The sequence below is a fragment of the Methylobacterium sp. 37f genome, from assembly GCF_023093475.1.
Taxonomy (GTDB): Bacteria; Pseudomonadota; Alphaproteobacteria; order Rhizobiales; family Beijerinckiaceae; genus Methylobacterium.
Genome location: NZ_JAGHKN010000020.1, coordinates 1 through 54752, shown reverse-complemented (window position 1 = coordinate 54752; position 54752 = coordinate 1). Strand labels below are relative to the sequence as shown.

Genomic DNA, 54752 nt, shown 5'->3' with positions numbered 1-54752 from the left:
ATCGGTGGCCTGCAACGCCCTTCACCCGATCGAGGCGCGCTGCCTGCGCTGGCTCCTGACCCTGCAGGACCGCATCGGCACCAACGTCCTGCCGGTCACGCACGAACTCCTCGCCACCATGCTGGGCGTGCAGCGAACCTATCTCACCCGCATCCTGCACGCGCTGCAGCGTCAGGGTCTGATCGAGGTCGGCCGCGGCCGCATCACGGTGCAGAGCCGGGTGCTCGCGGAGAGCGCCGCCTGCGAATGCCACGGCGTCGTCCGTCGCCACTACGAGACCGTGCTGGGCGCGGTCTACGACCCCGGGGGGATTCTGGTCGCGGTGGAACCGCCGCCCGGCCAGCGCGAAACCGATCCGCACCGGGAATTCGCGACCCCGGAACCGGCCTGACCCCTCCCCGCCTCGAGATCCCGAATCCCCACCCCTTTCCCGATGAAGAAGCGCGCTGTTCCCACGCTGCCCGGCCAGCCCCCGGAGGGGCCGTCCCCGACCAACTGGGGCGGTCTCCTGCCCGGCGCACTCGACCGCGCCGACGAGACGCTGTGTCTCAGACTGGCGGTCGAGTCGGCCGGCATCGGCATCTTCGATCACGACCTAGCCACGCAGAGCCTCCACTGGGACGCCGGGATCCGGGACCTGTTCGGCTTGGGAGCGGAGGACCCCGTCACCTATCGGGAGACCTTCCTGAACGCGCTGGCCCCCGAGGATCGTGCGGCCGTGGAGTCGGCGATGCGGGGTGCCCTCGACCCGGACGGTGCCGGGACGTTCGACTGCGAGTTCCGTGTCGCGACCTCGACGCGACCGCTTTGGATATCGGCGCGCGGCCGACGCGTCCCGGGGGCCGACCGATCGGTCCGTCTCGTCGGCACGATGCGCGACATCACCGATGCCAAACGCGCCGAAATCGCGCTGCGCACCACCGAGGAGCGCTACCGTCTCGCCGCCCGCGCCACCAACGACGCGATCTGGGACTGGGATCTCGCCACCGACACCGTCCAGTGGAACGAGGCGCTGACCACCGCCTACGGCTGGGCGCCGGATCAGATCGAGCCCACCGGCGCCTGGTGGCTCGGCCGCCTTCATCCCGACGACCGCGCCGCTGTCGAAGCCGACATCCGGGCCGCCATCGCGGGCGGCGCCGAGGCCTGGAACCACGATTACCGCTTCTTGCGCGCCGACGGCACCTACGCCGACGTGCTCGACCGCGGCTACGTCGTCCGCGACGCGGCCGGCCAGCCGATCCGGATGATCGGAGCGATGCTCGACCTGACCGCGCGCAACCGCGCCGCCGCCCAGTTCCGGGCTGTGTTCCAGGGCGCCAATATCGGAATCGTCCAGTTCGATCCCCGCACCGTCCGCGCCTTCGCGGTCAATGCCAAGCTCTGCGAGATCTGGGGCGCGCCGGAATCCGAGATCCTCGGGCAGTCCCTCGCGCGCTGGACGCCACCGGAGGACGACGACGCCCGGGTCGCCCTGCACGAGCGCCTCTCCACCGGTCAGACCCTGCAACTCCGCCTGGAGAAGCGCTACCGTCGCATGGACGGAACCATCATCTGGGCACGGGTCAACCTCGTGTCCCAGCGCCTCGGCGACGATGTCCACGCCACCGCGATGATCGAGGACATCACCGAGGAGAAGCGGGCCGATGCCCGCCGCGAGGCCCTGATCGCGCTCAGCGACCGCCTGCGTGAGATGCAGACCCACGCCGACGTGGTGACGACCACGGCCGAGAGCCTGGGCCGCACGCTCGGCGTCACCCGCGCCGGTTACGCCCAGGTCGATCCCGGCGGTCAGATCGCCGCGTTCAATCCCGACTGGACCGCCGAGGCGCAGGACGATCCGACCCGTGCCCTTGGCCTGCCGACGCCGTCCCGGTCGACCCTGGCCGCGAGCATCGAGCGTCTGGCGCGGGGCGACGTCATCAGTGTCGGCGACATCGTGGCGACGCCGGATCGCGTCGACGATCCAGAGGGCTATGCCCGGCTCGGCATGCGTGCCGTGATCAAGGTGCCGGTTCTCCGGCGCGGCCGTCTGGTGGGTATCCTCTACGTCCTCGACCGGCAGGTCCGCGACTGGAGTGCGGGAGAGATCACTTTCGCGCGCGAGGTGGCCGAGCGCGCCTGGGGCGGCCTGACCCGGATCGAGGCCGACGAGCAGCAGCGCACCCTCAACCGGGAACTCAGCCATCGTCTCAAGAACACTCTGGCCATGGTCCAGGCGATCGCCTCGCAGACCCTGCGCAACGTCACCGACATGGATGCGGCCAAGGAGGCGCTGGCCGCCCGCCTCATCGCCCTGGGCAAGGCGCACGACATCCTGCTCGCCGGGGTACATGAGAGCGCCGACATGGAGGCGGTGATGCGCGGTGCGCTCGCGATCCACGATGACCGTCAGCCCGGGCGTTTCGACTTTGTGGGCCCTTCGATTCTGCTCGGATCGAAGGCAGCCCTGTCGCTGGCGCTGATGCTGCACGAACTGGCCACCAACGCAGCCAAGTACGGTGCTCTTTCGCTCCCCGACGGTCGAGTCAGCCTCGCCTGGACGATCGAGGAGGCGGATGGTGGCCCAACCGTTCGATTGGCCTGGTCGGAAGTGAACGGGCCACGGGTGACGCCACCCCTGCAGAAGGGTTTCGGCTCGCGCCTGATCGAGCGCGGCCTCGTCGGTGCCGTCGGCGGCACCATCAGCCTCGACTATGCGCCTGCGGGCTTGATCTGCTGCGTGGTGGCACCGCTGGCTGGCTTCCAGGCGAATGGGTAAGCACGCGGACAGACCGAGGCGGGACGGGCCGCCTGCGCGTAACCCCCACATTGCCGCCGCACCGCACCCTGGGGTAGAGGGCGCAACCATGTGGAATCGCCTCGCTCATCCCGGTCACTTCCTGCGCTGGACGCAACCCGTGATGCCCTGGCTCGCCGGGGTCTCAGGATTGCTCCTGATCGTCGGTCTGTCGCTCACGTGGTTCGTCGTCCCGCCCGATTATCAGCAGGGCGAGACCGTGCGGATCATGTACATCCACGTGCCGGCAGCCTGGCTCGGCGTCTTCTTCTACGGCGCGATGGCAGTGTCCGCGATTGGAACCCTGGTCTGGCGCCACCCTCTGGCGGATGTGGCCCAGCGCGCTGCGGCGCCGATCGGGGCGGCGTTCACCCTCATCTGTCTCGTGACGGGGTCTCTCTGGGGCAAGCCCATGTGGGGCACCTATTGGGTCTGGGATGCGCGTCTGACCTCGATGCTCGTGCTGTTCCTGATCTATTGCGGGATCATTGCGCTTTGGCGGACGATCGAGGATCCGAACCGGGCTGCACGCGCGATCGCCATTCTCACCCTGGTCGGTGCTGTGAATCTGCCGATCATCAAATTCTCGGTGAATTGGTGGTCGACGCTTCACCAGCCCGCATCGATCATGCGCATGGGTGGCTCATCGATCGATCCGAGCATGCTCTATCCCCTGCTCGAAATGATTTTGGCCTTCACGGTGCTCGGGGTGACCCTGCACCTCTCTGCCATGCGCACCGAGATCCTGCGCCGCCGGGTTCGTGCCCTGACCCTGCGCGAGGCGGAGCAGCTTGATGCGGGGATGTCCACCGGAACCGCCGCCTCGGTCGCGCCTGGACGCAGCATTCCCCTGAGTCAGGCGCCAGTCGGGCGCGTGGCGCAAGGCCTGTGAGGACGGCGCAGGTCCTCACGAACAGGTCGGATTTCCTGCAACGCTGATGGTGAAGTTTCGATCATGAACGTTGGACCGCATGCCGGTTACATTTTCGCCGCCTATGCCTTCACGGCTCTGGTGATCGGCACCTTGATTTCGCGCGCTCGACGGGATCACACTGCCCAGAAGCGGGCCCTTGCGCGTTTTCAGGATGGGTCGCAGGGGGGATCGCAGGACGGGGCGGGAGTGCGCCCATGAGCCCGATCGACCCTGCCACGCATCGGGCGGAGCCCGCGCGCCGCTCGCTTTTGGTGATCCTGCCCCTCGTCACCTTCGCGGTCCTGGCCGCGATCTTTTTCCTGCGTCTGCGCTCGGGCGCGGACCCCGCAGCGATTCCGTCCGCGTTGATCGGTAAGCCGGCCCCGGAATTCGTTCTTCCCGGTCTGCCGGGTCTGGCCACCAACGGAGCTTCAATCCCCGGCGTGTCTCGCGCCGACCTTCTGGGCAACGTTACCGTCGTCAATTTCTGGGCATCCTGGTGCGCCCCCTGTCAGGTCGAGCACCCGCAACTGATGCGGCTCGCACGCGAGCCGGGCGTGCGCCTGGTGGGCATCGCCTACAAGGATACGCCCGAGAACGGCCGCCGCTTCCTGACCCGGAATGGCATACCGTTCCAGGCCGTGGGGTTGGATACGGAAGGGCGCACTGGGATCGATTTCGGCGTCTATGGCGTGCCCGAGACGTTCATCATCGGGCCTGACGGCACGATCCGTGACAAACTCGTGGGCATCCTCACACCGGAGAGTTATGCCGGCGTGCTCGACAAGATCCGGGCCGCCGGAACTGCGCCGGCGCCGTCTCGCTGACCCGATAGAGCCGCGGACGAATCGGGCACCGGAACGCTCAGCGTCCAGTGCGGATCAGGCGCCCATATTCGATCTCCGGCACGCCGTAGCTGTCTCCCGCCGCGGTCTTCAGCTTCTCCCGATCCAAGACCTGGATGTGCGAGCGCCGGGCCTTGATCATGCCGCCCCCCTCGAGGCTGTGGATCGCCGTCGTGACGCCTGGCCGCCGCACGCCGAGCATCGTCGAGAGGAATTCATGGGTAACGGGAAACTCGTCCCCATCGACCCGATCGTGGCACATCAGCAGCCAGCGCGCGAGGCGCTCCTCCAGGGTATGGCTGCCGTTGGAGAGCGCCGTGCCGGCGGTCTGCATATGGGCCACGTAGGCGTAGTTCGCGAAGGTGCGTCGCAGGTTCGGCCGTTCCTCGATCAGGGTCCGGAAGCTTGTGGCATCGATCCGCAAGGCCTCGCCCTCGATCTGCACGAAGGTCTCATGCGGTGTTCGGTCGACATCGAGCAGTAACGGGACCCCGACCATACCCTCGCGTCCGGTGATGCATACCTCGATCCGGCGCCCTTCCGGAGTGGCGGCAATCTCCGAGGCGATCCCGGCTTCCAGGAAATACACGTGGGTGATCGTCTTGTTGCCGGCGATCAGGATATCCCGCCGGCCGAGCATCACGCTCTCGGCGACAGCCTGAACGGCCCCATAATCATCACCACCCAGGATGCTGAGGAGCTGGTTTCGGACATATCGCTGAGACGGCACCGGCATGAAACGTAGCGGCTCGATAGAGCAGCCATCGAACGTTTTGCTGCTCGGGAGGAGGGATGGATGTCCCTCATAGCTGGATCGGGGTGTGAAGGAACCGCACAGTCCGGGGTCTGTACTATGTCGTACAATCTCTGGCTCTGGACCTTGTCTGCGCTGGGGCCACACAGTCCGCTATCGTACGTGAAAACAGAGACATCCGTGTCGGATCTCACCTGCTCTTTCAGCGAGCGCGAAGGAGTCGTCCTCTCCTGAAGCGCGGCGCTTCAGGTCGTGCGCCTCCCCGATGTCGGCGTCGCGTTTCGCGATCTGGTTCCGCTCATGGTCCGAGCCCACAAGCCCCTTGTCCGTCGCTTTATAAGCCCGGGTCACGTCTACTGCTGAAGGCCATCACCGTTGTGGCCGTGACTACCAAGTCTCACCGAAAGCCGGCACACAATCCCCGCGAGTGAACTTGCGGAGAAGCTGTGGCCGGCGATCGCGGCGAAAAATCGATAAAAATCGATAATACTTAGGCTATTTCGATCTTACGGTTGTAACTAATCTTGTAATATCGAGGTTTTTCTGAAATCGGACAAAAATATAAGTCCACGTTCTCTTCCCTGTGTTAAATCCGTGTGCCATGTCCACTGCGTTGCCTGAAATGAATTCAGGTTGCGGGTGACCTTGCGTTTGCACTCCCGCCTATTGAGTGCCGGAGTTGTGACGTCCTTCATCGTTCAATCTGAGGTCCGTAATCGCCTCCTTCGCGCATTGCCGCCGCTTGAGTTCGAGCGTCTTCGATCGCATTTCGTCCGGTGCTCGCTCGATCAAGGTGCCGTCCTTGAGGCACCTGGTGTCACGATCCGCGCTGCGCATTTCCCAGAACCGGGAATGATCTCCGTCGTCGCGCACGGCGCGGATGGAACACAGGCGGAGGCTGGCATCGTCGGGCCGGAGGGCATGACTGGCATCACCCTGCTGAACGGCGTCGATGCCTCGCCCCATACGGCCCTGGTTCAGGTGCCGTGCCGAGCCCTGCGGATCGAAGCGGATGTCCTCCGGGGCGTGCTGGCTGAGAGCCGGCCCCTGCATGATTACCTGTTGCGGTATGCCCAGGCCTTCGCGGTGCAGCTGGCTCAGGCCGGTCTCTGCAATGCCCATTTCACTATCGAGCAACGCCTCGCGCGCTGGCTTCTGATGTGCCACGACCGTGCCGATCGTGAAGATCTGCCGCTGACCCACGAGATGCTCTCGCTGATGCTCGGCGTGCGACGGGCGGGGGTGACCACCGGTCTGCGCGTGCTCGAACTCACCGGGGCCCTGAAGACACGGCGCGGCGGCGTCGACATCAGGGATCGCACCGCGCTGCTGGAGATTGCCGGGGCCTCCTATGGGGTTCCCGAGCTCGAATATACCCGAATCCTGGGAATCCCCTGACGGGTCCGGTCAGATCGGGTCTGCGCCGGGCTCCTTGCGCTCGTAGCGCATCAAGAGGGGCGTCTGGGCCAATGCGAAGACAATGGTCAGCGGCATGATGCCGAACACCTTGAAGCTCACCCAGAAATCCTCCGTCTGGGTTCGCCACACTACCTCGTTCAGGACCGCCAGTACCAGGAAGAATACGCCCCATCGGAAGGTGAGCTTGCGCCAACCGTCCTCGGTCAGGGTGAACATCGAATCGAGCACGACCGACAGCAGGGATTTTCCGAACGCGAGACCGCCGAGCAGCACGAGACCGAACAGCGTGTTCACGATGGTGGGCTTCATCATAATGAAGGTCTTGTCCTGCAGCGCCAGAGTCAGGCCGCCGAACACCACCACCACGACGCCCGAGACGAGCGGCATGATGGGAAGCCTCCGCATCAACGCGTAGTGGATTGCCAGCGCCACCACGGTCGCGGCGATGAAGACCCCGGTGGCCACGAACAGCTTCTGGTCGGGGTGAACGCCGAGGCGCTCGGCATAGGCATTGCCGAAGAAGAAGATCATCAGCGGCCCAAGCTCGAGCGCGAGCTTGAGCAGGGGCGGAAGGTGGCGGCGCGGGGGAATGGCTTCGATCTGCATGGTGTCCATATCTATAGCAGTCCCGGCCGTTGCGGGCTGTGACGTGGCGCTCGGTCGCCTAAATGGCGTCGAGCCCGGCAATGGCGCGGGCGAAATCCCGGGCTTCGAAGGGCTCGAGGTCCTCAACGCCCTCGCCGACCCCGATGAAGTGGACGGGAAGGCCGAACTTGGCCGCGAGCGCGACCAGGATGCCGCCGCGCGCGGTGCCGTCGAGCTTCGTCATGACGAGGCCTGTGACGTTGGCGGCCTTCGAGAACAGCTCGACCTGGCTTAGCGCGTTCTGACCCACGGTGGCGTCGAGGACGAGGAGGACGGCGTGGGGGGCCTCCGGGTCGATCTTGCGGATCACCCGCAGGATTTTCTCCAGTTCCGCCATCAGGCCGGCCTTGTTCTGGAGCCGTCCGGCGGTGTCGATCAGCAGTACGTCGGTGCCCTGTGCCCTGGCAGCCTCATAGGCATCGAAGGCGAGACCTGCCGCGTCCGCGCCCTGGGCCCTGGCGATCACGGGGGTCTGCGTGCGCTGCCCCCAGACCTTGAGCTGCTCGATCGCCGCGGCCCGGAACGTGTCGCCCGCGGCCAACATGAGGGAATGACCTTCCGCCTTCAGCTTCATCGCGAGCTTGCCGATGGTGGTGGTCTTGCCGGCTCCATTGACCCCGATCATCAGGATCACGAAGGGCTTCTTCGTGGTGTCGATGCTGAACGGGATGGCCACGGGGGTGAGCGCCCGCTCGACTTCGGTCGCGAGGATCTCGCGCACCGCATCCGGTGAGATGCCCTTCTCGTAACGGCCCTTGCCCACGGCCTCGGAGATCCGCATGGCGGTCTCGATACCGAAATCAGCCTGGATCAGGGCGTCTTCCAGTTCTTCCAGCGTATCGGCATCGAGCTTGCGCTTGGTGAACAGGCCGGTCACGCGCTCGGTCAGCGCGGAGGACGTGCGCTTCATGCCTCCGGTCAAGCGGCTCCACCACCCGCGCTTGGGCTCCTCCGCAGCCGCGTCCGGCTCGGGCATGAAGATCTGGGCCGCGACTTCCGGCTCAAGCTTCAGATCCGGTACCTGCACTGGCTCGGACGGAAGGTCCGGTGCCTGCGCGGGCTCGGGTGCAAACGCCTGGGTCGTCGTATCGGCGGCCTCGGCACCCCGGTTCGGGTCGTCACCGGCCGTACCGGCGGGGGGACGCTCCTCGGCACCCTCCACCGGCTGCAGATCGGCTCCTTCGAGTTCGTCAGGCACCGCGTTCTTGTCCGGCGTCCCTGTGCCGGGCTCGCCCGGCGGCGGTGGCACGTGGGACACATCCGTCGCGGCGGTGGCGAAGTCCGGCTGTCCTTCGGAGAACGAGGCTGGGGATTCGGGTGGGGGGGCTACGGGTGCGACGACAGGCTCAGGCACCGGTTGTGGAGCGGGCGCCAGAGTCCCTGCCGAAGGCGGCTTCGGGTCCGGCGGCTGAACTGGTACCGGTGCCGGACGCGGCTCCTCCTTGGTGCCGAACATCTTGCGCAGCAGCCAGCCCGGCCTCTTGTCTTCGCTCATTCCCGCTTGCTCCCCGGACCCGGCATGGTTAGCGCAGGGCCATGTCCCCAGCCGATGCCCTCGTAACAGACATAGGCGCGCGCCTCCTCTACCGCGATGCCCTGGTGCTCGTCATCGACAAGCCGGCGGGTTTGCCCGTTCATCCCGGGCCGAAGGGGGGCGAAACCCTCACCGACCATCTCGATGCCCTGCGCTTCGGCCTGCCCCGACGGCCTGAGGCCGCGCATCGGCTCGACCGAGACACCTCCGGCTGCCTCGCGCTCGGACGCCACGCCAAGGCGCTGGCGCGCCTGAACAAGCTGTTCGCCGCGAGCGGCACCGTCGAGAAGACCTACTGGGCCCTCGTGGAGGGAGGGCCATCCGACCAGTCGGGTACGATTGATCTGCCACTTGCACGCCGCTCCGACGATCCGCGCTCCTGGTGGATGAAAGCCGATCCGGCGGGCGATCCTTCCCTGACGCGCTACACCGTTCTGGGGCGCGGCGATGGCCTGACCTGGCTCGCCCTCTCGCCGGTCACCGGCCGGACGCATCAGCTTCGCGTCCATTGCGCGGCGATGGGCTATCCGATCCTCGGTGACCCGATCTATGGCGCCGGCCCCCGCAGCGGCGGTCCCGGGCTGCAGCTGCATGCCCGGGCCCTGCGCCTTCCGCTATACCCGAAGAAGCCGCCGATCACGGTGGAAGCGCCGGTGCCCGGGCCTATGCGCTCGAGGCTGGAGACGTGCGGCTACGCGCAGTGAGCGGCGGCGCCTGACTGGGGCATCGACGCTCAGCCTTCAGGACGCGATGAGCACCCGTCCGTCGTGCCCCGTGATCGTCACATCGAGAAACCGGCCCGCCGGTGTGTCGGACGACAGGCGGACGGGGGTAAACCCCTCGGTCCGCGCGATCCCACCGCGCTCGGTGAGCACCCGGTGGGTGCGCCCGACCTCGCTGGCGAGATGGACCGCCAGGGCGGCTGCGCCTGCCTCTCGCAGGCGGGCCGCGCGCTCCCGGACGATGTCATCCGGCACCGGCGGCATTCGGGCCGCCGGTGTCCCGGGGCGGGCCGAGTACGGAAAGACGTGCAGATGGGTCAGCCCGCACGCGTCCACGAGGTCGAGGGAGCGGGCGAACTGTGCTTCGGTTTCGGTCGGAAAGCCCGCGATCAGGTCAGCGCCGAACACCGCTCCCGGCCGTAATCGCCGCACGGCGTCGCAGAACCGGATAGCGTCGGCACGGGCGTGGCGACGCTTCATCCGCTTCAGGATGAGGTCGTCGCCGGCCTGAAGGGAGAGGTGGAAATGCGGCATCAGCCGCGCTTCGCCCGCAATCGCCTCCATCAGCGCATCATCGACCTCGATGGAATCGATGGAGGAGAGACGGAGCCGGCCGAGATCCGGGACCTGTGCGAGGATAGCCTGAACCAGTCGGCCCAGGCTTGGGGGTGCGTCGAGGTCTCGGCCATAGGCCGTGAGATCAACGCCGGTGAGCACCACTTCGCGGCCGCCGGCCGCGACGATGCGGACGACTTGGTCGATGACGTCGGAGATCGGGACGGAGCGCGAGTTTCCGCGCCCGAAAGGAATGATGCAGAAGGTGCAGCGATGGTCGCAGCCGTTCTGGACGGGCACGAAGGCGCGGGTCTGCCCGGCAATGCCGGCGATCCGGGTGGAGTTCGCCCGGCGCACCGACATGATGTCGTCGACCTCGATCCGTTCCGTCGAAGTCCGTTCCGCCGGCCACGCAAGTAAGCCCCAGGTCTCGGCGCGACTCTTCGCATCGTTGCCGACGAGACGTGCGACCTCGGGCATCGCCGCGTAGGCGGCGGTCTCGACTTGCGCGCCGCAGCCGGTGACAATGATCTCCGCGCCGGGACGCTCGCGGGCGAGGCGGCGAATGGCCTTTCGCGATTGGCGCCCGGCTTCGGCCGTCACCGCGCAGGTGTTGACGATGACGAGGTCGCGGTGCATCGCAGCCGCCTCCGCATGCTCGCGCATCACCTGCGATTCGACGGTGTTGAGGCGGCATCCGAAGGTCAGGGTTTCCACCGCCATGTCAGGCGGCGTCCACGTGCGAAAACAGCTCGGGCGGGAAGGTGCCGTCCCATTCGAGAGCCACGGGTCCGGTCATCAGGACGTGATCATCGGCGCGCCACTCGATGACTAGGTCGCCGCCCGGCAGGCTTACTGTGGCGCCGCGGCCGATCATGCGCAGGCGTGAAGCCGCCACCACGGTGGCGCAGGCGGCCGTGCCGCAGGCGAGCGTCAACCCGGCCCCGCGCTCCCAGACCCGCAGCTTGATCCGGTCCGACCCGCGGACCTGCGCCACCGAGATGTTGGCCCGCTCCGGGAAGATGGGGTGGTTCTCCAGCATCGGGCCGATGCGGGCGAGATCGTAGCTGTCGGGGTCGTGCTCCACGAAGAAGATCGCGTGCGGGTTGCCCATGTTGACGACGCTCGGCGAGTGTAGGACCGGATCGTCGATCGGCCCGATCTGCAGCTCGATCCGCCGCGTATCCTGGAACGGTTCGGCGAGCGGGATCTCGTTCCAGGCCAGTTTCGGCCGACCCATGTCGACGGTAAAGGAGCGCTCGGCAACGCGCTTGACGCCCACCAACCCGCCCTGCGTCTCCAGGAGCAGCCGACCGCTCTCCGCCGGGCGCGCCATGGCCGGATCATCGAACATGGCGTAGGCGACGCAGCGGGTGCCATTGCCGCAGGCACCGGATTCCGATCCGTCCGTGTTGTAGATGCGCAGGGACGCGTCTGTGCCGGGGGTGCGGGCATCATGGATGACCATGAGCTGATCGAAGGCCGATCGTGGATGCTCCGCGATCGCGCGCGCCTCCCCGGGAGCGACCTGCGTGGAGGCTCCGCGCAGATCCAGCACCACGATCCGGTTGCCGGCTCCGTGCATCTTCAGGAACCGTCGATGGGCGAGCTCGCTCATGCCGCCTAGTCTCTTTCGTCTGTCTTCCGGTGTGTTCAACGCCCCAGGGCTATAGGGCAAAGCGCGCCCGCACGCACGGGGGCCGGCGCCAGAGCTGCGTTGCAGAAGCGCCGCGCCCTGCAGGCTTCGTGCGTCGCGACACCGATGATCCCTCGCCGATCGCTCCTGCCGCCACTAGATTCCTGACCTCGGAGTCGCGTCGCCGATCCGACGTCATCCGCGCCCCAGCGACGTTCCGGAGCCCTCGCCTTGACCCGCACACGTTCCAAGTCGCGTTCGACGCTGCTGGCCCGCACGCTCGCCGGGTGCCTCGCGCTCTCGATCGCTGATGCTGCCGCACCTGCTCTTGCTCAGTCACCGCCGCCGGCCGCAACGAACCCGCTGCCGACGACCACCAATCCCGATCCGAAGACGCCGGGAACGGCCGATATCCCGGTCCCCGCCCAGGCGGGTGCTGCTCCCTCCGCCACGCCGCCGGCTGCGGGACGCGATACACTGGTTGCGACGCCCGGCGACGCCAACGACGTCGACGAGGTCTCACTGCCGGCCAAGCCGGCCGCCATCCTGGCGGGCCGGGCCAAGTGGGAGGAGGCGGTGCCGAGCCTGAAGGCCGCTTTCCAGCGGATCGAAGCCGATCTGGCCAAGGCCGGCATTCGGCCGGTGGGCCGGCCGATCGCCGTCTTCGCCAAGACCGATGATGACGGTTTCCAGTACGACGCGATGATCCCGATCGCCGCAATGCCGGACCCGAAGCCGGCCGAAACCGACGGCCTGCGCTTCGGCACCACGCCGAGCGGCAAGGCCCTGCGCTTCCCGCACAAGGGTTCCTACGACGAGATCGACGGCACCTACGAGACTCTGACGGCCTATCTCGATGCCAAGGACGTGGTGGTGCAGGACCGGTTCATCGAGGAATACGTCACCGATCTCAACGACAAGGCGGACGAGAAGCTGGACGTGAACATCTACGCCCTGCCGAAATAGGCGGGTATCAAGGTCGAAATATCTGCTCCAGCTGCGTGCGACCGTGGCCGCGTTCGAGTGCCAGCAGGAATCGCTTGGTATCGAGGCCGCCGGCAAAGCCAGTGAGGGCGCCGCCTGCGCCGATGACCCGATGGCAGGGCACCACGATGGGCAAGGGATTGGCGCCGTTGGCCGCGCCGACGGCCCGGCTGGCACGCGGCCGGCCGATCCGTCGGGCGAGTTCGCCGTAGGAGATCGTCTCGCCCGGCGGAATTTCGGTGAGGGCCCGCCAGACCTCGAGCTGAAACGGCGTACCGCGCGGAGCGAGTTCGACATCGAACCGAGTGAGGCGCCCGCCGAAATAGGCACCCAGCTGGGCGCGCACGTCCGGGAAGGCTGCATCGTCCCGTTGCCAGTCGGAACCCACTGTCACAGTGCCTTTGCCGGCGGGGAAACCGATGCAGGCGAGGCGTCCGTCCGCACCCACGAGGACGAGGGTGCCGATGGGGCTGGGCAGGGTTGTGTAGCGCATTCCGGACATGGCCCCTCCTAGCACGGCGCTACGCGCTCGGAATGGAGCAGGTGGCGCCGGCATGCGCGCCCTACTCCGCTGCCTCGCTGTAGGAATCCATCGGCGGGCAGGAGCAGACGAGATTGCGGTCGCCATAGGCGTTGTCGACGCGGTTGATCGGCGGCCAGTATTTGTCCATCCCGAGGCTGCCAGATGGGAAGCACGCGGCCTCGCGGGAATAGGGGCGCTCCCAGGTCCCGACGAGGTCCCGCACCGTGTGAGGCGCGTGCTTCAGCGGGTTGTTCGCCTTGTCCATCCGCCCCTCCTCGATGGCGCGGATCTCCTCGCGGATCGCCAGCATGGCATCGCAGAAGCGATCGATTTCGCCCTTGGTCTCGGATTCGGTGGGCTCGATCATCAGGGTACCGGCCACCGGCCAGGACATGGTCGGCGGGTGGAAGCCGCAATCGATCAGGCGCTTGGCGATGTCATCGACGCTGACACCCGCGCTTTTCTGGAACGCGCGCACGTCGATGATGCATTCGTGCGCCACGCGGCCTCCTGCGCCGGAATACAGCACCGGGTAGGCGCCCGCGAGGCGGGCCGCGATGTAGTTGGCGTTGAGGATGGCGATGCGGGTCGCCTGGGTCAGGCCGCGCCCGCCCATGAGCAGGCAGTAGCTCCAGGAGATCGGCAGGATCGAGGCCGAGCCGTAGGGAGCGGCCGAGACCGCGCCCTCTTCACCCGTTTGCGGGTCGGAGGGCAGGAACGGGATCAGGTGCGCCTTGACGCCGATCGGACCCATGCCGGGGCCTCCGCCGCCGTGGGGAATGCAGAAGGTCTTGTGCAGGTTGAGGTGGCTGACATCGGCGCCGATGTCACCGGGCCGGGCAAGGCCCACCAGCGCATTGAGGTTGGCTCCGTCGAGGTAGACCTGCCCGCCATGGCCGTGGACGATGTCGCAGATCTCGCGGACCTGCACCTCGAACACTCCATGCGTCGACGGATAGGTGATCATGCAGGCAGCGAGCTTGTCCGCGTGCTGCTCGGCCTTCCGGCGGAAGTCCGCGAGGTCGACGTTACCCTGGGCGTCGGCGCCCACCACCACCACGCTCATGCCGCACATCTGGGCCGAGGCCGGATTGGTGCCGTGGGCCGAGGATGGGATCAGGCAGACCGTACGGTGCGCTTCGTTCCGCGACAGGTGGTACGCCCGGATGGCGAGAAGCCCGGCATACTCCCCCTGCGCCCCCGAGTTCGGTTGCATCGAGATCGCGTCGTAGCCGGTGATGGCGCAGAGCTTTTCGGAGAGGTCGTCGATGAGCGCCCGATAACCCAGCGCCTGGTCTGCCGGGACGAAGGGGTGGATCTCAGAGAATTCCGGCCAGGAGATCGGCAGCATCTCGGCGGTGGCGTTCAGCTTCATCGTGCAGGAGCCGAGGGGGATCATCGCTCGATCCAGCGCCAGGTCACGATCCGCGAGGCGGCGCATGTAGCGCGTCATCTCGCTCTCGGCCCGGTTCATGTGGAAGATCGGGTGCGTCAGATACGGGGAGGTGCGCACCAGGCCTTCCGGCAGGCGCGCTTCGGGCCAGGTCTCGTCGTAGGCCAGGTCCTTGGCACCGAAGGCGCGCCACACGGCCTGGAGGATGTCGGGGCGGGTGCGCTCGTCCACCGTGATGCCGATGCGGTCGTCGCCGACCTTACGCAGGTTGACGCCGTTGGCCACCGCCTGTCCGAGGATCAGGCTCTGGAAGGCGCCGACCCGCACGGTGATCGTGTCGAAGAAATGCTCCGGTTCCACCGTGAAGCCGAGGGCTTCCAGCCCAGCGGCGAGGCGCACGGCGTCGCGGTGGACGCGGGCGGCGATGGCCTTGAGACCGCGCGGGCCGTGGAACACCGCGTACATGCCGGCGATGACCGCGAGCAGCACCTGCGCGGTGCAGATATTCGAGGTCGCCTTCTCGCGGCGGATATGCTGCTCGCGGGTCTGGAGCGCGAGACGGTAGGCCCGGTTGCCGCGGGCATCCACCGAAACACCGACCAAGCGCCCCGGCAGGGTCCGCTTGTGCGCGTCGCGGGTCGCCATGTAGGCGGCGTGCGGGCCGCCGTAGCCCATCGGCACGCCGTAGCGCTGCATCGAGCCGATTGCGATGTCGGCGCCCATTTCACCGGGGGAGGTCAGCAGCGTCAGCGCCAGAGGGTCGGCCGCCACGACGGCGACCGCGCCGGCCGCGTGCAGGTCGGCGATGGGCTGTGTCAGGTCACGGATGCCACCGCAGACGCCGGGATACTGGAAGATCGCGCCGAAGACCTGCCCCGGATCGAGATCGGTCGCGGGGTCGCCGACAATGATCGTCCAGCCCAGCGGCGCGGCGCGGGTGCGCAGCACTGCGATGGTCTGGGGCAGGCACTCGGCATCCACGAAGAAGGTTGTCTTCCCGTTGCCGGCGATGCGATGGGCCATGCCCATGGCTTCCGCCGCGGCGGTGGCCTCGTCCAGGAGCGATGCATTGGCGATATCGAGCCCGGTCAGGTCGCAGACCAGAGTCTGGAAGTTCAGCAACGCCTCGAGCCGACCCTGGCTGATCTCCGGCTGGTAGGGCGAGTAGGCGGTGTACCAGGCCGGGTTCTCGAAGATGTTGCGCTGGATCACGGGCGGCATCGTCGTCCCGTGATAGCCCTGTCCGATCAGCGAGACGAGGAGCCGGTTCTTGTCGGCGATGCCCCGCATGTGCTCGATGACCCGGCGCTCGGTCATGGCGATCCCGAAGTCCAGGCGCTCTTCCTGGCGAATGTCGGCTGGCAGGGTCTCGTCCATCAGAGCGTGCAGGCTGTCCGTGCCCACGACGCCGAGCATCGCGTCGATTTCCTGCGTCGTTGGACCGATGTGGCGGCGGTTGGCGAAATCGTAGGGGTCGTAGCGGTCGGTGGTCATGGGGGCCTCGAATGGCGAATTGTCGGGACTGCGCCGACGCTCTCACGGGTCTTTCCGAAAGGGAGCGGACGTCGCGAGTGGCGTGTCCGGTAATCGCCTGAGGCGCCGTGTTATCCTGGGTCCGCGCAGCGGAGCTCCGGATCCAGAACCGCATGGGGTGCGCGGTCCAGCGCCGTAGGCGGTTCGAGATTGCACGCCACTGGAGCGCCCCTTGGAGTCCGGGGTCGCCTGCGGCGACCTAAAAGGCGCGCGCGGGGAGACGGTCGTCGTCATGCGCCAGCGGGGCGCTACTTCGCGAAGTCCGCGTAGGCCGCCTCGTCCATCAGCTCGTCGAGGCTGGCGGGATCGTCGAGGCGGATGCGATAGAGCCAGCCGGCGCCCTGCGGATCGGCACCCACGCTGGACGGGTCGGCCACAGCTGCCTCGTTAACCTCCGTGACCTCGCCGGAGACGGGTGCGTAGACGTCCGAGGCGGCCTTCACCGACTCGACCACTGCTGCGGCTTCGCCCTTCGTCAGCCGGGCGCCGACCTTCGGCAGCTCGATGAAGACGAGGTCACCAAGCTGCTCGGCGGCATGGCTGGTGATGCCCACCGTGGCCACGTCGCCGGCGCAGTCCAGCCATTCGTGCTCGTCCGTGAACTTCCGCATCGCTCTCTCCTGATTGTTGACGTGCGTTGGGGGTCGACGTGAAAGGGGGGTCAGGCGCGCTTGAAGCCCGCCGGAACGAAGGGCAGTGCCGAGACCACGACGGCGAGGCGCTTGCCGCGCACCTCCGCGAAGATGCGGGTGCCGGGGGTGCTGAGCGCTGCCGGCAGGTAGCCCATGGCGATGGGCGCCTGCAGGCTCGGTCCGAATCCACCGGAGGTGACGTGGCCGATCGCCTCGCCAGTCTCGTCGCCGAAAAGCGGTGCGCCGGCCCGAACGGGCATCGGTCCCTCGGGGCGAAGGCCGACGCGCTTGCGGGGCGCCCCGTTCTCCAGAGCGTCGAGGATGCGCGCTGCGCCGGGGAAGCCGCCGCTCCGAGCGCCGCCACGCCGTCGCACGGCGGAAATCGCCCAAGACAGCCCGGCTTCTACGGGGTCGATTCCCGCGTCGATGTCGTTGCCGTGCAGGCACAAACCCGCCTCGAGGCGGAGCGAGTCGCGGGCCCCGAGCCCGATCGGCAGCACGGTCGGATCGGCCAGCAGTGCCTCGGCCAGGGCCTCGGCTCGGTCCTCCGGAACCGAGATCTCGAAGCCGTCCTCGCCGGTATAGCCGGAGCGGCTGACGATGGCGGACGTGCCGAGAAGGCCGAGCATCCGCACGTCCATGAAGCGCATCTCCGTCACCTCCGGCACGAGGCGGGACAGGGCCGCTTCGGCGCCTGGCCCCTGGAGGGCGACGAGGGCGCGGGCGAGGACCGTCACCTTGCAGGCATGGGACAGGTGGGCCCGCAGATACGCCTCGTCGGCAACCTTGTTGGCCGCATTCACCACGAGGAAGAGGCTGTCGCCGCAATGCGCGACCATGAGGTCGTCGCGAATGCCGCCGGATGCGTCGAGGAGGAGTCCGTAACGCTGGCGACCTGGCCTCAAGCCGAGCACGTCGATGGGCAGCAGAGTTTCCAATGCGCGCGCCGCGTCCTCGACGTCGCCGGAATGCGGCGTAAGTCGAATCTGACCCATATGCGACACGTCGAACAGGCCCGCATGAGACCGTGTGTGCAGGTGTTCCTTCATCAGGCCGGCCGGGTACTGCACCGGCATGGCATAACCCGCGAATGGCACCATCCGGCCGCCATGGCGCAAGTGCAGCCCGTGCAGAGGTGTGCAGGCAACATCAGGGGACATCGGATGACTCCACGACACAAAGCTTCCGGATGCTCGGTTGAGCGTTTCCGGCTGCCCCCATCTGTCGCGGTTACCTGAGAGTTTCTCCCGGGCTGCGAGTGCGGCCCAGGATTTCTCCTTCGGTGGACGCCGTCAGGCGCCTCTCTCCAGATTGTCCAACGATACGGTGATTGTGCCTGAGAGTTTCCGGGGGTGGTTGCTCCGTCGGCGCCATGGTCCGGACGATTCGCTCAGCGAAACTTGCGGCCTGGGCTCTCCCGTATCGTCATTGCTGACCCGGACAAGGTTCCACACCGCACCGCGTCAGGCAAGCCGCCCGACCCCGCAAGCGTGTGACGCTTGTGGTGATCCGTCATTCCGAATGGTCTGCCGGCAGCTGACGATCGCCTGGGAACCGCGAAGACTCGGCAGGGATTCCCTCCGCATGCCGACCCCATCCGGGCATGACCTCGCCGGCCCCCGCCCTCGCCGGACCCGTTCCTCGAAACCGCCCAAGACGGAGGTCGATCCGGCCCTGACCGACAAGGCCCTGGCGATCCATGCGCGCCTCTGTCCGGTCTATGGCTGTCCGATCCCGTACTTCCACGCGCTCGATCCCTTGAGCGAACTCGTCTCGTCGCTCCTCTCGCACCGGACGCGCAACGCGGATTCGGGACGTGCCTTCAAAGCCCTGCGATCCCGCTATCCCGATTGGGACATGATGCTGGCGGCTCCTGTCGCCGAAATCAAGGCGACGATCGCGGGTGTGACCTGGCCGGAACTGAAGGCGCCGCGGCTCCAGGCGATCCTGTCCGCCGTGAAGGCGCGCCACGGCCGTCTCAGCCTTGACTTCCTCAGGGATATGGCGGTGGACGAAGCCCGGGACTGGCTGGAGACGATTCCGGGTGTCGGGCCGAAGACCAGCGCGGCCGTGCTCTCCTTCAGCGTCCTGCGGATGCCGGCCCTGCCAGTGGATAGCCACCATCACCGGGTCGCGCAGCGCACCGGACTCATCGGTTCGCGCGTCGACGTCGGACCGTCGCATCCGATTCTGCGGGCGCAATTGCCCGCTGACTGGAGCGCGCAGGCCCTCTACGACAATCATGAAGTGCTGATGCTGCATGGCCAGCAGATCTGCCACCATCGCAATCCGGCCTGCGGGCGCTGCGTGCTCCTCGACCTCTGCCCCGAGGGGCAGGCCCGAATGGGTGCCGGAGGCGCTATCCGCGAGCCCTGAACGCGGGTGCCTTCGCGGGCCTGGAGCCTTGACCGGTCCCGGCGCGGCGTCCAGAAACCGGCGCTTGGCTGCGGGATTGTTCGCCGGCGGCTGCCTCACCCCTATCCCTACGAGGACCACGCCGCGATGAGCGCGTTCAAGGAACTGGTGTTCTCGGGCGTACAGCCGACCGGGAACCTGCATCTCGGTAACTATCTCGGCGCCATCAAGCGCTTCGTCGAGATGCAGGCGCGCGACGCGCAGTGCCTGTACTGCGTCGTCGACATGCACGCGATCACCCTGTGGCAGGACCCGGCCGCGCTCAAGGGGCAGATCCGCGAGGTCACCGCCGCTTTCCTCGCCGCGGGCATCGATCCGAAGCGCTCGATCGTCTTCAATCAGAGCCAAGTGCCCCAGCACGCCGAGCTCGCCTGGATCTTCAACTGCGTCGCGCGCCTGGGCTGGCTCAACCGCATGACCCAATTCAAGGACAAGGCCGGCAAGGACCGGGAGAACGCCTCGATCGGGCTCTACGCCTATCCCGTCCTGATGGCAGCCGACATCCTGGCCTATCGGGCGACCCACGTCCCAGTGGGCGAGGACCAGAAGCAGCACCTCGAATTGACGCGGGACATCGCGCAGAAGTTCAACAACGATTTTTCGGAATCGATCGCCGCGCATGGGCACGACGAGGGCGCTGGCTTCTTCCCCGTCACCGAACCGCTGATCGGTGGGCCGGCCGCCCGTGTCATGAGCTTGCGCGACGGCACCAAGAAGATGTCGAAGTCGGATGCCTCCGACAATTCGCGCCTTAATCTCACGGACGATGCGGACGCCATCGCGGCCAAGGTGCGCAAGGCCAAGACTGATCCGGATGCCCTCCCCTCCGAGGTTGAGGGCCTCAGCGGCCGGCCAGAGGCCGACAACCTGGTGGGCATTTTCGCCGCCCTGAAGGATATCTCGCGCGAGGACGTGCTGCGCGATTACGGCGGCGCGCAGTTTTCGGCCTTCAAGGGTGCGTTGGTCGAACTCGCCGTCGAAACTCTGGCGCCCCTGGGCGCCGAAATGAAGCGCCTGGTCTCAGATCCGGCCGAGATCGATGCCGTGCTGGCCGATGGCGCCGAACGCGCCGAGGCCATCGCGGCCCCAACCCTCGATGCGGTCAAGGACATCGTCGGGTTCGTCCGCCGGGGACCGCGCCTACGGATGGTGTGAGGCGTTCCGCCCTCTCCCATGCAGGGAGAGGGCGGGGCGTGATGTCAGCTCTCGCCGCGGGCGACCCGGGCCTCGTATTCCGGAAGTTCGAGACGTCCTTCCTTCTCGACACGGGCCTTGTCCGCTTCGGGAATGACGTCGGCAACCATGTCGAGCCGCTTCCACAGGGCGAGAGGCGTCTCCTTGTCCGGGGTCGGTACGTACTTGTTCTGCGCCACCTTCTGGTACTTGTGGATGTAGCGTGGGCAGTTGACCCAGGCCTTCGTGACCTCGACGCGGACGAGGTACTTGGCCTCGGTGTACTCGGCCATCAGAGGATCGTCGCGAAGCATCCGGGCATGGCCCTGGACGCGGACCCTGTGCGGGGTCTCGAAATCGATGAACAGCAGGCCGACCTTGGACTGCCCCTCGATGTTGCCCATCGAGTACCACATGCCGTTGCCGTCGAAGCCCGGGAAGACGAGGGTGTTGTCGTCGAGCACCTTCACGAAGCCGGGGCTGCCGCCCTTGTAGGAGACGGTGGGCATGCCGTCGGGATCGACGGTGGAGAGAAAGAACATGTCTCGGCTGCCGATGAAGGCGGCTTCATCCTTGCCGATCGCGTCATGCACCCAGCCGGTATCCAGGCGCTCGGCGAGCTTGAGGGTCTTGTACTCCTCCTGCAGCGCGCGATGCTCGTCGTAGTATAGCGATGCCATGGGTGTCCTCCGCGTTTCGGCTACTCTCAAGATGGGCGGCCGTTGCGGAGCATGATCGCGGGAAAGCTGTTTGAGCACAACAGGCGGGACGTCTTGATCACGTCTCAGTGACGGCTGCGTGTCCGATGATCGACGCATGAAAAAGCCGACGCCGCTTGCGCGACGCCGGCTTCATCCGCAACCGGAGGCCGAGCGAAGCCGGCCTCCCAATCCCGAATTAATTCTTGGCTTTGTCGACCAGGGCCTTCTCGGAGATCCACGGCATCATGCCGCGCAGCTTGGCGCCGACCTCCTCGATTGGGTGAGCGGCGAGCTTGGCGCGGGTGGCTTTGAACGAGGTCTGGCCAACCTTGTTCTCGAGCATCCAGTCACGGGTGAACTTACCCGACTGGATATCGTTGAGGACGCGCTTCATCTCGGCTTTGGTCTCCGGCGTCACGATGCGCGGGCCGGTGACGTACTCGCCGTACTCGGCGGTGTTCGAGATCGAGTAGTTCATGTTGGCGATGCCGCCCTCGTAGATGAGGTCGACGATGAGCTTCACCTCGTGCAGGCACTCGAAATAGGCCATCTCGGGGGCGTAGCCGCCCTCGACGAGGGTCTCGAAGCCGGCCTTGATCAACTCGACGAGGCCGCCGCACAGCACGGCCTGCTCGCCGAACAGATCGGTTTCGCACTCTTCCTTGAAGGTGGTCTCGATGATGCCGGCGCGGCCGCCGCCATTGGCCGAAGCGTAGGACAGGCCGAGATCGTGCGCGTTGCCGGAAGCGTCCTGCGCGATGGCGATCAGGGTCGGCACGCCGCCGCCCTTGAGGTACTCGCCGCGCACGGTGTGGCCGGGGCCCTTCGGCGCGACCATCAGCACGTCGAGGTCCTTGCGGGGCTCGATCAGGTTGAAGTGGACGTTGAGGCCGTGGGCGAACAGAAGGGCGGCGCCCTGCTTCATGTTCGGCTCGAGCGACTCCTTGTAGATGTCGCCCTGCAGCTCGTCCGGGGTCAGCATCATGACGACGTCGGCCTGCTTGGCGGCGTCGGCGACGTTCATCACCGTGAAGCCCTCATGCTCCGCCTTCTTGGCGGTGGCGGAGCCCTCGCGCAGGGCGATGACAATGCCCTTGACGCCCGAATCGCGCAGGTTGAGGGCGTGGGCATGGCCCTGGCTGCCGTAGCCGACGATGACGACCTTCTTGCCCTTGATCAGGTTCAGGTCGGCGTCACGATCGTAATAGACCCGCATGGCGGTACCTTCTCTTTTCTCTCGATTGAGCATGAGTGCGCTCCGGCGCCCTCATCTGAAACGACATCCGCGCGGCCGTGCGATCCGCGGAGCTTTTAGCGAGGCGATCCCCTTGACGGAAGGGGAATTGTCGCATGCCCCGCGCTTTGCTTCGCCTTCCGGTACTCAGGCCGGCAGTTTCAATCCCTCGCGGGCGAAGACCGCCTGCACGGCGGGACGCGCAGCCATGGCGCGGGCATGCGCCGTCCAGGCGGGGAAGCGCGCCGCCATGTCGAAGCCGAGGGCCGGGCCGCGGCCCCAGGTCCAGAACAGCAGGAGGTAGGGATCGGCGACACTGTAGGTCTCGCCGATGGCCCAGCCGCCGTTAGAGAGCTTGACCTCGGTCATCGTGAAGAGGTCGCCGCAGGTCTCCGCACCCTTGGCCTGGATGCCCGGATAGGCTGCCTCGTCTCCACTGTAGCGCTCCGCCCGGCGGATATGCGCGTAGGCGATGTGGTGGCCGGTGGAGAGCCAGCCGAGCCATTCGTCGACCCGGGCCTGGTCACGCGGCGTCTCGGGCCATAGGCCGGCCTGCGGGTGAAGGCGCGCGATGTGGCGAAGGATCGCGGTGTTCTCGGTGAGCACCCAGTCGGCCTCCACCAGCGCCGGCACGCGGCCGCGCTCGTTAACGGCGAGGTAGTGTGGGGCCCGCTGATCGCCCTTGGCGAGGTCGAGCCGCACGGTCTCGTAGGGCGCGCCGGTTTCTTCCAGCGCGATATGGGAGGCAAGCGAGCAGGCGCCGGGGGCGTAGTAGAGGGTGGTCATGTGGCTTCGTCTTCCTCCGCCAGGTCGATCACCGGTACGCCGATGAGGGTAGCCAGTTTCGATCAGGCTTCTGCAAGGATGTTTCCCGGAACTCTGCCGAGGCGTCGGTCTGTTCCGGTCCGGAGATCGATGAAGCGAACCTGATCAACCAGGATCGCTTCGGACGCCTTCCGCGCGTTCAGATCCAAGCTTTCAGATCTAAGGGTTCAGATTTAGGACCTGGATCGGAATGAACGCGCGTCCCATCGCTGGCGGTCCAGGAGACCAGTGGGGATCGTCGTCCTTGATGATGTCGGAACCGCCATCCGCCCTCTCTGTTTGCGAATTCCCGTCACATCGGCTCGGCGCCACGTCCCATTGCGGCGATCCCGGTGCGGGAGATCTCCACGAGGCCGATCACCGTCATCAGGCCGATGAAGCGATCGATCTCCTCGGTGGTACCGGTGACCTCGAACACGAAGGAGTTCAGGGTCGCGTCGAGGGTCTTGGCGCCGAAGGCGGCCGCGAGGGTCAGCGATTCGGTGCGGTGCTCGCCGGTGCCCGCGACCTTCACGAGGCACAGTTCGCGCTCGAGGGCCTTGCCCTGGAGGGTCAGGTCAACCACCCGGTGCACGGGAACGAGGCGGTCGAGCTGCGCCTTGATCTGCTGGATCACCGCGTCGGTTCCGGCGGTGACGATGGTGATGCGGGAGAGATGGCGCGCCACCTCGGTCTCCGACACCGTCAGGCTCTCGATGTTGTAGCCGCGTCCCGAGAACATACCCGAGATCCGGGCGAGCACGCCGGGCTCGTTGTCGACGATGACAGCCAGGGTGTGCCGGTTGATCGGCTCGACCCGGCCGGCATCGGGATAGTGCGTATTCATGGCGTTCATGGGCGTGCCCCGGATCTTCGTCTGCGATGGCGTGTCGTGGGTGGCCCGGCGGGGCCGATGGAGAATGAAGGGGTCGGCCGGGCGTGTCACCGCCCGGCCCGGCTGCGCCTGGAGGCTCAGACCAGCATCTTACCCTCTTCGGAGATGACGTCGCCGATCTCGACCCCAGTCTCGCCGAGGTAGTCGGACAGCAGCATCTCGTTGTGCGCCTTGCCCGACGGGATCATCGGGAAGCAGTTCTCCTTCTTGTCGACGATGCAGTCGAAGACGACCGGACCGTCATAGTCGAGCATCTCGGCGATCGCGGCGTCGAGATCGCCCGGCTTCTCGCAGCGGATGCCCTTGGCGCCGTAGGCCTCGGCCAGCTTGACGAAGTCGGGCAGGCTCTCGGAGTAGCTCTGCGAGTAGCGCGAGCCGTGCAGCAGCTCCTGCCACTGGCGCACCATACCCATGTACTCGTTGTTCAGGATGAAGATCTTGACCGGCAGGCGATACTGCACCGCCGTCGACAGTTCCTGCATGTTCATCAGGATCGAGGCTTCGCCGGCAATGTCGATGACGAGGCCGTTCGGGTGGGCGAGCTGCGTGCCGATGGCCGCTGGCAGGCCGTAACCCATGGTGCCGAGGCCGCCGGAGGTCATCCAGCGGTTCGGCTCGTCGAACTTGAAGTACTGCGCCGCCCACATCTGGTGCTGACCGACTTCGGTCGTGACGTAGGTCTCGCGATCCTTACAGGCCTCGTAGAGGCGCTGGACGGCGTATTGCGGCTTGATGATCGTGCCCGATGGCCAGTAGGCGAGGCAGTCGCGCGCCTTCCAGGTCCGGATCTTGGTCCACCAACCCTCAAGGCGAGCCTTGTCCGGCTGTCGGGGCAGCGCGGTCCAGGCGGCGAGCATGTCTTCCAGCACCGAGCCGCAATCGCCGACGATCCCGACATCGACCTTGACGACCTTGTTGATCGAGGAGGCATCGATATCGACGTGGATCTTCTTCGAGAACGGCGCGAAGGCATCGAGCCGGCCGGTGATCCGGTCGTCGAAGCGAGCGCCGATGCAGACCATGACGTCGCAATCATGCATCGCCAGGTTGGCCTCGTAGGTTCCGTGCATGCCGAGCATGCCCAGGAACTGGTCGTCCGAGGCCGGAAACGCGCCGAGACCCATCAGGGTCGAGGTAACGGGAAAACCAGTCTCGGCGGCGAGCTTGCGCAGCAGCGCCGAGGCGTGCGGCCCCGCATTGATGACACCGCCGCCCGTGTAGAGGATCGGCCGGCGTGCGGAAGCCATCAGTTCGACAGCCGCCTGGATCTGGGCCGCGTCGCCCTTGAAGGCCGGCTTGTAGGTCTTGTGGCCGTTCTGGGTCGGGCGCTCGTAGACGCCGGACGCGAACTGGATGTCCTTCGGCAGGTCGATGACGACCGGGCCGGGCCGCCCGTTGGCAGCGACGTAGAAGGCCTCGTGCAGGATGCGCGGCAGGTCGTCGATCGATTTGACCAGATAGTTGTGCTTCGTGCAGTGGCGCGTGATGCCGACCGTGTCGCACTCCTGAAAGGCGTCCGTTCCGATCAGGTGCGTCGGAACCTGACCGGTGATGCAGACGAGCGGGATCGAATCGAGCAGCGCGTCGGTCAGGCCCGTGATGATGTTGGTGGCGCCGGGTCCCGAGGTGACGAGGACGCAGCCGACCTTGCCGGAGGAGCGGGCATAGCCCTCCGCCGCATGGACGGCGCCCTGCTCGTGGCGCACGAGGATGTGCTTCAGGGTCTCCTGGTGGAACAGTGCATCGTAGATCGGCAGCACCGCGCCGCCGGGATACCCGAACAGCGTATCGACACCCTGATCCTGAAACGCCCGGATGACCATTTCGGCCCCGGTCATGACCTCGCCGCCCATCGTCCTGCTCCTTGAAACCTGTCTGTGCTGCTCGTGTCGTCCAGCGCGTCGCGGCAATAAAAAAGGGTCCCGAGGGACCCTGCATGCGCCACCATTCGGATCGCGGACCCTGCTGTCAGGTCCGCCCCGTCGGTGGCGCTTCCGTTACGATAAGGATGGCACGCATCGCGTTGTCGTCTGCCTTGTTCGTTCGCCAAGACGGCGAATCGAAAATCGTGTGGGGTGTCATACTGGAGGCGAGGTCCCCGGTCAACGCGCAGGGCGTACAATCGTGCAGGTTCAGACGTCGCGATGTGGGTATTGCGACGGTAAAACCGGCCACCCTATTCGACTGGAACCTCGCCGAGGATCGCACCGGTTCTCGGATCGGCATCGAAGGTCATCCGCCGCCCGTTCTTGATGCCCTCGCCGTCCCAGTGACCATCATCGGCTTCGAGCTTGGTGATCTCGCTGTAGCCCGCGCTTTTCAGAGCTTCCTTCGTCTGCGCCGGGGTCAGCCAGTCGGCACCCGGCATCTCGGCCGATGCCGGCAGAGGCGCGGCAAATGCGACGATCGCCAGGAAAGCGAGACCGTATCGGATTGGACGGGACATGCGGGCGATCCTTGCAGGATGAATCTGGCGGGGCGGGCCTGGCGAGACGGGTCTGGCAAGGCGAGTCTGGGTAGGGCGGTTCTTGCGAAACAGGCTTTGCGAACGGTGACGCCCGTGGATGGCGTGGTCTGACCGGGAATACCGGACATCGCAAGACGGCGGGCTCGGCCGGAGATTCAGATTTGCCCGGTCCCGTCTCCCCGTCCTATCAAGGCCGGAGGCTGCGAGAGGTTCGCTCCCGACCCCTGTCCTCTACCGAACAAGGAAATCCAATCCTGCCCGAGACCACCGCCTTTCTCCTCCTCGACGTGGCGGGTGTCGCCTGCGCTCTGGCGCGGACGTCGGTGAGCGAGGTCCTGCCGCTGCCAAATCTACATGCTCCGCCAGCCGGAGGCGGTCCCCTGGAGGGCTTCCTCAACCTCGGCGGCAATCCGATTCCAGTCGTCGACCTCGCCCGTCTTCTCGGCCTCCGCGCGGGCGGCACCGAGTCGGAGGCTACAAGTGCCTACCGGCATATCGTGCTCGATGCGCAGGGGAGCACCGGCTTCCTGGTCGACAGGGTCGAGGACCTCATCTCGATCGAGGCCTCCGCGATCCGGGCGGTCTCACCGGAGCGGACCCTCAACGGTTGCGTCATATCCGAGATCGCGCACGACGACGGCCTGATCCACGTGCTCGGCTTGTCCCATCTCTTCACGTCGGAGGAGCGCCTGCGCTTGGCGGCGCTGGCCGATGCGGCGGCCGAGCGCCTCGCCGCGTTGTCCGCAGCCTGAGCAAACAGCGACGCGAAATGCAGCGCCCATGACGCGTCCGCCGCGCTCCGGTCCGGAGGTCGATCCGGGCTTCCCGGCTCTCAAGGCCCGGATTATCGCCCGCACCGGCCACCATTATTACGCCGACAAGGACGATCTTCTCTTCGATCGCCTGCGCAAGCGTTTCCGGGTGCTCGGGCTCACCGATTCGACAGCTTACGCCGCATGGCTCGACGACCGGTTGGCGGGCGGCCCGGAATGGGCTGCGTTGGAGGCCGAGATCACCATCGGCGAAACGTTCTTCTTCCGCTACGCCGAGCAGTTCGCCGCCCTGCGCACCACGATCCTGCCCACCCTGATCGCCGCTCGTTCGACCGAACGCACCTTGCGAGTCTGGAGTGCCGGCTGCTCCACGGGGGCGGAGCCCTACTCCATCGCCATTCTGCTGCACGAGCTTCTCGGCCCCGCTCTCCCCGATTGGCGCCTCTCGATTCTCGGGACCGACATCAGCACGGCGGCCCTCGAGACCGCCCGGGCGGGGATCTATGGTCGCTGGGCCCTTCGGACCCTGCCCCCCGGGGAGCGCCTCCGCTATTTCGTCCCGGGGCCGCCCGTGGCGGGATCGGGCCGCGATGGCACCTATGCCCTGCGGCCGGAATTTCGCCGGATGGTGCGCTTCGAGCGGCGCAACCTCATGGACCTCATCGACGTCCGGGCGGTTCAGCCCCTGGCCGACTTCGACCTGATCCTCTGTCGCAACGTGCTGATCTATTTCGAGGCCGAGGTGGTCCTGGGGATCGTGCGCGGTCTCGGTCGGCGCCTGACCCCGGAGGGCTGGCTCCTCATCGGCCATGCCGAGCCGAATCCGGCCATCTCCGCCCTGCTCGAACCCGTCAACCTGCCCGGAACCGTGGCTTACCGTCCTTGGGGTGCACGGGCTCCGATCGCCCCTGCCCCGTCCTGGCGGCCGGAGCCGGTGGTTGCGGCGGCTGCAACGTTCCGGCCGGCAGACCCGCTTCCCCCCGCGATGGCCACCGGGGCGTCGTCCAGGTCCGAGGCCACGTCCTCTGATGCCCGGGAATCTCTGGCCGAATCTTCGTCCGATCCCTTGCCCGATCCACGGCCCGAGCCAGGATCTCATTCCAGCGAGCCGGCGGCTGTGCTTGCGCAGATCCGCGTGCTTGCGGATTCCGGAGACACGGCCGAGGCCTGGCGGGCTCTGCGGCGGGCAATTCCTGCTTCACCCGCCGATCCGGTGCTGCACTATTACGACGGCCTTCTCGCCCACAGCCTCGGACGCGAGGTGGAAGCCGAGCGCGCTTGGCGCGGCGCACTTTATCTCGACCGGGACTTCGTCATGGCCCACTACCAACTCGGCCTGCTGATGCTCGGCCTCGGTCGGTCCGCGGAAGCGGTCCGGGCCCTCGACAATGCCATCCGTCTGGCCCAAGCCCTGGCGCCCGATGCCAGGGTGGCAGAGGGCGACGGGATCGGTCCGTACGAGCTCGCGCGTAGCGCAGCCCTCGCCCGCGCTGCCGCGAAAGGAAAGGTGCCGTGACGGAGTTTGGTGGCGGCGAAACCGCCTCTCTGAACCTGCAGGTCTTGCGTGAGGAGCGCTCTCGCCTGCTCGCCCGTCGCGGGCACGCGAGGGCGGGGGCCGCGGGCGCGATGCGCGCCCTTCTCGTCTGCGCCTGCGGAGACGAACGCTTCGCCCTCCCCCTGACCCATGTCGCTCAGGTGCTGCCGGCCCGAACCGTGACGCCACTGCCGGACGCTCCGCCCGCGATCCTCGGGCTCATCGCGATCTCCGGCCGGGTCGTCAGTCTGATTGCCCTGGGGCGCGCGCTCGGGCGTGCTGCGAATGGAGGAAGTGAGGCCGGACACGTGGTCCTGATGCGCGGGTCCGGAAGCCCCGTCGCGCTGGCTGTCGATCGGGTGCTCGGCGTTGTGGAGGTGGCGGAGGATTCGACTGACCTGACCTTCTGCGAGGCGGGTTTGAGCATCGAGGCGGTTTCGGGCTATGCCGCCCCCGGCGCCGGACCTGACGCGACGTCCGGGTTCGTCGTCGTCGACCTGCCGCGCCTGCTGCGCCAATTCCTGCCGTGAATTCGTCCCGTTGCGTGTCTCGCTGAGGCGCCGCTTCGGCTGAGACCCTTGTGAGGCTGACCCGGGCGCCGCCAGCCGGGATGTCAGTCGATTTAGCGAAGCCTGGAGCCACCTGTGTCGATCTCGATCGGAAAACGCATTCTCCTCGGCTTCGTCGCCATCACGGTGGTGAGTATCGCGCTCGGCCTTTACGCCCTCGGCCAGATCGCCGTCGTGCGCGACACCACGGACGGCATCGTCACCCGCGATCTCACCGTGGCGCGTCAACTCGACGAACTCGCGAACAAGGCCCGTGACATGGGTCTTCAGCGGCGCAACGCGATCATCGCCCTGCTGATGCGCGCGCGTGGCGGACCGGAGCGAGAGGATGTCTCCGGGAGCTGGCGCCGGGCGGCGACGGAAGCCGATGCGATCCTTGCCGACCTGATCCGCGCGAGCGATGGATATCAGAGCCGCTCAGCATCCGAGGAGCGCAGCCGGGCCTGGCGCAAGGTGAACGGCATCGCGCTCGAGGCCGCGGCCGATCTACGCGAGCTGCGTTCCGCCAGCGAGGCGCAGCTCGCTGCCGTCGCCGCCAAGGATATCGACGGTGTCGAGTCCCGGAACGACGCGGTGAATCGCAGTCAGGACGTGTTCCTCGCCGATGTCGAGCGCACGCGCTCTGCCCTTGATGAGGGCATCACGGCGGGACAACACCGGGTCGCCGACGTGTACGATCACAGCCGCTTCCTGATTCTGGCGACCCTCGGCGCCTGCATTCTCCTCAGCGTCCTCATCACCATCCTCATAAGCCGGGCGGTCGTGCGACCCCTCGAGGAGGTGATGGCCTTTGCCGAGCGCGTCGGCGAGGGCGACCTGTCGGGCACCCTGGATGCGCGGGGCAAGGACGAGATCGGACGCCTCGGGCGAACTCTCAACCGCATGGTCTCGGGCCTTGCCGATCTGGCGCGGACCAACCGGGCCGCCACCTCCGACCTGAATGCGGCGGCCGCCGAGATCCGCGCTTCCGCCCAGGAACAGGCGGCCAGTGTCGAGGAGCAGTTCGCCGCCGTGCAGGAGACCGCCGCCACCGTCGACGAGATCACCCATTCGGGGGCTCAGATCGGCAAGCGTGCCGGCGAGGTCATCGCCACGGCGCAGTCGACGGCCCAGACATCCCGGGCCGGTCTGCGCGCTGTGGCCGACACCGCACGGGCGATGGACTCGATTCGCGAGCAGGCCGAGGCGGTCGCCGGCAACATCGTCGCCCTTTCGGAGAAGACGCAGGCGATCGGCGACATCATCACCACCGTCAACGACATCTCGGAGCGCACCCACCTCCTGGCGCTGAACGCCGCCATCGAAGCCGCGGCGGCCGGCGAGAGCGGACGCAGCTTCGCCGTCGTCGCGTCCGAGATGAAGCTCCTGGCCGATCAGGCCAAGGCGGCCACCGGACAGGTCCGCACCATCCTTGGCGAGATCCAGCGTGGCATCAATACCTCGGTGATGCTCACCGAGGAGGCGGTCAAGCGTGCCGCGACCGGTAAGGCCCGCTCCGACACGACGCAGCGAACCATCGAGGAGATCACCGCCCGGGTCGAGGAGAGCGTCCAGACCTTCCAGCAGATCGTCGCGTCGACGAACCAGCAGCAACTCGGCATCGAGCAGGTGATGGGCGCCCTGCAGAACATCCGTCAGGCGAGCCAGCAGACTGCGGCAGGCACCCGCGAGGTCGAGGCAGCCTCGGCCAACCTGACCGAACTCGCGCAAGCCCTGATGACGCTCGCCGAGCGCTACCGGCACTGATACGGCATCGGCACGAACCGAGCGGTTGTTGGGCAAGTCTCTATTGGGCAAGTCACTGTCGGGAAAGTCGCTGCCGGGTCACTCGACCCGGTGCGGTACTGGGGGCGGCTCGGATCACTCATTCGGATGGATCCGGGCGGATGGATCTGGGATGGGACGTTTTTCGCACTTCACCGGTCGTGAGAAGCCGGCGAAGCTCATCGCTCACGAATGGGTGGTCGGCTCTTCCGAAGTTTTGGGAGCCGCGCTGACCCCGAGGTGGCCCTAGGCGACGGATGGATATTCGCCAGCTTCTTCTTGCGGCATTCGAGGTCGAGCATCGCGAGCATGTCGATGCGATTCGCGCCGCCCTGGGTGGCGAGGCCAGCACGCACGCCCCCGATTGGAACGACATCTTCCGGCGGGCGCACAGCCTGAAGGGTGCGTCACGCGCCGTTGACCTGCCAGCAGTGGAGGCCGTCGCTCATCGGTTGGAGACCCTGTTCGAGCGCGTCGTCGCACAGGACGGGGGCCTGTCGCGCTCCGCCGCCTCCGCCGTGCATCTCGCCCTCGATCGGATCGAGGCTTATGTCGCCGGCCTTACCGATGGAGCCGGCCCGGACATGCCGGGCGATGCCCTCGCGGCGCTGGACGGAGCGCTCGACTCGAAGGCCGCGCTTGCGCCGGAACCAGCGCCGCCAGTACCCCCGGCCCCATCCCCTCCTCCTGTTGCCGCTGCCAAGCCCACGGCGACGGAGCCACCGACCGAGGGGGTTCAGACCCTCCTGCGGGTCCCGGCAGACGCGGTTGAAGCCCTGACCCGGGCGACGCATGAACTTGCCAGTGCGCTTGGCGCCGAGGCCGTGCTGGCCGAAGGCCTCGCGCGGCTGGGCCGCCGTGCCAACGATCTCGCCCGCCTGATCGAGACGCAGCGCGACAGCGTGGGGCGTCGAACTGCGGCTGCGCGCGGGGCACAGATCGGACAGGCCGGCTCGGACGCGGAGGCGCGCGCCCTCGAGACCGGTCTTCTCGCGCTCGCTCGCGATGCTGCCGATTTGGCGCGGGTGCGCGGCGCCCTCGCTTCCTCCGTCGACGGCGCCATGGCCCGGGTTGCGGGCGAAGCCGAGCGTTTGGCGCTCGTGCCGGCTGAGACCGCTTTTGGAGGCTTTGCCCGGACCCTGCGCGATCATGCGCGCGGCGAAGAGCGCGAGATCGAAGTGACGGTCCACGGCCTCGACCTTCCCGTCGACCGAGCGATGCTTCAGGTCCTCAAGGACCCTGTTCTACACGCCCTGCGCAACGCCCTGAGCCACGGCGCCGAACCGCCCGAGACGCGCCGACGCCTCGGCAAGCCGGCCGCACTGGCGATCGGTCTCGACGTCGCGGTTCAGGGCGGCCGACTCGTCGTTCGCGTGCAGGACGATGGGCGTGGACCCGATTTTGCCGCCATCGCCGAGACCGCCCGGCACCGAGGGCTGCTGAATGGCGGCGCCGATCCCGCGCCGGAGGCGCTTCTCGCCCTGGTGTTCGAACCCGGATTCTCCACCGCCTCCGCCGTCGATACCCTGTCCGGGCGCGGGATCGGCCTCTCGGTAGTGGCCGATGCGGTGCGCCGGCTCGGCGGTGCCGTCCGGCTCGCGCCACGCGTGCCGTTCGGTACTGAACTGACCATGACGCTGCCGCTCTCGGCTGCGCGCCGGGCGATGCTTCTCGTCGAAGCAGCCGGTATCACCTACGCGATTCCAAGCGGATCGGCGGAGCGGTTGCTCCGGCTGGACCGACTCGACCTGATCTCTGTCATGGGCCGCACCGTGACACAGGTGGAGATCGAGGGACGCGCCATCAGTCTGCCGGTCCTTGATCTGAGGAGCCTTCTTGGATTGGCGGCCCAGTCCGACGAGACGGGGACGACACGTCCGGCGATTCTGCTCCGCGGCGGCGGGCGCCGCTGCGTGCTTGCCGTGGATGCGCTCTCGGATGTCGTGTCGCTGCGGGTGTTGCCGGCGCCCCCCATCGGCACCGATCCGCGCCTGATTTCCGGAACCGTGATCCTGGCCGGGGATAGGCCCGCCCTCGTCCTCGATGCCGATGGCCTCGTCGCACGAGCGGGTGAGGCAGGCCGCGCCGCGGCGCCGCAGCCGATAGGCCCACACGGAACGATCGCACAGGGACCACGTTCGACGATCCTCGTCGTGGACGATTCCATCACCACGCGCACCTTGGAGAAAGGTATCTTGGAAGCCGCAGGATACCGCGTCGTCGTTTGTGTCGACGGTCAGGATGCGCTCGATCGTCTGCGGGCGGGCATCGAGCTGGTCGACCTCGTCGTCGCCGACGTGGAAATGCCACGCCTCGACGGCTTCGGCCTCCTGAAGGCGCTGCGCGCCGAGGAGGCGTTCGCGCGCCTGCCGATCATCCTGATGACCTCGCGCGGCGATGCGGAAGACGTGGCACGCGGCCTCGACCTCGGCGCGGATGCCTACCTGACGAAGCAGACCTTCGATCAGCGCAAGCTCCTCGACACCATCGGGCAATTGCTGTGAGCGGACAGGGACGGGACAGAGCGATTCAGGAGGGACGATTGGCGCGGGTGCGCGTGATGCTGGTCGAGGATTCCCTGGTGGTGCGGCAACTCCTCATCCACATCGTCGGACGGGATCCGCGCCTGGAAGTGGTGGCGGCGGTGGCGTCCGGCGAGGAAGCCCTCGCGACGATCAGCCAGGTTCGGCCGGACGTCGTCTCGATGGATATCCGTTTGCCCGGCATCGATGGTCTGGAAACCACGCGGCGGATCATGGCCGAGCATCCGACGCCCATCGTGGTGATCGCGGACTCGATCGAGGATTCATCCCTCCGCATCTCGATGAACGCCCTCAGGGCCGGTGCGCTGTCCGTGGTACAGAAGCCCGTAGCCACCACCCATGCGGGTTATGACGCGGCGGCCAGCGAGATTTGTACGCAGCTGCGCATCATGGCGGCCGTTCCGGTCATCCGGCGCCGGCCGATCGGATCGGAATGGGCCGGCCGGGCGGTCAACCCGGTGCCGATCGCCGCCGCACTCAAGGTGCCTGAATCGGCCAGTGTGCTCGCCATCGCGGCGTCCACGGGCGGTCCGCCAGCGCTGGCCCGGGTCATCGGTGCCCTGCCGGCAAGTTTTCCTCTGCCGATCCTGGTGGTCCAACACATGGGCCCGGCCTTCATGGAGGGCTTCGCGTCCTGGCTGAACGGCGTCGTCGGGCTCACCGTGTCCGTGGCTCAGGAGGGTGAACGGGTGGCGCCCGGTCGTGTCTACGTTGCGCCGGGAGACCGGCATCTCGAGCTCGGCGGGGGTGGTCACCTGCGCATCACCGATGCCGCACCGGTCGGCGGCCAGCGCCCGGCCGCTACCGTCCTGTTTCGCTCCGTCGCCCGGCACGCGGGAACGCGCGGTATCGGAGTCCTGCTGACGGGGATGGGCGAGGATGGCGCGACCGGGCTCCTCGACATGCGCCGGGCCGGTGGCCTGACCGTCGCCGAGGACGAGAGCACGGCGGTCGTGTTCGGTATGCCGGCGGCCGCGATCCGCCTCTCCGCGGCCGGGAGCGTCTTGCCTCTGGACCGGATCGCCGCTCACCTCGTCCGCCTTGCGGAGGGCGGTCCGTGAGCGAGACCAATCCGGCGCGCCTCCTGCTCGTTGAAGATTCCGAGACCCAGGCGTTGGAGTTGCGGCTCCTGCTCGAATCGAAGGGGTTCGTGGTCGAGCGCTGCGCCACGGCCGAAGCCGCTCTCGATCACCTGAACACCCGCCTGCCCGATCTGGTGGTGGCCGACCACCACCTTCCCGGCATGAACGGGGACGAGTTCGCCCGGCAGCTTCGCCTCTCCCTGCGCACCCGCGCCCTGCCGCTCCTCATGCTCACGGGTGCCCGCGACGGGGAGCGGCAGGGCCTGGAGAGCGGCGCCGATGCCTACGTAGCGAAATCCGCCGATCGCGACCTTCTGGTGCTCCGCATCCGTGCGCTTCTGCGCGAGCGCACGGGCGGCAGCGACGGTCCAGGCATCTCGGCGTTTCGGCGGGGCCGCGTCCTCGTGGTCGACGGGAGCGCAACCTACCGGACCTTCCTGGCCGGCCTCCTCGCCCATGAGGGCCACGAGGTCGCCACCGCGGACAATCACGCCGCCGCCATGGAAGCGCTGAGCACAGAGGGGGCGGCGTTCGACTGTGTGACGATCGACCTTCTCGCCACCCGCTATGACGGCCTCGCCCTGTGCCGGGCGATCAGCGAGCATCGCAATGCCGAGCTTGCGCGCCGGGAAGCTGGAGGCCCGACTTTCCAGGTGGTCGGCATCGCCGGCACCAGCCCGGCGAAAGACTTCCTGGTCGAGGCCTTTGCGGCGGGGGCCGATGACGTCGTCTCGAAGTCCGACGGCGAGATCCTCGTTCTGCGGGTCCGCAGTCTCGTCCGCCGCAAGCTGCTTGAGGAGGACAATCGCCGGATTGCCGGGGAATTCGGTGCGCGCGAGCGGGCCCTCGAACGTGCCCGCGCCGAAGCCGAGGCCGCGGAAGCGCGCGCGGCTCTCGCGGGTGCCCTGGAGCAGGCCAATGCCGATCTTGCCACGGCCAACCGCAAGCTCACCGACGCCCAGGCCAAGCTGGTCCAGGCGGCCAAGATGGCGTCCCTCGGCGAGCTGGTTGCGGGCATCGCCCACGAAATCAACAATCCGCTGGCCTTCATCCTCGCCCATCAGGGTACGGTGGAGCGCATCCTGGGTGAGGTGTCCACGGCACCCGATGCTGCCGACAATCCCCGTCGCCTGAAGAAATGCGGCGATCGCGTCGGCGCCATGCGGATGGGCCTGACCCGGATCCAGGATCTCGTCCTCAACCTGCGCAAGTTCTCGCGCTTGGACGAGGGCGAGCGGACTCTCGTCCATGTCCCTGAGGCGATTGAAACGGTCCTCGCCTTGATCCAACACAAGCTTGGCGACCGGATCGCTGTGGTGCGTGATTTCTTAGGGCGGCCGGAGATCCACTGCACGCCGGCCCTGCTCAACCAGGTGGTGATGAACATTCTTGGGAATGCCGCCGATGCCATGCCGGAGACCGGGACCATCGTCATCGAGACCCGCAGCAGCCCCGACCTCGATCTGATCCGCATCAGCGACACCGGACCGGGCATCCCTGAACCCCTGCGTGAGAAGATATTCGAACCCTTCTTCACTACGAAACCCGTCGGTTCGGGGACGGGCCTTGGTCTCGCGATTGCCTACAGTGTCGTCCAGGCGCATAGCGGCACGCTCAGTGTTGAGGCCGCTCCCGGAGGCGGAGCCTGTTTCGTGATCGGCATTCCACGGCAGACGGGTTGAGCATGTCCCAAGGCACGATCCTCGCTGTCGACGACGAACCGGACATCCTCGTTGCCCTCGAAGACCTGTTCGAGGACACGTTCCGCGTGCTGACGACAGCGAAGCCGGCGGAGGCCCTCGAAATCCTGGCCGGCAATCCGGATATCGCCGTCATCCTCTCGGATCAGCGCATGCCCGGCATGACCGGCGACGCCATGCTGGCGGAGGCACGCCGGTTCCACGATGCCCAGGCGATCCTGCTCACTGGCTACGCCGACATGAGCGCCGTGGTCGCGGCCCTGAACCAGGGTGGCATCACCGGCTATGCCACGAAGCCGTGGGACGCGAACCTCCTGCGCAATACGGTGCGGCAGGCCTTCGAGCGTCACCAACTCGCCCGGGAACTCGCAACCGAGCGCGCACTGCTGCGTGGCCTCCTCGACAATGCTCAGGATGCCATTTCCTTCAAGGATTCCGCCGGCCGCTTCATCCGTCTCAATGCCTACAAGGCGGAGAGCCTGGGCAGCGATGTCTCCGACTGCATGGGGCGAACCGAGGACGACGTGCTCGGGCAGGATGGCATCATCCAGGCTGCGGACGCAGCCGCGATCACCACTGGGGCGCCGAGCGACAGCTTGGTATCCGAAGGGGCGGTGGGAGCTGAGCGCTGGCGCCACGTCACCCGCGTGCCGATCCGTGACGCGGCTGGGGGGATCACACATCTGGCGACGATCGAGCGGGACGTCACCGCGCAAAAGTCCCTGGAGGCACGCCTGCGCCAGTCCGACAAGATGCAGGCCTTGGGGACCCTGGCCGGCGGTATCGCGCATGATTTCAACAACCTTCTGATGGCGATCCTGGGGAGCCTCGAGCTGGTGGCGCCCAAGGTTGCGGATCAGCCGCGGGTGCAGCGCCTCGTCGGGAACGCGATGCAGGCGGCCCAGCGAGGCGCTTCCCTCACCAAACGCCTGCTCAGCTTCAGCCGATCGCGTGACTTGCGTCCCCGCGCCGTCGACGTGAACAGCCTGATCGAGGGAATGAACGATCTCCTTGCCGGCAGTCTCGGCGGCCTCGTCACCATCCAAACCACGCTCGCTCCCGAAGCGCCGGCGGCCTGTGTCGATCCCGATCAGCTCGAGCTCGCAATCCTCAACCTCTGCATCAACGCCCGCGATGCGATGCCGGAGGGCGGCCAGATTGCAATCGGCACCCGCAACCTCCCGGTAGCTGACGATCCGGACCTGGACCCCGGGGATTACATGATGGTCGAGATCGCCGATTCTGGCAGCGGCATCGCGCCCGAAATCCTCGCGCGGGTGTGCGAGCCGTTCTTCACCACCAAAGCGGTTGGCCAAGGCACGGGCCTCGGGCTTGCGATGGTTTTCGGTCTTGCGCAGCAATCCCACGGTCGTCTGCGCATCGAGAGCGAGCTCGGTGCCGGAACCCGGGTCCAGATCACCCTGCCGCGCGTCGAAGCTGCGGGACCGGCTGAGGTCCTGGCGCCCGGCCCGACAACTCCAGCGGTCCGCGGTGCCCGTATCCTCGTGGTGGATGACGACCCGGAGGTCCGGCATGTCACCGCCTCATTCCTGTCGAGCTTCGGCTATACCGAACGCGAAGCCTCCGATGGATCGACGGCCGTCTCCCTGATGGAGCAGGACGCCTTCGATCTCGTGGTGGCGGATCTCGCGATGCCGGGCATGACGGGCGTCGAGCTCGCCGAGATCGTGCGGACGCGCTGGTCCGATGTGCCGGTGCTCATCGTCACCGGCCATGCCGAGGCGATCCCGATTCCTCCGGATCTGCCTGTCCTGCGCAAGCCCTTCGAATCCGCCGAACTCGCCGCAGAGGTCTCGCGCCTCCTCGACAGGGCGGCCTGAGCGAATCAGAAACTCGCTTTCCGCGGCAAACCATCTGAGATGGATGACGTGGCCGTGGCGGCCGCAAGCGGCAACGAAAAAAGGCGGCCCGAGGGCCGCCTTTTCCTATCCAACGACGCGGACGCGTGATTTACGCGGCGTCGTCCAGAACCGGGCCGGAATCCTTGCCGCGGGCGTCGACGTCACGGTCGACGAATTCGATCACCGCGAGCGGGGCATTGTCGCCGTAGCGGAAGCCGGCCTTCATGATGCGGCAGTAGCCGCCCGGACGCGCGTTGTAGCGCGGGCCGATGACGGCGAAGAGCTTGCGGACCATGTCGTGATCGCGGATTTGCGACATGGCGAGACGACGGGCATGCAGCGTGTCGGTCTTGCCGAGGGTGATCAGCTTCTCGATGACCGGACGCAGGTCCTTGGCCTTCGGCAGGGTGGTGACAATCTGCTCGTGCTTGATCAGCGCGGCCGACATGTTGGCGAACATCGCCTTGCGGTGTTCGGTGGTGCGGTTGAAGCGACGACCGCGAAATCCATGACGCATGATGGCTGATCCTTGGTTGATGGCCGCCGTGCCACGGTACGGCCAAGCGCCCCTCGGAATGGATCTTCGGGGCTGTTGATTCCGCGTAACCCTGCGGCGGGATTCCTTCGCCCTGACGCTGACCGAACCGGGCTTGCGTCAGGCCTCCAACATTCCGGGCTTCCCAAGGCGATCCCGGGAGGCGGATGCCACAACACCGAACGGTCGAAACCATCGGCGTTCTGGTTGTCCGGGCTCTGCGGCGCAGCGCCCGGACTGACGTGCGGTGTTGCCTAGTAGTGCTCTTCGAAGCGCTTGGCGAGGTCTTCAATGTTCTCCGGCGGCCAGCCGGGGATATCCATGCCGAGGTGCAGGCCCATCGCGGCGAGCACTTCCTTGATCTCGTTCAGAGACTTGCGTCCGAAGTTCGGGGTGCGCAGCATTTCGCCCTCCGACTTCTGGATCAGATCGCCGATGTAGACGATGTTGTCGTTCTTCAAGCAGTTCGCCGAACGCACCGAAAGTTCGAGTTCATCGACCTTCTTGAGCAGGGCCGGATTGAAGGGAAGCTGCGGCGCGAGCGGCTGAGCCTCTTCCTTGCGGGGCTCCTCGAAGTTCACGAACACCTGGAGTTGGTCCTGGATGATGCGTGCGGCGTAGGCCAGCGCATCCTCCGGCGACACGGCGCCATTGGTCTCGATCGTCATCGTCAGCTTGTCCTTGTCGAGATCCTGGCCCTCGCGGGTGGTCTCGATGCGGTAGGACACCTTGGTGACAGGAGAAAACAGCGCATCCACCGGGATCAGGCCGATGGGCGCATCTTCGGGACGGTTGCGCTCGGCAGGCACGTAGCCTTTGCCGGTCGCGACCGTGAACTCCATGCGGATCTCGGCGCCATCGTCGAGGGTGCAGATCACCAGGTCCGGGTTGAGGATCTGGACGTCACCCACCGTACCGATATCACCGGCGGTGACGATGCCGGGACCCGTCTTCCGCAGGGTCAGGCGCTTGGGCGCCTCGGTCTGGGAGCGAATGGCGATGGTCTTGATGTTGAGAACGATGTCGGTGACGTCCTCACGCACGCCCGGGATCGACGAGAATTCATGCAGCACGCCGTCGATCTGCACGGAGGTCACGGCCGCACCCTGGAGCGAAGAGAGCAGCACCCGGCGCAGCGAATTTCCGAGCGTCGTGCCGAAGCCCCGCTCCAGGGGCTCGGCAACGACGGTGGCGACCCGCTTGGGGTCGTGTCCGGTCGAGACCTGAAGCTTGTTCGGCTTGATGAGCTCTTGCCAGTTCTTCTGAATGACCACGATGCTACCTCTCGCAAGATCGGCGCGGGCCCCACACGTGGTCCGCGCGTCGCCCGTCGACACCGCGCCATCGGCGCCCGGCGGGCCTGAAACTGATGTGTCCGCGCTGAGCGCCGACAATTATTGCGCAGCGACCCAGAGTTCCGGGACGAAACGGTAACCGGCTCCATCCCGGGCAACGAAGCCCAGAGCGGGAAATTCCAGATGGGCACCTGCCACGAAGGTCCGGTCCTCAGCGACCGAATCAAGCATCCGGCGACGCACGTCGCGTGCCTGATTTTCATCGACGTCGAAGACCATACCGGCTTCCGGCTGCTTGAACTGGATCGCCGGCAGATGAACGATATCCGCCCACATCAAAAGCGACGCATTACCCGATGTGATGCGATAGCCTGTGTGTCCCGGAGTATGCCCCGGCAACGGCACAGCCTCGATTCCCGGAGAGACGCTACCGCCGGTCATCGTACGGATGCGTTCTGCGTAGGGGGCCGTCGCCTTCCGCGCCATCTCAAAGTAGGGCTTCGCTTCCTCGGATGCCCGCGAGATAGCCCCGTCGTCGAGCCAATGTGCCGCCTCGTCGGAATGCAGCACGAGTTCCGCATTCGGGTAGGCCGCCATCCCTTCGCCGGCGAGCAGCCCGCCGGCGTGATCTGGATGCAGATGCGTAAGCAGCACCGTCTCGATCGAGGCGGGCGCCACACCCGCTGCCGCGAGAGCCGCCGGGACGCGACCGAGAGACGGTCCGCCGAAGCTGCCCATCCCCGTATCGATCAGGACCGGTTTGCGACCGGGGCCCGTGATTAGAAACGCGTTCAGCGTGATGCGAGGATCCTGCGCGCGAAAGCCGGCAGCCTGCAGGACACCGGCCTCCTCGCGTTCGATCCCGGTGACGAGATCGAGCGACCCTTGAAGGTAGCCGTCATTCATCACCGTGATCGTGAGATCACCCAAGCTCCACCGCAGCACACCCGGAAGCGGATTCTGAGCATTCGGCACGCGCGTCTCCGTGACAGGCCCCAAGAGTTCGTGTTCGCTCTCGCTCAGACGCGACGGCGCTTGCGCGGGCGGCAGCCGTTATGCGGGATCGAGGTCACGTCACGAATCGAGGTCACGGTGAAGCCGGCGGCCTGCAGGGCGCGCAGAGCCGACTCGCGACCCGAACCAGGACCGGAGACCTCAACCTCGAGGGTCCGCATACCGTGCTCGGCCGCCTTGCGGGCAGCGTCTTCGGCCGCAACCTGAGCGGCATAAGGGGTCGACTTACGCGAGCCCTTGAAGCCCATCGCGCCGGCGGACGACCACGAGATGGTGTTGCCCTGGGCGTCGGTAATGGTGACCATCGTGTTGTTGAACGACGCGTTCACGTGCGCGACGCCCGAGACGATGTTCTTACGTTCGCGGCGACGAACGCGGGTGGTTTCCTTGGCCATGTGTTCTCTCGTCCTTCAGGCGCGCCCGTGATTCCAGGCGCTCGGGAGTCTTCTGATCTCAGGCAAGGGAGCACTGGATGAACGATCCAGGCCCGCCGTGCCGCCACGTGGTTCCCGACAACGGGATCCGCGACGCAACAGAGGCGGGCCGGACGAAGCCGACCTGCCAATCTCGAATGATTACTTCTTCTTGCCGGCGATCGGCTTCGACTTACCCTTGCGGGTACGCGCGTTGGTATGCGTGCGCTGGCCGCGGACGGGCAGGTTACGGCGATGGCGCAGGCCGCGGTAACAGCCGAGATCCATCAGGCGCTTGATGTTCATCGACACTTCACGACGCAGATCGCCCTCGACGATGTAGTCGCGGTCGATGGTCTCACGGATCGAGAGCACTTCGGCGTCGGTCAGCTGGTTGACGCGGCGCTCGGCCGGGATACCGACCTTGCCGGTGATCTCCTCGGCTTTCTTGGGGCCGATGCCGTGGATGTACTGAAGCGCGATGACAACGCGCTTGTTGGTCGGAATGTTGACGCCGGCGATACGAGCCAAGGGAACTCTCCATGAGGCACCGGGCGAAGGCTCGGGCCAAAGTGTGACGCGCGTCCGGTGGAGACCGGCCCATGCACGCCGTCCGAAACGAAAAATCGGCCCGCATCAGCCCCTCAATGAGGCGATCCGAACCCACTTCCGCTGAACGAAGACCGGCCCACTAGCGCGGACCAGAGAATGTGTCAACCCGAGCAGCGGGTAAAATCGAAGACGCCACCGGCACCGGTTCAGGACGCGGCGGTGGCCGACTGACGATCGAGGATCGCGACGAGATCCTCGGTTACGGCATCGACCGCCTTCATGCCATCGATCGTCTGCAGCAGACCTGTACCGGCGTAATAATCGGAAAGCGGCGCAGTCTGCTTCCGATACGCATCGAGGCGCGTCTTGAACACCTCCGGCGTGTCGTCCTTACGGACGGGCTGGCCGCGCGCGGCAGTCTCCTCGGCACGCCGGGCGATGCGGCCGACCAGGGCATTCTCATCGACAGCGAACTCGATCACGGTATCCAGGGCGATGCCCTTCTGGGACAGCATGGCATCGAGGGCACTGGCCTGTTCCACAGTGCGCGGAAAGCCATCGAGGATGAAGCCGCGCTTGGCGTCGGCCTCCTCGATCCGGTCTGCGACGATCCCGACCACAATCGCGTCGGAGACCAGTCCACCCGACTCCATCACGCTCTTCGCCTGCAGACCGACCGGGGTTCCTGCCGAAACCGCCGCCCGCAACATGTCGCCGGTCGATAGTTGTGGGATGCCGTACCGTGCAACGATCCGCTCAGACTGCGTCCCCTTCCCCGCGCCGGGGGGCCCAAGCAGGATGATGCGCATGGTGTCGTTTCCTCAGTACGTTTTATCTTGATCGCTCGGCAGTCCGGCCCGGGCAAGCCGGTAGTCTAGCAACGGGCGCGGCAGCCGGAAAACCACCGCAGCCGTCATGTCAGCGACGGCGCGATGCGCCACGCAGCTTGGCCTTCTTGACCAAGCCCTCGTACTGATGCGCCATCAGATGACCGTGGATCTGCGCCACCGTATCCATGGTCACAGAGACGACGATCAGAAGCGAGGTCCCGCCGAAGCCAATGCTGGCCGAGGAGTAGGAGGCCAGAATCTCCGGCACCAGGCACACGAAGGTCAGATACAGGGCGCCGATTAGGGTAATCCGCGTCAGAACCTTGTCGATGAACGCAGCCGTGCGCTCACCGGGCCGGATGCCAGGGATGAATCCTCCCTGCTTCTTCAGATTGTCCGCGGTTTCCTCGGGGTTGAACACCACCGCGGTATAGAAGAATGCGAAGAAGATGATCAGCGCCGCATAGAGGACCATGTAGAGGGGCCGGCCATGCCCGATATAGGTCGTGATCGTCGCCAGGATACCGGTGCCGCCATTGTTGGCCGAGAAGCTCGCGACGGTCGCGGGAAGCAGCAGCAGCGATGAGGCGAAGATCGGCGGAATGACGCCGGCGGTGTTGAGCTTCAAGGGCAGGAACGAGGTCTGACCCTCGTACATCCGATTGCCGACTTGCCGCTTCGGGTAGTTGATCAACAGGCGGCGCTGAGCACGCTCCATGAACACGATGAAGTAGACCAGCGCGATCGCCGCGACGCCCATCCCGAGAATCACCGCCGAGGACAGCGCACCGGTTCGGCTGAGCTCGAGAGCGCCCACGATGGCGACTGGCAGGTGTGCGACGATGCCGGCGAAGATGATCAGGGACGAACCGTTGCCGATGCCACGCGAGGTGATCTGCTCACCGATCCACATCAGGAAGAGCGTACCTCCCGTCAGCGTGATCACCGTCGACAGGATGAAGAACGGACCTGGGTCGATCGCCGCACTCGAGCTCTGCAAGCCGAAGGCGATACCCCACGATTGAACGAGCGCCAGCACCACCGTGAGATAGCGTGTGTACTGGTTGATGACCTTGCGGCCCGACTCGCCTTCCTTCTTCAGCGATTCCAGGCTCGGGATCACCGAGGTCAGGAGCTGGATAATGATCGAGGCGGAAATGTAGGGCATGATGTTGAGCGCGAAGATCGCCATGCGCTCGACCGCACCGCCCGAAAACATGTTGAACAGGCCGAGCACGCCGCCCGCCTGCTGCTGGAAGTTCCGCGCGAACTGCTCCGGATCGATCCCGGGGATCGGGATGTAGGTGCCCAGACGGAAGACGATGAGCGCACCCAGCGTGAACCAGATGCGCTTCTTAAGCTCATCGGCCTTGGCGATGGCCCCGAAGTTGAGGTTCGCGGCAAGCTGCTCGGCGGCTGAGGCCATGACACCGTTTCCTGAGATGGGTCATACGGGAGCTGCGGATCGTCTCAGACGAGACGCTCACGCTCCCCGATAAAACGGAACGGCGGCCACGCGCGAGGTCGCACGGGCCGCCGCTCAGAGCATCGACTTAAAGTCAGACTCGGGGCTACGCAACCACGCGGGCGGGCTTGCCGCGCGTGGACACACCGTCACCGTAGGTCACGGTGACCGCCCCGCCGGCCTTCTCGACACCCTCGATCGCCGCCTTCGACGCGCGAGTGACCTCGAAAGTCAGCTTGGTGGTCAGCTCACCGACGCCGAGCAGCTTCACGCCGTCACGGGCGCGAGCGCAGATACCGGCGACGATCAGGGTCTCGACGGTGACGGTCGCGCCCGCCTCAATGCGGCCGGCATCGACAGCCTGCTGGACGCGGCCGAGGTTCACCTCGTTCAGGTCCGTCGAGTACAGGTTGTTGAAGCCGCGCTTCGGCAGACGACGATGCAACGGCATCTGGCCGCCCTCGAAGCCCTTGATGGAAACGCCAGTCCGGGCCTTCTGACCCTTCACGCCGCGTCCCGCGGTCTTGCCCTTGCCGGAGCCGATGCCCCGACCGACGCGCATCCGGTTCTTGGTAGCGCCGTCGTTATCGCGAAGTTCGTTGAGTTTCATGATGCCCTCCCTCAGGCCGCGTCGCTGACGACGCGCACGAGGTGCTGCACCTTGCGGATCATGCCGCGCACGGAGGGGGTATCCTCCAGCTCGGAAACCCGGTGCAGCTTGTTCAGCTTCAGGCCGATCAGCGTCGCGCGCTGGTCACCTTCGCGGCGAATGGGCGAGCCGATCTGCTCAACCCGGAGAGTCTTCTGTGCCATCGGACCCTCCCTTACGCCACGGCTGCTTCGGACATGTCGGACGGATCGGCATCACGGCGACGGGCCTGGAGGGCCGACACCTTGAGACCGCGACGAGCCGCGACCGAACGCGGGCTGTCTTCATTCTTGAGCGCCTCGAAGGTCGCCCGCACCAGGTTGTAGGGGTTCGAAGAACCCAGGCTCTTCGCCACCACGTCCTGCATGCCCAGCGTCTCGAACACGGCGCGCATCGGACCACCTGCGATGATGCCGGTACCCTGGGGGGCAGCGCGGAGAATCACCTTGCCGGCGCCATGACGACCATAGACGTCGTGGTGAAGCGTACGACCCTCGCGCAGTGCCACGCGGACAAGACCGCGCTTGGCAGCTTCCGTGGCCTTGCGGATCGCCTCCGGCACTTCGCGCGCCTTTCCGTGCCCAAACCCGACGCGGCCCTTCTGGTCGCCGACGACGACGAGTGCAGCAAAGCCGAAACGACGGCCGCCCTTCACCACCTTGGCGACACGGTTGATGTGGACGAGCTTGTCCACGAACTCGCTGTCGCGCTCCTCGCGCTCATCGCGACGGCCGCGGCCCCCGCCTTCACGTTCACGTGCCATTCTGTATATCCATCTCACTGGCGCGGGTGGCGGACCCGCTCGCTTGAATCGTCTGGAACGGAGAGCGGCCGAAGCCGCCCTCCTCCGCCAATCTTAGAACTCGAGGCCGCCCTCACGGGCGGCGTCGGCGAGCGCCTTAACGCGCCCGTGATAGAGGTAGCCCGAGCGATCGAAAATCACCTGGGTGACGCCAGCCGCCTTGGCCCGCTCGGCGACGAGCTTACCAACCGCCTGCGCGGCGGAAACGTCGGCACCGGTCTTGAGGCCGGTGCGGAGATCCTTGTCGAGGCTCGAAGCCGAAGCGAGGGTCTTGCCCGCCGCGTCGTCGATGACCTGAACGTAGATCTGCTTGGATGAACGGAACACCGAGAGCCGGGGCCGCCCATTGGCCGCCGCCCGCAGCGCGCGGCGCACACGCGCCTTGCGGCGGTCGAGTGCATCGAATTTGCGTGACATGTTGGCCGGCCCTTACTTCTTCTTGCCTTCCTTGCGGAAGATGAACTCGCCCGCGTACTTCACGCCCTTGCCCTTGTAGGGCTCAGGGCCGCGATAGTCGCGGATCTCGGCTGCCACCTGTCCGACCACCTGCCGGTCGATGCCGGTGATGACGATTTCGGTGGGCTTCGGCACCGCGATCGTGATCCCCGCGGGGATCTCGTACTCGATGTCGTGGCTGTAACCGAGCGAGAGCTTCAATGCCTTGCCGGCCATCGCGGCGCGGTAACCCACGCCGGTGATCTCGAGCTTCTTCTCGAAACCCTTGGAGACGCCCTCGACGAGGTTCGCCACCTGAGCTCTGGAGGTCCCCCACAGCGAGCGGGCCTCCTTAGTCTGGTTCCGGGGCTGCACCGAAACGGCGCCGTCCTCGAACTTCACGTCGACCACGCTGGGAACGACGTACTGGAGCTCGCCCTTGGAGCCCTTCATCTTAACCGTCTGACCGGTCACCGTGGCCGTCACACCGGACGGGACGGGAACGGGCTTCTTGCCTACGCGAGACATCGCCTTATTCCTCCAAGTCCGAGATCAGAACACCTTGCAGAGCACTTCACCGCCGACGTTGCGCTCGCGCGCCTCGTGGTCGGCCATGACGCCCTGCGGGGTGGACACGATGGTGACGCCGAGACCGTCGGCGACGCGCGGCAGCTCGCCAACCGACGAGTAGACACGGCGGCCGGGCTTCGACACGCGCTGGATCGAGCGGATGACGGGCTGGCCGTCGTAGTACTTCAGCTCGATCGCGAACTCGGTACGGCCGTTGCCGTAATCCGTGGTCGCGTAGTCGCGGATGTAGCCCTCGGACTTAAGGACGTCGAGCACGCTGGCGCGCAGACGCGAACCAGGCGTCTGGACGACGTTGCGGCGGCGCTGCTGACCATTGCGAATGCGGGTGAGCATATCACCCACGGGATCGTTGACCATGGTGGTTGCTCCTTACCAGCTCGACTTGACGAGACCGGGGATCAGACCCTGGTTGCCGAGTTCGCGCAGCGCGATGCGCGAGATGCCCATCTTGCGATAGAAGGCACGCGGCCGGCCGGTCATGCCGCAACGGTTGCGGATGCGGGTGGGGGACGAGTTGCGGGGCAGTTCCGCGAGCTTCAGGCGCGCTTCGAAGCGCTCCTCCATCTCGAGGGACTCGTCATTCGCCGTGGCAAGCAGCGCCTTGCGCTTGGGAGCATAGAGCTTCACCAACGCTTCGCGGTGCTTGTTCTTCTCGATCGAGCTTTTCTTTGCCATTTCTCTCTCCGGTGTCCGCGTCTGAGACCCTAGCGGGGGCTCACTGCCGGAACGGGAATCGGAACTGCGTGAGGAGCGCGCGCGCCTCAGCATCGGTACGGGCCGTCGTCTGGATGACGATGTCCATGCCCCAGGTGGCCTCGGCCTTGTCGTACGAGATCTCCGGGAACACGAGGTGCTCTTTCAGACCGAGGGCATAGTTGCCGTTGCCGTCGAAAGAGCGCGGGTTCAGGCCGCGGAAGTCGCGAACGCGCGGGAGAGCGATCGTAATCAGCCGATCCATGAACTCGTACATGCGCTGCTTGCGCAGCGTCACCTTGCAGCCGATCGGCATCCCCTCACGGACCTTGAAGGTCGCGATGGCCTTACGGGCCTTGGTGATGACCGGCTTCTGGCCGGCGATGAGGGCCAGATCGCCGGCGGCAACCGAAGCCTTCTTGGAGTCCGCGGTCGACTCACCGACACCCATGTTGATCACGATCTTCTCGATGACCGGAACCTGCATGGGGTTCTTGTAGCCGAACTCTTCGATCAGCTTCTGGCGCACCACTTCGTCGTAGTGCTTGCGCAGGCGCGGGGTGTACCCGTCAGTGTTCTTCTCAGCCATCGATCAGATCCCCCGAGCGCTTGGCGAACCGGACTTTGCGGCCGTCGTCGAGAATGCGGAAACCAACGCGCGTGGGCTGACCATCCTTGGGGTCGGCGACGGCGATGTTGGACAGGTGAATCGCAGCTTCCTTGGAGACGATGCCGCCTTCCTGGTTCTGCGTCTGCTTCTGGTGCTTCTTGACCAGGTTGATGCCGCGAACGAGCGCGCGATCTTCCTTGGGGAGCACCTGGATGACCTCGCCGGAACGACCCTTGTCGCGACCGGTGAGGACGACGACCTTGTCGCCTTTCTTGACCTTAGCGGCCATTACAGCACCTCCGGCGCGAGCGAGATGATCTTCATGTGGTTGCGGGCGCGCAGCTCGCGCGGAACCGGTCCGAAGATACGGGTGCCGATCGGCTCCTTCTGGTTGTTGATCAGAACGGCAGCGTTCTTATCGAAGCGAATCACCGACCCATCGGGACGCTTCACTTCCTTCGCCGTGCGAACGACGACCGCCTTCATGACGTCGCCCTTCTTCACGCGGCCCCGGGGAATTGCTTCCTTGACGGAGACCACGATGATGTCGCCGACACCGGCGTATTTACGCTTCGACCCGCCCAGAACCTTGATGCACATCACGCGGCGCGCACCAGAGTTGTCGGCGACGTCCAGATTCGTCTGCATCTGGATCACGGGCAGTGACCTTTCCTTGTTTCAGGCGGGTTTCCGCACGCGGACGGTATTGTCCGGCGGACGACGCCTGATGGGGATCTGATGTCCCCGGCTCATATAAAGCACCGCGCAATCGGTGTCCGTAGACCCCGGCGCGGTCGCCGCGTACGAAGGGTGCGAACACCCCTCTCACCTGTCGCGAAGGCATGGCCATTACACCGGCAGGCCAAATCACGCAAGGTGTATTTCCGTAACCGGCGGTACAGCCGGGAACCATCGGGCACAGCCTCAGCCGATCCAGAATCGGCCGCGAAAACGAAAAAGCGGGCGCAGGGATCTGCGCCCGCTTCGACGTCGATGCATCTCGGTCAGGCCTAAGCCGGAGCCACCTCGTTGGCGGGAGCACCCTCGACGAGCTTCCAAGTTTTGGTCTTGGAGAACGGACGGCACTCCTCGATCGACACGGTCTGGCCGACCTTGGCGATGTTAGTCTCATCGTGAGCGTGGTAGTTCTTCGAACGACGGACTGTCTTCTTCATCACCGGGTGGGTGAAGCGACGCTCCACCTTGACGACGATGGTCTTCTCGCCCTTGTCGCTAACAACGACGCCCTGCAATACGCGCTTCGGCATGATGTACTCCTCAGGCCTGCGCGGACTTCAGCGTCTTCTGACGCTGGAGGGTGCGAACGCGGGCGATATCGCGGCGGACTTCGCGGACACGCGCGACGTTCTCGAGCTGACCGGTGGCACCCTGGAAGCGCAGGTTGAACTGCTCCTTCTTCAGGTTCAGCAACTCATCGTTCAGCTGATCGGGCGACAAGGCGGCCAGATCCGACTGTCTTTGCGACGACTTCATGATCCCCTCCCTCAATCAGCGATGCGCTGGACGACGCGCGTGCGGATGGGAAGTTTCGCTGCGCCGAGGCGCAGGGCCTCCTTCGCAACGTCCTCGGCCACGCCGTCGACTTCGAACATGATTCGTCCAGGATGCACGCGAGCAGCCCAGAACTCCGGAGCACCTTTACCGGAGCCCATGCGGACTTCGGTGGGCTTGGCAGTGACCGGAACGTCCGGGAAGATCCGGATCCAGACACGGCCCTGGCGCTTCATTTCGCGGGTGATCGCGCGGCGAGCCGCCTCGATCTGACGCGCGGTGATGCGCTCGGGCTCGATGGCCTTCAGGCCGAACGTCCCGAAGTTAAGGTCGAAACCGCCCTTGGCCGCACCGTGAATGCGACCCTTGAACTGCTTACGAAACCTGGTCTTCTTGGGTTGCAACATGGCAGCCTCTCAACACCTTTCTGGGTGACGGGGACACGAACACGCCGTCAGGCGTGCTCGCGCCGGCCGCGCTCGCGGCCACCCTCACCATCGCGCTCGCGACGGCCGCCCGAACGGCCACCCTCTTCCTGCGCCTTTTTATCCTGTGCCATCGGGTCGTGCTCGAGGATTTCGCCCTTAAACACCCAAACCTTGATCCCGCACGTCCCGTAGGTTGTGAAGGCGGTCGCGACGCCATAGTCGACATCGGCGCGGAGCGTGTGCAGCGGGACGCGTCCCTCGCGATACCATTCCTGGCGAGCGATCTCGGCGCCGCCGAGACGGCCCGAGCAGTTGATCCGGATGCCCTCGGCGCCGAGACGCATCGCCGACTGAACAGCGCGCTTCATAGCACGACGGAAAGCGACGCGGCGCTCGAGCTGCTGAGCGATCGAGTCGGCCACCAGCGTGGCGTCGATTTCGGGCTTACGCACCTCGACGATATTGATCGTCACCTCGGCCTTGGTCAGCGTACCGACCAGCTTGCGCAGCTTCTCAATGTCCGCACCCTTCTTGCCGATGACCACGCCCGGACGACCCGAGTGAATGGTGACACGGCACTTCCGGTGCGGACGCTCGATGACAATCTTCGAAACTGCAGCCTGCTTGAGCTGCTTCATGAGGGCGGCGCGGATCGCGACGTCCTCGTGCATGAGCTTCGCATATTCACCCTTCTGGGCGAACCAGCGGGAATCCCAGGTCCGGTTGATACCGAGCCGGAGACCGATCGGATTGACTTTCTGGCCCATCAGGTCCTCCTCACGCCGCTTCGGCGGTCGGGACTTCGCGCACCACGATGGTGAGGTTCGCGAAGGGCTTCAGGATACGGGCGCCGCGGCCACGCGCACGGGCGTGGAACCGCTTCAGCACGAGGGCTTTGCCAACGAACGCCTGGGTGACGACGAGATCGTCGACGTCCAGGTTGTGGTTGTTCTCAGCATTGGCGATCGCGCTCTCGAGGCACTTCTTGACCTCGCGGGCGATCCGCTTGCGGGAGAATTCGAGATCGGCCAGTGCCGAATCGACCTTCTTGCCGCGAATGAGCTGCGCGACGAGATTGAGCTTCTGGGGGCTGACGCGTAGCATGCGCGCGACGGCCTGAGCCTCGTTCTCGGGGAGCGCGCGGGGAGTGGCGGGCTTACCCATGATCAGCGCCTCTTCGACTTCTTGTCGGCTGCGTGACCGTGGAAGGTTCGGGTCGGCGAGAACTCACCGAACTTGTGGCCGACCATTTCCTCGGAGACGTAGACCGGGATGTGCTTCTGCCCGTTGTGCACACCGAAGGTGAGGCCAACGAACTGCGGCAGGATCGTGGAGCGGCGGCTCCAGATCTTGATGACTTCGTTACGGCTGGAACCGCGAGCGGCTTCAGCCTTCTTGAGGAGGTAGCCGTCGATGAACGGCCCCTTCCAGAGCGAGCGTGCCATGGGCGTTACTTCTTACGGTTATGACGGCTGGACAGGATGAAGACGTCGGTCCGCTTGTTCGAGCGGGTCTTCTTCCCCTTCGTGGGAACGCCCCAGGGCGTGACCGGGTTACGGCCGCCGGAAGTGCGTCCCTCGCCGCCGCCGTGCGGGTGGTCGACCGGGTTCATGGCGACACCGCGAACGTGCGGGCGCTTGCCGAGCCAGCGGTTGCGGCCGGCCTTGCCGAGCGAGATGTTCATGTGGTCCGGGTTCGAAACCGCGCCGACGCTGGCGAAGCACTGACCATGGACCAGGCGCTGCTCGCCGGAATTCAGACGAAGCGTCACGTAGCCCTGATCGCGACCCACGATCTGGGCGTAGTTGCCGGCTGAACGGGCGATTGCGCCGCCCTTGCCGATCTTCAGCTCCACGTTGTGGACGATCGTGCCCACCGGCATGTTGCCGACCGGACCGGCATTGCCGGGCTTGATGTCGACCTGTTCCGCCGCGATCACCTTATCGCCGGGCGACAGACGCTGCGGAGCCAAGATGTAGCTCTGCGTGCCATCGGGGAAGGCGATCAGCGCGATGAACGCCGTGCGGTTCGGATCGTATTCGATCCGCTCGACGGTGGCGGACACGCCCATCTGCTCGCGACGCTTGAAATCCACGTTGCGGAGCGTGCGCTTGTGACCGCCGCCGCGAAAGCGAACCGTGATGCGGCCGAGGTTGTTGCGGCCGCCGGACGACGACTTGCCCTCGGTGAGCTTCTTGACCGGCTTGCCCTTGTAGAGCTCACGGCGGTCGACGAGCACGAGCTGGCGAAGGCTCGGCGTGACCGGTTTGAATGTCTTCAAGGCCATCGGTGGTAATCCTTAACCCGACTTGTCTCAGAGGCCGGTCGTGACGTCGATCGTCTCACCCTCGGCGAGGGTCACGATCGCTTTCTTCACGTCCGACCGCTGTCCGCGAAGCCCGCGGAAAATTTTCTTCTTGCCCTTGGTAACGAGCGTGTTCACGCCCGTGACCTTGACGTCGAACAGCTTCTCCACCGCTTCCTTGATCTGCGGCTTCGTCGCCTTCGGGGCTACCCGGAACACGACCTTGTTCTGTTCGGTGAGGTTCGTCGCCTTCTCGGTGATGACCGGGGAGACGATGATGTCGTAGTGGCGCGGATCGGCACTCATTGAAAACGCGCCTCCAGCGCATCGATCGCTGCGCGGGTCAGCACGAGCTTCTCGCGACGCAGGATGTCGTAGACGTTGATGCCCTGGACCGGAAGCACGTCGATCTGCGGAATGTTCCGGGCGGCGCGGGCAAAGTTCACATCGACCTCGGCACCGCCGATGATCAGAGCGCTGGACAGCCCCATCTTCTCGAAACGCTCGACCAGCGCCTTGGTCTTACCCTCGGCCAGCTTCACGTCGTCGATAATGATGAGGGTGGAATCCTTCACCTTTGCCGAGAGGGCATGCTTGAGAGCGAGGGCACGGACCTTCTTCGGCAGGTCGTGTGCGTGGCTGCGAACGACCGGTCCGAAAGCGCGTCCACCACCGCGGAACTGCGGAGCCGACGCCGCGCCGTGACGTGCGTTACCCGTACCCTTCTGCTTGTACAGCTTCTTGCGGGTGCGGTTCACGTCGGATCGGTTCTTCACCGCGTGGGTGCCGGCCTGACGCTTGGCGAGCTGCCAACGCACCATGCGCTGGAGCAGGTCGACGCGCGGCTCGAGACCGAAGATGGTCTCGTTGAGGTCGACCGACCCGGCACCTTCGCCGTCGAGCGTGGTGATATCGATCTGCATCACGCGTTCTCCTCGGAAGCGGGAGCCTCGGGAGCCGGTGCCTCGGTCGCGGGAGCCGAAGCGCCCAGCTCACGGAACTTACCAGGCTGCGGAACGTCCGCGGGGAGCTTACGCTTCACCGCGTCGCGGATCTGAATCCAACCGCCAGCGACACCGGGGACGGCGCCCTCGACGAGGATGAGGCCACGCTCAGGATCCGTGCGCACGACACGCAGGTTCTGGGTGGTGACCCGATCGACGCCCATGTGACCGGGCATCTTCTTGTTCTTGAACGTCTTGCCCGGATCCTGGCGGCCACCGGTCGAACCGATCGAACGGTGCGAGATGGACACGCCGTGGGTGGCGCGAAGGCCGCCGAAGTTCCAGCGCTTCATACCGCCGGCGAAGCCCTTACCGGTGGTCGTGCCCGTCACATCGACGAACTGGCCCGGAATGAAGTGGTCGGCGGTGATCTCGGCGCCGACCGGGATCAGCTTGTCTTCGGACACGCGGAACTCGGCAAGCTTCTGCTTGGGCTCGACCTTGGCAACTGCGAACCGGCCGCGTTCTGCAGCCGACACGTTCTTCACCTTGGCTTTGCCGACGCCGACCTGAAGGGCGACGTAGCCATTCTTCTCGACGGTGCGGTGGGCAACCACCTGACATTGATCAATTTTGAGCACTGTAACGGGGACATGTTCGCCTGCATCCGTAAAGATGCGGGTCATGCCGACCTTCTGTGCGATGACGCCTGAGCGCATAGGTGTCTCCCTCGCGCGATTCTACGGTAAGCTCTAAATCCCGGCGGGACTTAGAGCTTGATCTCCACGTCCACGCCGGCGGCGAGGTCGAGCTTCATCAGCGCGTCCACGGTCTGCGGCGTCGGATCGACGATATCGAGGACGCGCTTGTGGGTGCGCATCTCGAACTGCTCGCGCGACTTCTTGTCGATGTGCGGCGAGCGGTTGACGGTGAACTTCTCGATATGCGTCGGCAGCGGTATGGGACCACGGATGGTGGCGCCGGTGCGCTTGGCCGTCGAGACGATCTCGCGGGTCGATGCATCGAGGATGCGATGGTCGAACGCCTTGAGGCGGATGCGAATATTCTGACCGTTCATGACCTGAAACCTTGGCGGGGCGATGGGGGGGCGGGCGCGAGGACCCGCCCCTCAATCGTTCCCTGCAGACGTGACCGTTGAGGCGGACGATTACTCGTTGATGGCGGCGACGACGCCGGCGCCGACGGTGCGTCCGCCTTCACGGATGGCGAAGCGCAGCTTCTCTTCCATGGCCACCGGCACGATCAGGGTGACGTCCATGGTCACGCTGTCGCCCG

At 66.2% G+C, this 54752-nt stretch carries 61 protein-coding genes, 1 pseudogene and 1 riboswitch (1 of these 63 running past the window's edge); of the genes and pseudogenes, 18 read left to right on the top strand and 44 right to left on the bottom strand.

Annotation, left to right across the window (positions count from 1 at the left end; all coding sequences use genetic code 11):
• The 5 genes from J7U37_RS14860 to J7U37_RS14840 form a co-directional block, all read left to right on the top strand.
• On the top strand, positions 1–391 hold the final stretch of the coding sequence (locus J7U37_RS14860) for a Crp/Fnr family transcriptional regulator (RefSeq protein WP_056487588.1). It extends 419 nt beyond the left edge of the window; 391 of the gene's 810 nt are visible here — the last part of the coding sequence; its start codon lies off the left edge, out of view; its stop codon occupies positions 389–391.
• Between the two features lie 42 nt (positions 392–433).
• The gene (locus tag J7U37_RS14855) at positions 434–2761 is read left to right on the top strand and encodes a PAS domain S-box protein (RefSeq protein WP_247636219.1); all 2328 of its coding nucleotides are present in this window, start codon (positions 434–436) and stop codon (positions 2759–2761) included.
• An 88-nt stretch (positions 2762–2849) separates the two neighbouring features.
• Entirely contained in the window at positions 2850–3671 is an 822-nt protein-coding gene (locus J7U37_RS14850; protein ID WP_056183605.1) for a heme ABC transporter permease, read from the top strand.
• 63 nt (positions 3672–3734) lie between these two features.
• Positions 3735–3911: a heme exporter protein CcmD gene (gene ccmD / locus J7U37_RS14845; protein ID WP_247636218.1), complete on the top strand. Its 177-nt coding sequence runs from the start codon at positions 3735–3737 to the stop codon at positions 3909–3911.
• The gene (locus J7U37_RS14840; protein ID WP_247636217.1) at positions 3908–4519 is read left to right on the top strand and encodes a DsbE family thiol:disulfide interchange protein; all 612 of its coding nucleotides are present in this window, start codon (positions 3908–3910) and stop codon (positions 4517–4519) included. The genes ccmD and J7U37_RS14840 overlap by 4 nt, the downstream gene beginning before the upstream one ends.
• 37 nt (positions 4520–4556) lie before the next feature.
• Here the strand turns inward: J7U37_RS14840 and J7U37_RS14835 are convergent, their stop codons facing one another.
• Positions 4557–5273, bottom strand: coding sequence for a Crp/Fnr family transcriptional regulator (locus J7U37_RS14835; protein ID WP_247636216.1), 717 nt, complete (start codon positions 5271–5273; stop codon positions 4557–4559).
• A gap of 699 nt (positions 5274–5972) precedes the next feature.
• Here J7U37_RS14835 and J7U37_RS14830 point away from each other — a divergent pair.
• Entirely contained in the window at positions 5973–6689 is a 717-nt protein-coding gene (locus J7U37_RS14830; RefSeq protein ID WP_247636215.1) for a Crp/Fnr family transcriptional regulator, read from the top strand.
• A gap of 9 nt (positions 6690–6698) precedes the next feature.
• Here the strand turns inward: J7U37_RS14830 and J7U37_RS14825 are convergent, their stop codons facing one another.
• Entirely contained in the window at positions 6699–7316 is a 618-nt protein-coding gene (locus J7U37_RS14825; RefSeq protein ID WP_247636214.1) for a septation protein A, read from the bottom strand.
• A 58-nt stretch (positions 7317–7374) separates the two neighbouring features.
• A complete protein-coding gene (gene ftsY, locus J7U37_RS14820; RefSeq protein WP_247636213.1) occupies positions 7375–8850 on the bottom strand; it encodes a signal recognition particle-docking protein FtsY in 1476 nt (491 codons plus the stop codon).
• A gap of 41 nt (positions 8851–8891) precedes the next feature.
• Between ftsY and J7U37_RS14815 the strand changes: the two genes are divergently transcribed.
• Positions 8892–9593 carry an RluA family pseudouridine synthase gene (locus J7U37_RS14815; protein WP_056183595.1) on the top strand — a complete coding sequence of 234 codons (702 nt, stop codon included), beginning with the start codon at positions 8892–8894 and terminating at the stop codon, positions 9591–9593.
• 36 nt (positions 9594–9629) lie between these two features.
• Here J7U37_RS14815 and mtaB read toward each other — a convergent pair whose 3' ends face one another.
• Positions 9630–10889, bottom strand: a complete 1260-nt coding sequence (mtaB, locus tag J7U37_RS14810) for a tRNA (N(6)-L-threonylcarbamoyladenosine(37)-C(2))-methylthiotransferase MtaB (RefSeq protein WP_247636212.1) — start codon at positions 10887–10889, stop codon at positions 9630–9632.
• A gap of 1 nt (position 10890) precedes the next feature.
• Entirely contained in the window at positions 10891–11784 is an 894-nt protein-coding gene (dapF, locus tag J7U37_RS14805) for a diaminopimelate epimerase (protein WP_056183591.1), read from the bottom strand.
• Between the two features lie 249 nt (positions 11785–12033).
• Here dapF and J7U37_RS14800 point away from each other — a divergent pair, with 249 nt between their 5' ends.
• Positions 12034–12768: a GyrI-like domain-containing protein gene (locus J7U37_RS14800; RefSeq protein ID WP_247636211.1), complete on the top strand. Its 735-nt coding sequence runs from the start codon at positions 12034–12036 to the stop codon at positions 12766–12768.
• Between the two features lie 7 nt (positions 12769–12775).
• On the opposite strand, the gene J7U37_RS14795 is transcribed toward J7U37_RS14800, so the two are convergent.
• From J7U37_RS14795 to gcvT, 4 genes are all read right to left on the bottom strand, one after another.
• Entirely contained in the window at positions 12776–13288 is a 513-nt protein-coding gene (locus tag J7U37_RS14795) for a methylated-DNA--[protein]-cysteine S-methyltransferase (protein ID WP_247636210.1), read from the bottom strand.
• Between the two features lie 61 nt (positions 13289–13349).
• Complete coding sequence (gene gcvP, locus J7U37_RS14790; RefSeq protein WP_247636209.1) at positions 13350–16196, bottom strand: aminomethyl-transferring glycine dehydrogenase; 2847 nt, start codon at positions 16194–16196, stop codon at positions 13350–13352.
• Positions 16197–16483: 287 nt separating this feature from the next.
• Complete coding sequence (gcvH, locus tag J7U37_RS14785) at positions 16484–16846, bottom strand: glycine cleavage system protein GcvH (protein ID WP_247636208.1); 363 nt, start codon at positions 16844–16846, stop codon at positions 16484–16486.
• A gap of 50 nt (positions 16847–16896) precedes the next feature.
• Positions 16897–18027, bottom strand: coding sequence for a glycine cleavage system aminomethyltransferase GcvT (gene gcvT, locus J7U37_RS14780; protein WP_247636207.1), 1131 nt, complete (start codon positions 18025–18027; stop codon positions 16897–16899).
• A 51-nt stretch (positions 18028–18078) separates the two neighbouring features.
• Positions 18079–18187: riboswitch (glycine riboswitch) on the bottom strand.
• Positions 18188–18451: 264 nt separating this feature from the next.
• Here gcvT and J7U37_RS14775 point away from each other — a divergent pair.
• On the top strand, positions 18452–19243 hold the full coding sequence (locus tag J7U37_RS14775) for a Fe-S cluster assembly protein HesB (protein WP_247636206.1): 792 nt from the start codon (positions 18452–18454) through the stop codon (positions 19241–19243).
• Positions 19244–19369: 126 nt separating this feature from the next.
• Entirely contained in the window at positions 19370–20437 is a 1068-nt protein-coding gene (gene trpS / locus J7U37_RS14770; protein ID WP_056481121.1) for a tryptophan--tRNA ligase, read from the top strand.
• Positions 20438–20481: 44 nt separating this feature from the next.
• Here trpS and J7U37_RS14765 read toward each other — a convergent pair whose 3' ends face one another.
• The 6 genes from J7U37_RS14765 to J7U37_RS14740 form a co-directional block, all read right to left on the bottom strand.
• Positions 20482–21135 carry a pyridoxamine 5'-phosphate oxidase family protein gene (locus J7U37_RS14765; RefSeq protein ID WP_247636205.1) on the bottom strand — a complete coding sequence of 218 codons (654 nt, stop codon included), beginning with the start codon at positions 21133–21135 and terminating at the stop codon, positions 20482–20484.
• A 217-nt stretch (positions 21136–21352) separates the two neighbouring features.
• Entirely contained in the window at positions 21353–22372 is a 1020-nt protein-coding gene (ilvC, locus tag J7U37_RS14760; protein ID WP_056183570.1) for a ketol-acid reductoisomerase, read from the bottom strand.
• A gap of 165 nt (positions 22373–22537) precedes the next feature.
• Positions 22538–23176: a glutathione S-transferase gene (locus J7U37_RS14755; protein ID WP_247636204.1), complete on the bottom strand. Its 639-nt coding sequence runs from the start codon at positions 23174–23176 to the stop codon at positions 22538–22540.
• A 331-nt stretch (positions 23177–23507) separates the two neighbouring features.
• Positions 23508–24050: an acetolactate synthase small subunit gene (gene ilvN / locus J7U37_RS14750; RefSeq protein ID WP_056183565.1), complete on the bottom strand. Its 543-nt coding sequence runs from the start codon at positions 24048–24050 to the stop codon at positions 23508–23510.
• A 116-nt stretch (positions 24051–24166) separates the two neighbouring features.
• Complete coding sequence (locus tag J7U37_RS14745; RefSeq protein WP_247636203.1) at positions 24167–25942, bottom strand: acetolactate synthase 3 large subunit; 1776 nt, start codon at positions 25940–25942, stop codon at positions 24167–24169.
• Positions 25943–26265: 323 nt separating this feature from the next.
• Positions 26266–26535 carry a PepSY domain-containing protein gene (locus J7U37_RS14740; RefSeq protein ID WP_056183560.1) on the bottom strand — a complete coding sequence of 90 codons (270 nt, stop codon included), beginning with the start codon at positions 26533–26535 and terminating at the stop codon, positions 26266–26268.
• Positions 26536–26780: 245 nt separating this feature from the next.
• Here J7U37_RS14740 and J7U37_RS14735 point away from each other — a divergent pair, with 245 nt between their 5' ends.
• The 8 genes from J7U37_RS14735 (at position 26781) to J7U37_RS14700 (ending at position 38362) form a co-directional block, all read left to right on the top strand.
• A complete protein-coding gene (locus J7U37_RS14735; protein WP_348772997.1) occupies positions 26781–27308 on the top strand; it encodes a chemotaxis protein CheW in 528 nt (175 codons plus the stop codon).
• Positions 27309–27336: 28 nt separating this feature from the next.
• Positions 27337–28845, top strand: coding sequence for a CheR family methyltransferase (locus J7U37_RS14730; RefSeq protein ID WP_247636201.1), 1509 nt, complete (start codon positions 27337–27339; stop codon positions 28843–28845).
• Positions 28842–29393, top strand: coding sequence for a chemotaxis protein CheW (locus J7U37_RS14725; RefSeq protein WP_247636200.1), 552 nt, complete (start codon positions 28842–28844; stop codon positions 29391–29393). Before J7U37_RS14730 ends, J7U37_RS14725 begins: the two co-directional genes overlap by 4 nt.
• A 114-nt stretch (positions 29394–29507) precedes the next feature.
• Positions 29508–31178, top strand: coding sequence for a methyl-accepting chemotaxis protein (locus J7U37_RS14720; RefSeq protein WP_056183555.1), 1671 nt, complete (start codon positions 29508–29510; stop codon positions 31176–31178).
• A 275-nt stretch (positions 31179–31453) separates the two neighbouring features.
• Positions 31454–33700 (top strand): response regulator, encoded by a 2247-nt coding sequence (locus J7U37_RS14715; protein WP_247636199.1) that lies wholly within the window; start codon positions 31454–31456, stop codon positions 33698–33700.
• Positions 33701–33756: 56 nt separating this feature from the next.
• Positions 33757–34800 carry a chemotaxis-specific protein-glutamate methyltransferase CheB gene (gene cheB, locus J7U37_RS14710; protein WP_247636232.1) on the top strand — a complete coding sequence of 348 codons (1044 nt, stop codon included), beginning with the start codon at positions 33757–33759 and terminating at the stop codon, positions 34798–34800.
• On the top strand, positions 34797–36503 hold the full coding sequence (locus J7U37_RS14705; protein WP_247636198.1) for a response regulator: 1707 nt from the start codon (positions 34797–34799) through the stop codon (positions 36501–36503). The genes cheB and J7U37_RS14705 overlap by 4 nt, the downstream gene beginning before the upstream one ends.
• Before the next feature lie 2 nt (positions 36504–36505).
• Positions 36506–38362, top strand: a complete 1857-nt coding sequence (locus J7U37_RS14700) for a response regulator (protein WP_247636197.1) — start codon at positions 36506–36508, stop codon at positions 38360–38362.
• Between the two features lie 130 nt (positions 38363–38492).
• Here J7U37_RS14700 and rplQ read toward each other — a convergent pair whose 3' ends face one another.
• From rplQ to tuf, 29 genes and pseudogenes are all read right to left on the bottom strand, one after another.
• The gene (rplQ, locus tag J7U37_RS14695; RefSeq protein ID WP_247636196.1) at positions 38493–38900 is read right to left on the bottom strand and encodes a 50S ribosomal protein L17; all 408 of its coding nucleotides are present in this window, start codon (positions 38898–38900) and stop codon (positions 38493–38495) included.
• 272 nt (positions 38901–39172) lie between these two features.
• Positions 39173–40192 (bottom strand): DNA-directed RNA polymerase subunit alpha, encoded by a 1020-nt coding sequence (locus J7U37_RS14690; protein WP_056183544.1) that lies wholly within the window; start codon positions 40190–40192, stop codon positions 39173–39175.
• A gap of 120 nt (positions 40193–40312) precedes the next feature.
• Positions 40313–41188, bottom strand: coding sequence for an MBL fold metallo-hydrolase (locus J7U37_RS14685; protein WP_247636195.1), 876 nt, complete (start codon positions 41186–41188; stop codon positions 40313–40315).
• A gap of 44 nt (positions 41189–41232) precedes the next feature.
• Complete coding sequence (gene rpsK / locus J7U37_RS14680; protein WP_055949325.1) at positions 41233–41622, bottom strand: 30S ribosomal protein S11; 390 nt, start codon at positions 41620–41622, stop codon at positions 41233–41235.
• A 180-nt stretch (positions 41623–41802) separates the two neighbouring features.
• Positions 41803–42171 (bottom strand): 30S ribosomal protein S13, encoded by a 369-nt coding sequence (rpsM, locus tag J7U37_RS14675; protein WP_019904471.1) that lies wholly within the window; start codon positions 42169–42171, stop codon positions 41803–41805.
• A 227-nt stretch (positions 42172–42398) separates the two neighbouring features.
• On the bottom strand, positions 42399–43001 hold the full coding sequence (locus J7U37_RS14670) for an adenylate kinase (RefSeq protein WP_247636194.1): 603 nt from the start codon (positions 42999–43001) through the stop codon (positions 42399–42401).
• Positions 43002–43110: 109 nt separating this feature from the next.
• Positions 43111–44448 (bottom strand): preprotein translocase subunit SecY, encoded by a 1338-nt coding sequence (secY, locus tag J7U37_RS14665; protein WP_056183538.1) that lies wholly within the window; start codon positions 44446–44448, stop codon positions 43111–43113.
• Positions 44449–44593: 145 nt separating this feature from the next.
• Positions 44594–45097, bottom strand: a complete 504-nt coding sequence (gene rplO, locus J7U37_RS14660; RefSeq protein ID WP_247636193.1) for a 50S ribosomal protein L15 — start codon at positions 45095–45097, stop codon at positions 44594–44596.
• Positions 45098–45108: 11 nt separating this feature from the next.
• Entirely contained in the window at positions 45109–45300 is a 192-nt protein-coding gene (rpmD, locus tag J7U37_RS14655) for a 50S ribosomal protein L30 (RefSeq protein ID WP_056183534.1), read from the bottom strand.
• Positions 45301–45311: 11 nt separating this feature from the next.
• Complete coding sequence (gene rpsE / locus J7U37_RS14650) at positions 45312–45899, bottom strand: 30S ribosomal protein S5 (protein WP_055949312.1); 588 nt, start codon at positions 45897–45899, stop codon at positions 45312–45314.
• A gap of 93 nt (positions 45900–45992) precedes the next feature.
• Positions 45993–46355 carry a 50S ribosomal protein L18 gene (gene rplR / locus J7U37_RS14645; RefSeq protein ID WP_056183532.1) on the bottom strand — a complete coding sequence of 121 codons (363 nt, stop codon included), beginning with the start codon at positions 46353–46355 and terminating at the stop codon, positions 45993–45995.
• A 12-nt stretch (positions 46356–46367) separates the two neighbouring features.
• Complete coding sequence (rplF, locus tag J7U37_RS14640) at positions 46368–46901, bottom strand: 50S ribosomal protein L6 (protein ID WP_056183530.1); 534 nt, start codon at positions 46899–46901, stop codon at positions 46368–46370.
• Positions 46902–46925: 24 nt separating this feature from the next.
• The gene (gene rpsH / locus J7U37_RS14635; RefSeq protein WP_055881679.1) at positions 46926–47321 is read right to left on the bottom strand and encodes a 30S ribosomal protein S8; all 396 of its coding nucleotides are present in this window, start codon (positions 47319–47321) and stop codon (positions 46926–46928) included.
• Between the two features lie 12 nt (positions 47322–47333).
• Positions 47334–47639 (bottom strand): 30S ribosomal protein S14, encoded by a 306-nt coding sequence (gene rpsN, locus J7U37_RS14630; protein WP_056183527.1) that lies wholly within the window; start codon positions 47637–47639, stop codon positions 47334–47336.
• Positions 47640–47679: 40 nt separating this feature from the next.
• Positions 47680–48246, bottom strand: coding sequence for a 50S ribosomal protein L5 (gene rplE / locus J7U37_RS14625; protein WP_056183525.1), 567 nt, complete (start codon positions 48244–48246; stop codon positions 47680–47682).
• The gene (gene rplX / locus J7U37_RS14620; RefSeq protein WP_056183523.1) at positions 48239–48556 is read right to left on the bottom strand and encodes a 50S ribosomal protein L24; all 318 of its coding nucleotides are present in this window, start codon (positions 48554–48556) and stop codon (positions 48239–48241) included. The genes rplE and rplX overlap by 8 nt, the downstream gene beginning before the upstream one ends.
• A complete protein-coding gene (gene rplN / locus J7U37_RS14615) occupies positions 48556–48924 on the bottom strand; it encodes a 50S ribosomal protein L14 (RefSeq protein ID WP_055949294.1) in 369 nt (122 codons plus the stop codon). The genes rplX and rplN overlap by 1 nt, the downstream gene beginning before the upstream one ends.
• 353 nt (positions 48925–49277) lie before the next feature.
• Entirely contained in the window at positions 49278–49535 is a 258-nt protein-coding gene (gene rpsQ, locus J7U37_RS14610) for a 30S ribosomal protein S17 (RefSeq protein WP_056183521.1), read from the bottom strand.
• A gap of 10 nt (positions 49536–49545) precedes the next feature.
• Positions 49546–49761 carry a 50S ribosomal protein L29 gene (gene rpmC / locus J7U37_RS14605; RefSeq protein WP_018044221.1) on the bottom strand — a complete coding sequence of 72 codons (216 nt, stop codon included), beginning with the start codon at positions 49759–49761 and terminating at the stop codon, positions 49546–49548.
• Positions 49762–49772: 11 nt separating this feature from the next.
• A complete protein-coding gene (gene rplP / locus J7U37_RS14600; RefSeq protein WP_056091591.1) occupies positions 49773–50186 on the bottom strand; it encodes a 50S ribosomal protein L16 in 414 nt (137 codons plus the stop codon).
• A gap of 47 nt (positions 50187–50233) precedes the next feature.
• Positions 50234–50974 carry a 30S ribosomal protein S3 gene (gene rpsC / locus J7U37_RS14595; protein ID WP_056481096.1) on the bottom strand — a complete coding sequence of 247 codons (741 nt, stop codon included), beginning with the start codon at positions 50972–50974 and terminating at the stop codon, positions 50234–50236.
• A 10-nt stretch (positions 50975–50984) separates the two neighbouring features.
• A complete protein-coding gene (gene rplV, locus J7U37_RS14590) occupies positions 50985–51371 on the bottom strand; it encodes a 50S ribosomal protein L22 (protein WP_056183517.1) in 387 nt (128 codons plus the stop codon).
• A 2-nt stretch (positions 51372–51373) separates the two neighbouring features.
• The gene (gene rpsS, locus J7U37_RS14585; RefSeq protein ID WP_055949278.1) at positions 51374–51652 is read right to left on the bottom strand and encodes a 30S ribosomal protein S19; all 279 of its coding nucleotides are present in this window, start codon (positions 51650–51652) and stop codon (positions 51374–51376) included.
• Positions 51653–51657: 5 nt separating this feature from the next.
• A complete protein-coding gene (gene rplB, locus J7U37_RS14580; protein WP_055949274.1) occupies positions 51658–52494 on the bottom strand; it encodes a 50S ribosomal protein L2 in 837 nt (278 codons plus the stop codon).
• Positions 52495–52521: 27 nt separating this feature from the next.
• A complete protein-coding gene (locus J7U37_RS14575; protein WP_056091577.1) occupies positions 52522–52818 on the bottom strand; it encodes a 50S ribosomal protein L23 in 297 nt (98 codons plus the stop codon).
• Entirely contained in the window at positions 52815–53435 is a 621-nt protein-coding gene (gene rplD / locus J7U37_RS14570; RefSeq protein WP_056481094.1) for a 50S ribosomal protein L4, read from the bottom strand. Before rplD ends, J7U37_RS14575 begins: the two co-directional genes overlap by 4 nt.
• On the bottom strand, positions 53435–54175 hold the full coding sequence (gene rplC / locus J7U37_RS14565) for a 50S ribosomal protein L3 (protein ID WP_056183512.1): 741 nt from the start codon (positions 54173–54175) through the stop codon (positions 53435–53437). The genes rplD and rplC overlap by 1 nt, the downstream gene beginning before the upstream one ends.
• 50 nt (positions 54176–54225) lie before the next feature.
• The gene (gene rpsJ / locus J7U37_RS14560) at positions 54226–54534 is read right to left on the bottom strand and encodes a 30S ribosomal protein S10 (protein ID WP_018044230.1); all 309 of its coding nucleotides are present in this window, start codon (positions 54532–54534) and stop codon (positions 54226–54228) included.
• A gap of 90 nt (positions 54535–54624) precedes the next feature.
• Positions 54625–54752: pseudogene (gene tuf, locus J7U37_RS14555) on the bottom strand (elongation factor Tu); the annotation flags it as partial.

Excerpts from the sequence above, each read along its gene's own strand:
- J7U37_RS14855 (WP_247636219.1), top strand. The coding sequence starts at position 434 with ATGAAGAAGCGCGCTGTTCCCACGCTGCCCGGCCAGCCCCCGGAGGGG.
- J7U37_RS14850 (WP_056183605.1), top strand. The coding sequence starts at position 2,850 with ATGTGGAATCGCCTCGCTCATCCCGGTCACTTCCTGCGCTGGACGCAA.
- ccmD (WP_247636218.1), top strand. The coding sequence starts at position 3,735 with ATGAACGTTGGACCGCATGCCGGTTACATTTTCGCCGCCTATGCCTTC.
- J7U37_RS14840 (WP_247636217.1), top strand. The coding sequence starts at position 3,908 with ATGAGCCCGATCGACCCTGCCACGCATCGGGCGGAGCCCGCGCGCCGC.
- J7U37_RS14835 (WP_247636216.1), bottom strand. The coding sequence starts at position 5,273 with ATGCCGGTGCCGTCTCAGCGATATGTCCGAAACCAGCTCCTCAGCATC.
- J7U37_RS14825 (WP_247636214.1), bottom strand. The coding sequence starts at position 7,316 with ATGCAGATCGAAGCCATTCCCCCGCGCCGCCACCTTCCGCCCCTGCTC.
- ftsY (WP_247636213.1), bottom strand. The coding sequence starts at position 8,850 with ATGAGCGAAGACAAGAGGCCGGGCTGGCTGCTGCGCAAGATGTTCGGC.
- J7U37_RS14815 (WP_056183595.1), top strand. The coding sequence starts at position 8,892 with ATGTCCCCAGCCGATGCCCTCGTAACAGACATAGGCGCGCGCCTCCTC.
- mtaB (WP_247636212.1), bottom strand. The coding sequence starts at position 10,889 with ATGGCGGTGGAAACCCTGACCTTCGGATGCCGCCTCAACACCGTCGAA.
- dapF (WP_056183591.1), bottom strand. The coding sequence starts at position 11,784 with ATGAGCGAGCTCGCCCATCGACGGTTCCTGAAGATGCACGGAGCCGGC.
- J7U37_RS14795 (WP_247636210.1), bottom strand. The coding sequence starts at position 13,288 with ATGTCCGGAATGCGCTACACAACCCTGCCCAGCCCCATCGGCACCCTC.
- gcvP (WP_247636209.1), bottom strand. The coding sequence starts at position 16,196 with ATGACCACCGACCGCTACGACCCCTACGATTTCGCCAACCGCCGCCAC.
- gcvH (WP_247636208.1), bottom strand. The coding sequence starts at position 16,846 with ATGCGGAAGTTCACGGACGAGCACGAATGGCTGGACTGCGCCGGCGAC.
- gcvT (WP_247636207.1), bottom strand. The coding sequence starts at position 18,027 with ATGTCCCCTGATGTTGCCTGCACACCTCTGCACGGGCTGCACTTGCGC.
- J7U37_RS14775 (WP_247636206.1), top strand. The coding sequence starts at position 18,452 with ATGCCGACCCCATCCGGGCATGACCTCGCCGGCCCCCGCCCTCGCCGG.
- trpS (WP_056481121.1), top strand. The coding sequence starts at position 19,370 with ATGAGCGCGTTCAAGGAACTGGTGTTCTCGGGCGTACAGCCGACCGGG.
- J7U37_RS14765 (WP_247636205.1), bottom strand. The coding sequence starts at position 21,135 with ATGGCATCGCTATACTACGACGAGCATCGCGCGCTGCAGGAGGAGTAC.
- ilvC (WP_056183570.1), bottom strand. The coding sequence starts at position 22,372 with ATGCGGGTCTATTACGATCGTGACGCCGACCTGAACCTGATCAAGGGC.
- J7U37_RS14755 (WP_247636204.1), bottom strand. The coding sequence starts at position 23,176 with ATGACCACCCTCTACTACGCCCCCGGCGCCTGCTCGCTTGCCTCCCAT.
- ilvN (WP_056183565.1), bottom strand. The coding sequence starts at position 24,050 with ATGAACGCCATGAATACGCACTATCCCGATGCCGGCCGGGTCGAGCCG.
- J7U37_RS14745 (WP_247636203.1), bottom strand. The coding sequence starts at position 25,942 with ATGGGCGGCGAGGTCATGACCGGGGCCGAAATGGTCATCCGGGCGTTT.
- J7U37_RS14740 (WP_056183560.1), bottom strand. The coding sequence starts at position 26,535 with ATGTCCCGTCCAATCCGATACGGTCTCGCTTTCCTGGCGATCGTCGCA.
- J7U37_RS14730 (WP_247636201.1), top strand. The coding sequence starts at position 27,337 with ATGACGCGTCCGCCGCGCTCCGGTCCGGAGGTCGATCCGGGCTTCCCG.
- J7U37_RS14715 (WP_247636199.1), top strand. The coding sequence starts at position 31,454 with ATGGATATTCGCCAGCTTCTTCTTGCGGCATTCGAGGTCGAGCATCGC.
- cheB (WP_247636232.1), top strand. The coding sequence starts at position 33,757 with ATGCTGGTCGAGGATTCCCTGGTGGTGCGGCAACTCCTCATCCACATC.
- J7U37_RS14700 (WP_247636197.1), top strand. The coding sequence starts at position 36,506 with ATGTCCCAAGGCACGATCCTCGCTGTCGACGACGAACCGGACATCCTC.
- rplQ (WP_247636196.1), bottom strand. The coding sequence starts at position 38,900 with ATGCGTCATGGATTTCGCGGTCGTCGCTTCAACCGCACCACCGAACAC.
- rpsK (WP_055949325.1), bottom strand. The coding sequence starts at position 41,622 with ATGGCCAAGGAAACCACCCGCGTTCGTCGCCGCGAACGTAAGAACATC.
- J7U37_RS14670 (WP_247636194.1), bottom strand. The coding sequence starts at position 43,001 with ATGCGCATCATCCTGCTTGGGCCCCCCGGCGCGGGGAAGGGGACGCAG.
- secY (WP_056183538.1), bottom strand. The coding sequence starts at position 44,448 with ATGGCCTCAGCCGCCGAGCAGCTTGCCGCGAACCTCAACTTCGGGGCC.
- rplO (WP_247636193.1), bottom strand. The coding sequence starts at position 45,097 with ATGAAACTCAACGAACTTCGCGATAACGACGGCGCTACCAAGAACCGG.
- rpmD (WP_056183534.1), bottom strand. The coding sequence starts at position 45,300 with ATGGCACAGAAGACTCTCCGGGTTGAGCAGATCGGCTCGCCCATTCGC.
- rpsE (WP_055949312.1), bottom strand. The coding sequence starts at position 45,899 with ATGGCACGTGAACGTGAAGGCGGGGGCCGCGGCCGTCGCGATGAGCGC.
- rplR (WP_056183532.1), bottom strand. The coding sequence starts at position 46,355 with ATGTCACGCAAATTCGATGCACTCGACCGCCGCAAGGCGCGTGTGCGC.
- rplF (WP_056183530.1), bottom strand. The coding sequence starts at position 46,901 with ATGTCTCGCGTAGGCAAGAAGCCCGTTCCCGTCCCGTCCGGTGTGACG.
- rpsH (WP_055881679.1), bottom strand. The coding sequence starts at position 47,321 with ATGGTCAACGATCCCGTGGGTGATATGCTCACCCGCATTCGCAATGGT.
- rpsN (WP_056183527.1), bottom strand. The coding sequence starts at position 47,639 with ATGGCAAAGAAAAGCTCGATCGAGAAGAACAAGCACCGCGAAGCGTTG.
- rplE (WP_056183525.1), bottom strand. The coding sequence starts at position 48,246 with ATGGCTGAGAAGAACACTGACGGGTACACCCCGCGCCTGCGCAAGCAC.
- rplX (WP_056183523.1), bottom strand. The coding sequence starts at position 48,556 with ATGGCCGCTAAGGTCAAGAAAGGCGACAAGGTCGTCGTCCTCACCGGT.
- rpsQ (WP_056183521.1), bottom strand. The coding sequence starts at position 49,535 with ATGCCGAAGCGCGTATTGCAGGGCGTCGTTGTTAGCGACAAGGGCGAG.
- rpmC (WP_018044221.1), bottom strand. The coding sequence starts at position 49,761 with ATGAAGTCGTCGCAAAGACAGTCGGATCTGGCCGCCTTGTCGCCCGAT.
- rplP (WP_056091591.1), bottom strand. The coding sequence starts at position 50,186 with ATGTTGCAACCCAAGAAGACCAGGTTTCGTAAGCAGTTCAAGGGTCGC.
- rpsC (WP_056481096.1), bottom strand. The coding sequence starts at position 50,974 with ATGGGCCAGAAAGTCAATCCGATCGGTCTCCGGCTCGGTATCAACCGG.
- rplV (WP_056183517.1), bottom strand. The coding sequence starts at position 51,371 with ATGGGTAAGCCCGCCACTCCCCGCGCGCTCCCCGAGAACGAGGCTCAG.
- rpsS (WP_055949278.1), bottom strand. The coding sequence starts at position 51,652 with ATGGCACGCTCGCTCTGGAAGGGGCCGTTCATCGACGGCTACCTCCTC.
- rplB (WP_055949274.1), bottom strand. The coding sequence starts at position 52,494 with ATGGCCTTGAAGACATTCAAACCGGTCACGCCGAGCCTTCGCCAGCTC.
- J7U37_RS14575 (WP_056091577.1), bottom strand. The coding sequence starts at position 52,818 with ATGAGTGCCGATCCGCGCCACTACGACATCATCGTCTCCCCGGTCATC.
- rplD (WP_056481094.1), bottom strand. The coding sequence starts at position 53,435 with ATGCAGATCGATATCACCACGCTCGACGGCGAAGGTGCCGGGTCGGTC.
- rplC (WP_056183512.1), bottom strand. The coding sequence starts at position 54,175 with ATGCGCTCAGGCGTCATCGCACAGAAGGTCGGCATGACCCGCATCTTT.
- rpsJ (WP_018044230.1), bottom strand. The coding sequence starts at position 54,534 with ATGAACGGTCAGAATATTCGCATCCGCCTCAAGGCGTTCGACCATCGC.